This is a genomic window from Streptomyces sp. NPDC054770, assembly GCF_053611985.1.
This window is the reverse complement of sequence record NZ_JBSHBL010000019.1, coordinates 1-55,526: the sequence shown is the minus strand read 5'-3', so window position 1 is coordinate 55,526 and position 55,526 is coordinate 1. Positions and strand designations below refer to the sequence as shown.

The window sequence follows — 55,526 nt, the reverse complement described above, 5'->3', positions numbered from 1 at the left end:
GCACGCCCTCCTCGAACAGCCGGGTCCCGGCCGCGAAGGAGACCTCACGGGCGAGCCGCATCAGCCGCTCGCGGTGCACGGACTCAAGAGCCTTCGTCATAGTGGTCGCGGACGCCATCGCACAGGCTCCCTTCAGCGGGGCGGACATCTCCAGCCTGAGCGCATCTGCGGCCCGGCACCACCGGCCGGTACGGGGGGCTCTCCGGCCCGCGTGCGCGGCGCCGCAGCAGCGGCCACCTGCGGTATCGGCGGCGTGCGCTCCCGCAGCACCGGAAAGGCGCCGCCCGGACCACACCCGGTGGGCTCGTGGGCGGGTACCCGTCGTGCGAGGTTGCCGCCCCGCGTCCCGCAGGCACACCTCGCGGTGGGACGGACCGGCAGGGCGCGCTCCGGCATCCGGCCCCGGAGCGAGTCGCCGACGGGAGCGCCGTCGCACAGAATGGATCTCACGACCGACAGAGAACCTCACCCATGCCCAGAGGGGGAGGGAACCATGAAGGTAGGAGTTCTGACCGGCGGCGGTGACTGTCCCGGTCTCAACGCCGTGATCCGCAGCGTCGTACGCAAGGGTGTCCAGGAGTACGGCTTCGAGTTCGCTGGCCTTCGGGACGGCTGGCTAGGCGCGCTCAGCGGCGACGTGATGCCGCTGGGTGTCCCCGAGGTGCGGGGGATCCTGCCACGCGGCGGAACCATCCTCGGGTCGTCCCGCACCAACCCGTTCAAGCACGAGGACGGCGTACGCCGCATCCAGGACACCCTCGCCGCGCACGGCATCGACGCCCTCGTCGTGATCGGCGGCGAGGACACGCTGGGCGCGGCGGCCGAACTGAGCCGCCAGGGGATCTCGATCGTCGGCGTGCCGAAGACGATCGACAACGACGTGCCCGGCACCGACTACACCTTCGGCTTCGACACGGCCGTGGGCATCGCGACCGAGGCCATCGACCGTCTGCACACCACCGCCGAGTCGCACATGCGGACCCTGGTGGTGGAGGTGATGGGGCGGCACTCCGGCTGGATCGCGCTGCACGCCGGTGTCGCGGGAGGCGCCAACGTGATTCTCATCCCGGAGCGCCCCTTCGACATCGACCAGGTGTGCGCGTGGGTGCGGAGCCGCTTCGAGTTCCACTACGCGCCGATCGTCGTCGCCGCCGAGGGGGCCGTGCCCAAGGAGGGGCAGATGGTCCTCAAGGACCGGTCGCTGGACGAGTACGGCCATGTGCGGCTGTCCGGGATCGGCGAGTGGCTGGCCCGGGAGATCTCGCAGCGCACCGGCACGGACGCCCGCACGACGGTTCTCGGGCACGTGCAGCGCGGCGGCACGCCGAGCGCCTTCGACCGGTGGCTGGCCACGCGCTTCGGACTGCACGCCGTCGACGCGGTCAGGGACGGCGACTTCGGGACCATGGTCGCCCTCGACGGCACCCGGATCGTACGGGTCCCGATCCCCGGCGCCGAGGCGAAGACCAAGATGGTGGATGCGTCGCTGTACGACGAGTTCGGCGTGTTCTTCGGCTGACGCCCGAGGAGTGCCGTGACTTGTCGGGGTGCCGTCGGCGTCAGCCGTCATACGGTACGACCGCCACCGGGCAGCCGGCGTGGTGCAGTACCGCGTGCGTGACCGGCCCCAGCCGGCCCTCGCCGCCGCCCCGGCCGGCGCGGCGCCCCACGACCAGCAGATCGGATCCGCGGGACGTGTTCAGGAGTGCCTCCGCGGGATGGAGGAGGACGACATCCGCACGGACCGTCACCTCCGGGTACTTCTCCTGCCGGGTACGCAGGGCGTCGGCCAGTCGCAGGACCTCCTGGTCCTCCCAGGTGGCGCGGTCCTCCTCGGTCACGAACAGCGTCCGGGGCGACACGGCCTCGGCGGGAAACGCCCATGACCGCACGGCCCTGAGCACCGCGCCGCGCGTCCGGGCTTCCCCGAACGCGAAGTCCGCCACCTCGTCCACCGGGTGGTGCGCGTCGAAACCCACCACCACCTGAGGGGCGGTCCCCGCCGGGCGGGCGCCGTTCCCGAAGCCGCCGGGCCGCTGACCGGGTACCACGACGACGGGACAGTCGCCTGCGGCCGCCACCCGGAGCGCCACCGAGCCGACCGCGAGGCCGTTGAAGCCGCCCGAGCCCCGTGCACCGACGACGAGCAGCCCGGCATCGCATGCTGCGGACAGGAGAGCCTCAGCCGGGGCTTCGGCGCGCTGGGAGCCGTCCAGCCGCAGATCCGGATAGCGGGCGGCAAGGTCGGCGATCACTCCTTGGACGATGCGTTCGCCCACGCGGCGCAGCGTTTCCCCGGCCTGGTGGGGAACCGTACCCCCGGGAAGCGGTGGAGCGGCGTGCACGAGACGCAGGGGGACACCTCGCAGCACCGCTTCCCGCGCTGCCCACTCGGCCGCGGCGAGGCTGTGCCCGGATCCGTCGACACCCGCCAGCACGGCGTGACTCATCGCTTCCTCCTTCGCCACCGGGCCCGTTCACGCCCTCCTCCGCTGTTCCACGGCGGTGCCCTCGGCAGTCCCGGTAGGTGACAGGTTCGCCCGCTCGTGGGCCGTTCGGCCCCGGTGAAGGACCCGACCGGCTCTGCCGGACGGGCCGCCCGCGCGGATGATGGACAGGGAACCCGCGACGCGGCCGCACGGACGGTGGCACGTCCTGCTGCCGGTACGTGTGCGGCCGTCTCCATCGGCATTCCGCAGGACAGGAGAGGCGGAGACCATGACCGACATCCACGAGCTGCTGGGCGACGAGGCCAAGGACCTGCTCACCTATTCCGCCCAGGGGATCCCGGGGACCGACCTGGTGCTGCCCGGCCCCGACTTCGTCGACCGGGTGGTGTCCGGGACCGACCGCTCGCCCCGGGTGCTGCGCAATCTGCAGTCACTCTTCGACCACGGCAGGCTGGCCGGCACCGGATACCTCTCGATCCTGCCGGTCGACCAGGGAATCGAGCACTCCGCGGCGTCGGCGTTCGCCCCGAACCCGCGCTACCTCGACCCCGCGAACATCGTCGAACTCGCCGTCGACGGCGGCTGCAACGCGGTGGCCAGCACACTCGGTGTGCTCGGCGCCGTGTCGCGGCGGTACGCACACCGGATCCCCTTCATCGTCAAGCTCAACCACAACGAGTTGCTGACCTACCCGAACCACTACGACCAGATCATGTTCGGTGACGTCCAGCAGTGCTTCGACCTCGGCGCGGCAGGCGTCGGCGCCACTGTCTACTTCGGTTCGGAACAGTCGGACCGCCAACTGCGGGAGGCGAGCGAGGTCTTCGCCCGGGCCCACGAACTGGGCATGTTCACGGTGCTGTGGTGCTACCTGCGCAACTCCGCGTTCAAGAAGGACGGCGTGGACTACGCGCTCTCCGCCGACCTCACCGGCCAGGCCAACCACCTCGGCGTGACGATCGAGGCCGACATCGTCAAGCAGAAGCAGGCGGAGAACAACGGCGGCTACCGCGCACTGGGCTTCGGCAAGACCCACCCGCTGCTGTACGACAGGCTCACCACCGACCACCCGATCGACCTCACCCGCTGGCAGGTCGCCAACTGCTACATGGGCCGCGTCGGCCTGATCAACAGCGGCGGAGCCTCGGCCGGACAGGGGGACCTGGCCCAGGCGGTACGCACCGCGGTGATCAACAAACGGGCCGGCGGCACCGGCCTCATCACCGGCCGCAAAGCCTTCCAGCGCCCCACCGCCGAAGGCATCGAACTCCTGCACGCCGTCCAGGACGTCTACCTCGACGACAGCGTCAGCGTCGCCTGACCAAGCGGTGGCCGGAGGCCCGGCGTCGGCGCCCAGGAATCGATGCCCTGACCGGCAATCGACGCCCGGACGGCGGGCGCGACCCGCCGGTACCGGCTCCGGCGTCCCTCAGACCGCTGTCACCTCACCCGCGCCGACCGGGCGGGGGCGCGAGGTGGCCCGGCGTGCCGCAGGCGCCGCTCGGCATCTTCCGGGGAGGGCGCCTGACGGGTGAAGACGTCCTGCCCGACGGCTGTGGCCTCCCAGGTGTTGGCCGCGATCGCGGACACCGTGAGCAGCCAGGTGGCGCAGATCAGCTCCTCGCCGTCCTCGTGGTACTGACCACTCCAGCTGGTCACCGACTCGGCGTCGGTCCGCTCGTTGCGCCAGGCCACCGTCCAGCCGAGCGGGGTCCCGCGGTCCGGGGCGGCAGCCGACTCATAACGTCCGACCAGCGGGTATCCGCCCACCGCGTGGCCGGTCGCCGAGAAGTAGGTGCCCTTGACACACCCGGTCGGGTCGGCCGTGATCCGCATGTGCGAGCCGATCTCGTTGTACCAGTCCCCGCTGATGCTCATCGTCGCCCTTCCTTTCCTGCCGTCTCAGCCGGTCGTGAGTCGAAGACCAGCAGGCAGCGTCACCTGACCGGGGCCCAGCCCACCGGGCCGTAGCGACGGGCCGGGCACGGCGTACGGCCCACACTGCCGGGTCCGGCGCCGGGCGCTGCCGTTCGCCCTCCTTCCTCCCAGTACAGACCCGTCACGGCTCGGCCACCAGGGCCGAACAGACCGTCTCGCGGTCAGAAAGGGGCCCGCCGCACCCCTGCCCGGTCTCCCCGACCGGCCGGGGCCGCACCGAGACCCTGACATCACCTCCCATATCTGCGGCATCTGCCCCGTCGCCTCCGTGCGACAGGCACGCGAACGGAACCACTGGCACGGTCGGTTTCAGAGGACCGAAGGTCCTCCTGTGCGGGCCGAAGCGCCCCTCGCCACTCCCGGAGCGGAGTGCCACGGTGGAGTTCACCCCCATGCGCTGCACGAGATGGCAGCCCGGTGAAAGGCGGTGGGCAGGATGACACTTCCTCTGGTGGTGGGCGTCGACGGATCGGACTCGTGTCTGCTCGCGGTCGACTGGGCGGTGGACGAGGCCGAACGCCACGGACTGCCGCTACGGCTGGTTCACGCCTCCCTGTGGGCGCGCTACGAGGCGGGCCTTCCGTCGGTGAGTCAGGGGCCCCCGTCCGAGCAGCTGCTGGCGGAGCACGTCGTGGCCTCCGCGGCCGAACGCGCCGAACGGCGCAGCCCCGATGTCAAGGTCACCACCGACATCGTCCCTGAGGACGCCGCGGACGCTCTCGTACGCGAGGGCGACGAGGCGTTCGCAGTGGTGACGGGATCACGCGGCCGCGGTGAGCTGAAGGGGATGCTTCTCGGGTCCGTCGGCCTGGCCGTGGCGGGCCGGGCGCACTGCCCGGTGGTCGTGGTCCGGGGCGATCGGGTGGGCCTGGCGGGTCGGCACGAGCGGATCCTGCTCGGCCTGGGCGAAGCCGGCACGAGCACGGATGCCGTGCGGTTCGCCTTCCGCGAGGCCGAGCTGCGTGACTGCACCCTGGACGTGGTACGCGCCTGGCGCAGGCCGGCCTTCGACAGGCGCGGCGAGCGGGTACGGGCCGGGGGACCGGCAGACGGATACGAGGAGGGAGCCTCGGCCCTGCTCGACGCCCAACTCGAAGCCGCCATCGCCGAGCATCCGCACGTCCGAACGTGTCGAACGACGCCTGAGGGCCCTGCCGGCAAGGTCCTCGTGCACCGGTCGGCGGCCGCCGACCTCGTGATCGTCGGGACGCGCCACAGGAAGGGCCACTTCGGCCTCCAGCTCGGTCGCGTGAGCCATGCCCTGCTGCACCACAGCCAGTGCCCGGTCGCGGTCGTACCGCAGAGTCACTGAGTGCTTCCAGGCTTTGCTCCCCGACTCCGGATCCTTGCCGCTGACTGTCGTGGTCGGTGCCGAAGGGCGGGACCCGAGGGCGGACGGACGATGAGCAAGGCGCACCCGAGTCGTCCCGCGAACCCAGTGCGCCCGCTGCGGTGCCCGCCTGCCGTCGCACGGGACGGCGCGGCTGCCCGTTTCGAACCGCGACGGGCGCGACGAGGGCAGGATTGTACGAGCCTCACGTGGGACCGCGTGGGCCATCCGCGCCTCGTACGAGTGCCCTGCCCCCGGCACGGCCATGGGGACCTCCGGCACACGAGTCCGAGGGCTGCCGCGGCTTACGCAGGCGCGGACGGAACCGCGATGACGGGGCAGCGCGCGTGGTGCAGCACTCCCTGGCTGACCGAGCCCAGCAGCATGCCGGTGAAGCCTCCGCGACCCCGGGTGCCCACCACCAGGCCCAGCGCGTGGGCCGAGGCGTCGGTGAGTACCCGCACGGGATGCCCGATGACCAGTTCGTGGCGCAGGTCCACCTCGGGGTAGCGGGCCCGGCGGCCGGCCACGATCTCGGAGAGCAGCCGTCGGCACTCCTGCTGCGGCTCGTGCTCGTCGAAGATCCTCAGCGGCCCGGCCTGCCAGACGAAGAGCGCCCGCAGGGCGGCACCGCGCAGGGACGCCTCCTCGAAGGCCACGTCGACCGCGGCGGCGGAGTGTTCGCTGCCGTCGACGCCGACGACGTAGTACGAGGGGTCCTGCGTGACGTGCGCCGGTTCGGGTACGACGACCACGGGGCACCGCGCGTGGGCCATGACGGGCACGGCGACCGAGGCGGACCCGAACACCTCCTGGGCCCGGCTCAGATGTCGCGAGCCCAGCACGACGGCCGTGGCGTCGCGACTCTGCTCCCGCATTACCCACACGGGGTCGCCTTCCGAGAGCAGCGGCTCCACGTCGAGCTGCGGGTGCCGGCTCGTGACGAAGTCCGCGGCCTCTTCCAGCACCCGTTTCCCGGCCTGGTGCAGCGCCTCGTTCCATTCCTCCCACGACGGAGGGATCTCCGGCCCTCGACGAAAGCCCCTGGTCGGGACACCCTCGACGTGGACCGGACGCAACGGCAGCCGACGACGAACAGCCTCGTCGGCCGCCCACTCCAGCGCCATCCGGTGAGCGGGATCGGGATCCACACCCACCACGATCGGACGACGGTCACCGGGCCGTGACATGGCCGCCTCCGGTCATGGGCTCGCCGGGAGCCGACGATGCCCGTGCGGACATGCCGACGGGGTGAGGTGCGGACGTCAGATGCCTGATGCAGGCGTCGGGCCCGGGGAAGTGCAGAGTCACCCGTCCGTCCTCGGCCCAGCGCACGTCGTACGGCGGGCTGCCGTCCGGGTGGTGGACTCCGACGACCTCGCCGTCTCGTGCGACGACTCCGGCCGCGGTGCCGCGTACGACGACCTCGTCACCGACACGGGCGCGCATCGACGTGCCGATCTCCTCGGGGCCGGAACCGGGCACGGCCCGGTCGCCCTTCTTTACCGGTGCGGGAACGGACATCGCCCTCGCCTCCTTCCTGCGGCGACGCGGACAGCGCCGCCGATTCCATTGAGTGCCGCGGTAAGGATGATCTGTCAGTGGCCGTTCGGCTCCTGGGATGGGCCTGGTGGCCCCGCCGTGCCCGGGGCCGATCACTGGGCGCGGTCGGAGAGCGCCGGGGCGCGGGAGACCGCCGGGCCCGTGGAGCCGGCGCGATGCTCGGGGCCCAGTCGGGCTTCGATGTCGGCGCGCACCGATGCGGTCAGCGCCTCAAGGGCTCGGGAGCGGACCGGCCTGAGGGGTTCGGGGTCGCGGACCCGGCGGGCGGGTGCGGGCAGATCGGCGATGTCCCCGCGGAAGCGCTCGCGGGCGTCCTGCCACCGGTCCGGCGATCCGGTTCGCCGACCGTCCCGCATGACCGTCTGCAGCAGGGGCCGGGCGGAGTCCGGCGGGTCCTCTCCGCACAGGGCTATGACGTCGGGCCGACCGGCGCGGCGGAAGACCTGTTTGCGGCCCGGTGCCGTGACTTTCGCCGAGGACAGCTTCATCACGGGGCGGCCGTCGTATTCGACGAGCTTGTAGGCGGCGTCCAGGTAGGGGGCGTCCGCGGCCACGCCCACCCGGGTGCCCACGGCGTACACGTCGATCGGCGCACCGGCGCGCACCAGCCGTTCCACGCCGTACTCGTCCAGCCCGCCGCTGGCCACGATGCGCACGTCGGCCAGCCCGGCGGCGTCCAGGACGGCGCGGGCCCTGCGGGCGAGTGCGCCGAGGTCGCCGCTGTCCAGGCGGATGGCGCAGCCCGGGCCCCGCTGTAGATCGTTCAGGACCCGCGCGGCGATGCGCACGCCTTCCTCGGTGTCGTAGGTGTCGACGAGGAAGGTGACGGGCCCGGGATGGGCGCGCGCGAAGGCGTGGAACGCCGCCTCCTCGTCGGCGAACGCCTCGATGTAGGAGTGGGCCATGGTGCCCGAGGCCGGGATGCCCAGGGCGGTGGCGGCGGCGACGTTGCTGGTGCCGGCGAAGCCCACCATGGCGCCGAGACGGGCGGCCTGACGGCCGGCCGGCGGGCCGTGGGTGCGGCGCAGCGAGAAGTCCACCAGGGAGCGGCCCGGCGCGGCCAGGACGCAGCGCGCCGCCTTGGACGCCACCGCCGTCTGGTGGCAGACCTGGTTCAGCAGGTACGTCTCGACGAGCTGGGCCTGCGGCAGCGGGGCGGTCACCTCCAGCAGTGGCTCGTCGGCGAATACCGTACGGCCCTCCGGTACGGCGCGTACCTCGCCGTCGAAGGCGAGGCCGAGGAGCGGTTCGAGGTCCGGTACGGGGCGGTGCAGGGCGGCCGCGAAATCCTCGACGTCGGCCCGTTCCACGCGGTAGCCGGCGAGGAAGTCGAGCGCGGGTTCCAGACCCGCCGCGACGAGGAAGCCCCGTCCGGGCGGGAGGTCGCGGACGAAGAGGCTGAAGGTGGCCGGGTCCCGCATGTCCTCCCGGAGGTAGGACAGGGCCATGGTCACTTCGTAGAGGTCGGTGGTGGTGACGTCGGACATGGTGATCGCCGCCGGATGAGGTCGTCCCCTGGTCACCAGTCTGACCACGCGGCGGGCCGGACGAAAGGGGACTTGCGGGCGCCGGACGCACCAGGGCCGGTCGGCCCTCGTCACACCAGGCCCTGGTCGGTCGGCGACGATAGCCCGTCCGCCCGGCGCGGATCGCCGCCGGGCACGAGGTCGAACTCCACGTCCACCACTCCCTCGACGGCCCGCACCAGCCGTGCGGCCACGGGGACCAGGGAAGTGTCGCGGACCCGGCCCGCCAGCGTGACGACCCCGTCGTGCACGTCCACGTGGACGGTGGAGCCTGGTAGCGGGAAGAGGTACGACACGATTTCGCGCCGGACCTCCTCGGCGATGGCCTCGTCCCCGCGCAGGAAGACCTTGAGCAGGTCGGCGCGGCTGACCACACCCACGAGCAGCCCGGCGTCGTCGACCACGGGCAACCGCTTGACCTTCTCGCGGGCCATGATGCGCGCGGCCTCGGCCAGCGTGGTGTTCGCCCGGACGGTGACGGCGGGTGACGACATCAGGTCCCCGGCGGTCAGCGCGCCGGCCTTCGCTACGTCGCCGGGGCGCGGCAGCGCGTAGCCCTTCTCGGGGCTGTCCCGGAGTTGCTCCGTGGGCAGCAGGTCGGCCTCGGAGACCACTCCCACGACCCGCCCCTCGCCTGCCAGCACGGGCAGGGCGCTGACCCGCCACTCCTGCATCATGCCCACCACGTCCTTGAACGAGGCCGACAGGCCGACGGAGGCGACCGGGTGGGTCATGACATCGCTGACGATGTGCGGGTTGCTGAACATGACGACTCCGTATGGTTGTCGACGCCGTGTCAACCCGCGTCGGCGGGGCCGGGGGCGGGCGGACTCGCGGCCCATGCGACGGCGTCGTCGAGTTCGGCGTATCCGAACTGCCTCACCTCGGCCTGGACGAAGTGGTTCGCGAAGTGAGGCACGAGCCCGGCGAGCCTGCTGTCGGCCGCCAGCGCGATCCTCCTGATCCTGCGATGGTGGTCACGGACGAAACGCACATGCCGCAGCAGGCTTCCGATGTTCTCCCATCCTGGGAAGTCGCGAGCGTGCACCACGACACCGGACAGGGCGTCGTGGGTTTCGAGCCAGCTGTCGGCGGTCTGTGCCAGTGCGTCGAAGTCCTGGGTGCGCAGGGGCTGCTCAACCTCGACCACGAGCACCCTGGACTCGACCAGAAGCCGGTGGGACACGCCGGGCTCCTCGGGCAGTGACGCGACCCAGCGCAGGGCCTCCTCGCGATCCTGGCTGCCGAAGACCGTACGGGACAGGGCATCAGGAAACTCGCGAGCCGGGTCGAGTCCCGGATCCAGCGGACGCCGGTGACGACGGCGCATCCCTCGAACAGGCGCATGGCGCCGGTCCCGACTTTCAGGTCCTCCCATCCGGCGGCCGGGTTGAAGGTGCGGAACCCCGGGCCGCACTCCCACAGGAGCCGGATGCGGCGGCCTTCCCTGCGGGCGTCGTCGATGAGCGGCTCGATCACCGCCTTGTAGTCGTCCTTGGAGACCGTCCCGCTCGCCTTGACCACGTCTACCCCTGGCGGCGCGTCCTGGGCTCTCTCAAGCATGCCGTTCCTCCTGCGCGCAGGTGACATGTGGAACCTGGACCGGCGGGGGAGACGGGTCGTGCGGCTCCGGAGAGGCCCACCGGGCCCAGGAGCAGGCCGGAGGGGTCCCCGAGCCGGAATCGTCACCGCCCTGCCTCCTCTCGTGCCGGTTCCACGCTGCCGGCCGTTCCTCCGCGTGCGGTGGGAAGGGGATCGGGTGGACCCTCGATGGAGAGAACGCAGTACGCCCGGCCTGCAGGCGACGTCCGGACCAGCCACTCCGTGGGACCCGTTCACCGTCTATTCCAGCTTCTTACGAGACGGAGGCCGCCGCCATGAAACCAGTCGTCACCGTGGGCCTCGACGGCTCGTCCGAGAGCCTTGCCGCTGCCCGCTGGGCCGCCGACGAGGCCGAGAAACGCAAGCTCACCCTGCGCCTGCTGCACGCGTGGCCACTGCTGGCGCCGGAACCGGCTCGTGTCCCCGCGGAAGTCGACCAGAACTACTGGGCGAGGCGTCTCGTCCACACCGCGCGGGCGGAGCTCCAGGCACGCCATCCGGGCCTGTCCGTCGTCGGGAGCCTGGTCGCCGACGACGCCCAGAACGCCCTGCTTCACGCGGCGGCGGAGTCGGAGATGACCGTGCTCGGTTCGCGGGGGCTGGAGTCCGTCCAGAGCTACTTCCTTGGTGACGTCAGCATGCCAGTCGTGGCACGGGCCGAGCGGCCGGTGGTGCTGGTCCGCGCCGAGAGCCGGGATGAAGGACCGCCCTCGGCCGTCCCGGGGCGCGTGGTCGTGGCCCTGAAACTGCACAGGGCCTGCGACGACCTGCTCGACTTCGCCTTTCACTCCGCCGCGGCCAGGGGCCTTCCTCTGCTGGCCGTCCACGGCCGAAGCGTGCCGATCCATGCCCGTGTGCCCTGGGGTGTGGACCACGACGTCGCCGAAGAGATCAGGCGGGACGTGCAGCAGCGGTTGAGCAAGGCGCTCTATCCCTGGCGCGAGAAGTACCCGCTCGTGGAGGTGGCCGACGGCATCGGTCTCGAAAGCCCGGCCAAGGCCGTCGTACAAGCGGCCGAAGGCGCCGCGCTGCTGGTAGTCGGCCGCCGCGAACACCGTCATGGTCTGGCGCCCCACCTGGGTCCGGTGGTGCAGGCCGCCATCCATCACGGGCACTGCCCCGTCGCGGTCGTTCCCCATGGCTGAGCCGGGCCCCCGCGGGGAAACGGTGCCGTCGGCGCCACCGCCGGATGTGTCCGTGCTCCGGTGCGGTGCCCGGAACGACGGCGAGCCGCCGCCGCGCGCGGAGGTGTGCGAGACCCACACCGCGATCGTGTTCTTCGCCGGCGACCGCGCCTACAAGCTCAAGAAGCCGGTGGATCCGGGGTTCTTGGACTACACCACCGTCGAGGCCCGACGGGTCGCGTGCGAGCGTGAAGTCGCTCTGAACCGCCGCTTCGCCCCGGACGTCTACCTGGGTCTTGGCGAGTTCCGCAGCCCCGACGCGACGGTGCCCGAACCGCTCGTGGTGATGCGCCGCATGCCGGCGGACCGCCGCCTGTCCCGGCGGGTACGGCAGGGGGCCGCCGTCGACGACGTCCTGCGGGCCGTCGCCCGGCAACTCGCCGCGTGGCACGCGGTGGCGCCCCGCGGCCGGGACGTGGACGAACAGGGCACGCGGGACGCGTTGTCAGCGCGCTGGGAGGCCAGTTTCACGCAGGTCCGCACGATGGCCGACGACGGCTTCGGGCTCGACGAGGTGCCGGAGGCCGAGCGGCTGGTGCGCCGCTATCTCGCCGGGCGCGAGCGGTTGTTCGACGCCCGTATCGAGCAGGGGCGCGTGGTCGACGGCCATGGCGACCTGCTCGCCGAGGACGTCTTCTGCCTCGACGACGGCCCCCGCGTCCTGGACTGCCTGGAGTTCGACGACCGTCTCCGCTACGTCGACGGCCTGGACGACGCCGCGTTTCTCGCCATGGACCTGGAACAGCTCGGCGCCCCGGAGGCCGCGGCGTTCTTCCTCGCCCGGTACGGCGAGCACTCCGGGGATCCCGCGCCCCCTTCCCTGTGGCACCACTACGTCGCCTACCGCGCCTTCGTCCGTGCCAAGGTCTCGGTGATCCAGGCCCGCCAGGGCGCGCCCGGCGCGGAAGCGGCGTCCCGCCGACTTGCTTCCATGACCCTGCGCCATCTGCGTGCCTCCACCGTCTGCCTCGTCCTCGTCGGCGGACTCCCGGGCAGCGGGAAGTCCACCCTCTCCGGAGCCCTGGCCGACCGGCTCGGCGTCACCCTGCTCAGCAGCGACCGCATCCGCAAGGAGCTGGCGGGCATCCCGGCGGAGCAGTCCGCGGCAGCAGACTACGGCGAGGGCCTGTACACGCCCCGGTGGACGGCCACGACCTACGCCGCACTGCTCGACCGCGCGGGCGTCCTGCTCTCCTTGGGCGAGTCCGTCGTGCTGGACGCCACGTGGTCCGACGCGGCACAGCGCGAGGCCGCACGGCGCACGGCCGAACACGCCAGCGCCGACCTGGTGGCCCTCCACTGCCACGTTCCGGGCGACGTCTCGGCGGCCCGTCTGAGCACGCGCCCTCCTGGCCCGTCCGACGCCGGCCCCGACATCGCCGCCGCCATGGCGGCCTTGGAACCGCCGTGGCCCGAAGCCATACCGGTCGACACCAGCGGCCCGTTGGAGTCCGCGGTAGCGCAGGCGCTGACGGCCATAAGGCCGTGCGGCACGGGGCAGGCCCCGGTCTTCCGCCGCCCCTACATGGCGCCGGACTGAGGGGTTGCCGGGTCTGCCAGGAGCCTGCGGGGACGACCGCGAAGTTGGGGGAACTAAGGGCACCTCCGGCCTCGCTGCGCCAGGGGGCGGGACCGCGTCGGGACGTCGGGATGGGATGTGCTGCACTCTTTGGGGCTGGTCACCCCCCGCGGTCGCGCGGGTGCGGATGGAGGGTCGGCCGTCCGCACCCGTCGATCGTGCCCCTGCGGGAGCGGGGGTTTCAGCCCTCGATCTCGACGTGATGGGGCTTGGCCGCCTGAGCCTTGGGGACGGCGACGGTAAGGATGCCGTCGGCAAGGGTGGCGTGCACGTCCTCGGCCTTCACCTCGGTGGGCAGCAGCGCCCGGTATTCGAATTGCCCGGTGCGGCGTGTGGCGCGGCGCAGGACGCCTTCCCGTTCGCGTTCCTTCAGCTCCCCCGCGATGTGCAGTTCCCGACCGCTGACCTCCACGTCGATGTCCTCGCGCTTGATACCGGGCAGTTCGCACTCGACCTTGTACGCCTCGTCGGTCTCGCTCAGGTCGGCCAACGGCGCCCAGGCCATGGACTCCGTCCAGGATGGCGCGGTGGACTCCAGGAACCGGTTCATCCGCTCGAAGAATTCGTCGAACTCGGCGGTTATCGGCGGGTAGGTCCGCTCCAGCAGGCCGCCGTGCCGGTGTCGTGCGGGCAGAGTCATGAGGCTCACCTCCGCGAAGTGAACTCGAAAAGCCGTGTGACTCTCGCTCTCCATCATGAGCGGCGGATCCCCGGTCTGCGACTCGCACCGGCACGGCACGGACGCGGTGGGAGGACGCGCTTCGGCGAGCCGACGCCCCTGGCGATTGGGGTGGGCAGGGCGGCGGTGCCACCTACCCGGGCGCAACTCAGGACGCGCCACGCCCGGGAGGGCCCTGTCCCTCAACTGTGGTTTGTGGAGCCTTCAGACGGGCCTTCTTGGCGTAGGAATCGGCCCTCGGAACGCCAGCGGCGGTGAGTTGCGGGTGCCAGCGCGTTGATTTTCGGTGCTGGCAGTCATCGTGCGCGATATCTGGGTGGCGCAGGCGTCCTCGACCACCAATATCAGGATATCGATCGCTTGCGTGACTGGCGCCAGGTCTCCGCACTGCCGGGAGGCGCGAGAGGGCCTTCGTGCCGAGGTCAGGGGGCGAAGGCTCCGAGAGCAAGACAGTCCCCGGTAGTGCTGCGCGTGTCCTGGGGCTTCAGTCGTCACTGTCGCTTCGGTGTCGCGCCGGCTTGCCGGGGGCCTGAACCACATCCTGTCCAAGTACGCTCCGCCGACTGGACGTCCTCGCCGACTTTGCGACTCTTTCGGTGTTGTGGGCTATTCACCACAATGCACATGATGCAGTCAAAGTCAATAGCTTTTGTGATATTTTTCCGCTCGGCCCGCCGCTGGCTCGACTGGCCGGCCGATCCGGTTTGGTCGTCCCAGCTGCGGAGTCCTGACCGCCTGCGCGACCTGGCGCTGCGGGCGCCTGACCGATGGCCCCGGGACCTCCGGTGTCTCGGCGCTGTGCGAATGGCACTGGGGGCAGACAAATACGTGCGCCCTGGGGACACTGTCGCCACCGTGGGCGTCCGACGCGTCGCCCGCGCCGCGATCGTCACGGCGCACCTGTTCCCGCCCGAGCGGATCACCGCGGTGGACCTCCCAGCCGGCCCGACCGGAGGCCGCATACCGGCCGGCCGTCGACGTGCTCGCGGAAGTGTATGAGGCGCCTTGCGAGCCGGTCGGCGACCTGGCCGACGGGCTCGGTGCGGACGTGCTGATGGTGGTGGTCGGCATGCAGCGGAGCTGCGGGCCGTGCACCCGCACGGACCCCTCGGCGGGCACCTGGCCAACTTGGGGGTGCACCGCAAACGGGGCATACCGTATTTCGAATACCTGTGGATCAAGATCGTGGCCAACCACCATCAGCCTGGTGGACACCCCTCCCGCACCGCCCCTGCTGCGGATGGCTGCGTGCGGTCGGTTGCCGATCGGACGGCCGGTCGCACGCACCTTCCCGCTGGAGCAGATGGAGGAGAGGCTGTCACGTCTTCGCCAGGGCCGCGGGGACCGATATCGCCAGGCGATCTTCTTTAGCGCGCGGTCCAGGCGCGGGGCACGGGCAGCCAGCAGGCCGACGGCCTCTCGCACCCAGCGCGGGACGGTGATGCGATGCACCCCGTTGCACCGCTCAGCCGCGCGCTGGCCGAGGCCCAGGCCCGGCAGGCCGTCACCCTGCGCCAGTCCACCACCCTCGACGTGCAGCTACTCCACCTGCTCGCCCCCAGCGGATCCCACCGAGTGGACCGGCTCACCGGATGCCAGCCACAGCACGACGGCAGCGGCGACACTGCCTGGCGGACCTGGGTAGACGAAACCGTCGTCAGCTGGGCGGCCTGCCTCCTGGCCCCGCCCTGGCCGCGCACGCCAGCCACCGAACCGACGCCGCGAGCGAGCACTCCACCGCCGACGACCTGCGACGGCTGACCGACCCGGGGGAGTGGGACATCGAAGCCGCGCCTTTGCTGCGCCACTCCGACCTGTTGGAGAACATCGTCGGCCTGCACCGGCCGCGGCTCATGGAACTGCTCAACGCCGGCTGCGCCGGACTGCCCTGATCTCAGTGCCGGAGAACCTGCCCCCACATCCTGGCCGCGCGACGAGTTGCCGATCGGCTACGGAGACAGCCCGGCCAAGGCGGCGCGTGCTCATGATCTCGTAAAGTGGGCTTGTCACGTGTCGAGCTGTTGAGCCCGAGCCCCCTCTAAACACCGCATCCGGTGGCGGGTGACTCCCCGTCGATGCCGCGCAGGCTGTGCTCTCGAGCGCCATGGACCCTGACCGTGCTGTCCGCTCCGCTTTGACCTCGTCGCGCCTGCCCGACCAGATCACCGACCCGACGCGTCCTCGCTGCACGGCGGCATTGCTCCGTGCAGCGAGGAGCCGGGACCTACACCCGGGGCTGTGGTCGGTCAGGCGGCCGGTGCGACGTAGGGGAAGGCGTCGGTGGGGAGGGCGGTGACGCAGTCCTTGGTCAGGCCGATGTCGAACGGGGTGTTGGCGGCGAGGCTGAACATCACGTTGACCGCGTTGTCCGTCAGGGTGCGGCCGTTGCATCCGGCGAAGCCGTAAACGGCCGGGCTGCCGAGGCGGTGGGGCAGCGCATTGGGGAGGAGGAAGGCGGTTGCAGGCACCCCGTAGGCGCGCGGGTTGTCGGCCAGTGCCGTAGACGGCGACCACCTCAGCGACTCGGCCGGCGATCAGGTCGGTGCCATGCCCCTCTGACGGTGGATCAATGCGGACCCATTTTGTGGGTTTCTGGCCAACTTAGGCGGAGTGGCTCGTCCGTGCCCTGCAGCGCCGACCGCAGGTACTGTTCTGGTGTCGAAGCAGAACAGGAGCCAGTATGCACGCTCTGCCCGAAGACCACACCGGTGTGCGGATGGCCCGGTTGCGTCGCGAACGCCACCTCACTCAGAGGGCGGTCGCAGACCTGACCGGGATCCCGTACAGCACCTACACGAAGACCGAGCAGGGTGTCATCGCGGCCACGCCGCACGTCGTCGCTGCCTTTGCCCGCGGCCTGCGGATCGAGGTCGCCACGGTCGTCGGCCAGCCTTACACGGATGAGTTGCGGACCGACGAACTCGACATCCTGATAAGGCCGATCAGGGAAGCTCTGGACGTCTACGACCTCGGGGGCGATTCCGACGTTCGGCCGCGAGGCCTCGACGAACTCAAGAGCGACGCCGACGCGCTCCTGGTCGCTGTCCGTGCCGGTGAGATCAAGAAGGCGGCCAGTAACGTTGCTGGACTCATCGAGGAGGGCACCACCGCGGCCCACGCGTTGAACAGCACGGAGGGCTGGCTGACGCTCGCGTCCTTCTACCGCACGGCCTACGACGTCGCGGCCAAGCTTGGCTTCCCCGATCTTGCGCAGCTCTCGCTTGCGCGCATGGACTGGGCCGCGGAACGGGGCTCTGACGCGGTCCTCGGTGGCATGTACCAGTACCTCCGCGCCCTGACCTACCTGCGTGAGGGGAAGTTCGAGATCGGGCAGCGCCTTGTGAACAAGGGGCTGTCCACACTCCAGCAGGCAGAGCAGTCCCACGAACGCGACGTTGTCACCGGGCAGCTCCACCTCGGTGGTGCCGTGATGGCCGGCCGAGCTCACGACTCGGGCAAGGCCCTGTCCCACCTCGAACAGGCGGAACGGATCGCGGACGCGACTGGAGAAGCGGTCAAGGTGCACTACTTGACCTTCGGTCCCACCAACGTCAAGGTGCACCGGGTCTCCGTCCTGGCTGAGCTCGACAGGTACGGTGAGGCAGTGGAGGCCACCGGTGGCCTCACCATCCCGCAGGACTGGCCGAAGTCTCGTACGAGTCACCACTACGCGGAGGTTGCTCGCGCGCAGATGTGGACTGGGAAGCTCGAAGCGTCCTTCCAGAGCCTTCTCAAGGCTCGCAAGACGGCGCCACAACAGGCGAAGTACCACCCGACGGTACGGGAGACGTACAGCGGTTTGGAGGCCGCGCACCGTCGGCTTCCGGAGAGTTTCCTCTCCTACGGCTCGTGGTTGACCAGCCGTTAGTCCCGCACGGTAATGCTTTGGCCCTAACTATCATCAGCTCGTGATAGTTAGGGCCTAGTCGTGCTTGCACCATGTCGTCACTGGCCACTTCGACATGGAGCCGACCATGACGACGAAGCATGACCCGGCCCAGCAGCGCACCCGTCGACGCGCACCCGCTGAAGCCCCTTCAGGTACGTATTCTCACGCCCCTACCGCATTGCGGCCACGCCCGAAGCGCGCTGTCCGGTCGGCCCCACGCTCCCCCAAGAGGACGTGATGACGACGACAGCCGTACGAAGGCCCGTGGTGGTCCTGACCCGTGACCAGGAACTGATGGACGAGCGATTCGCAATCGGTCCGCCCGGCCCCAGTCCCCAACCGAGTCACGAAGCCGCCGCCCGGGTTGGCATCATGCGCCGGATCGCGGCGGCTCGGCTCAGGTTTTACGGCCTGGGCGCCCTGATCGACGCGGTGCAACTGGTCGTGTCGGAGCTGGTGACCAATGCGCTCAGACACAGCGGCGCGGTCGAAGGACGGGTGATCATGACCACTCGTGAGGGCTGCCTGCTCATCGTCGTCGTGGACGGAATGCCAGGTGAAGCGTCGCTCAAACCGACGGACGCGACCACGGAATCAGGGCGGGGCCTTCACCTGGTCGATGCCATTGCTATGGAACACGGCGGGGCCTGGGGCACGAGAGAAGCCGGTGCCGAGACCTGGTGCCGTCTCGAAGTACCGCCGACGGAGGGGCAGTCGTGACCGACTGGATATCCGCCCCCACGTCTTCCCTCGCTGACTCGGCCATGAGTGAGTCCCAGCAGCCGTGTGCCGGCACCTACAGCGATGTCACGCCCTTGCCCCTGAGACCGGAGGCCGAGCCTGCCTTCGAGTGGGGCGTGTCGATCATCGCCAGTGTGGCTGCGGGCCTTCTTGTGCGGCAGCGAATGCGGCCGTGGTTGACGATCGGGAACTGGGAGGGCAACGTCGATGTCGCGGCTCGCGTCGCCGACAAGCTCGTTGACAACGCCGTCAAGCACGGCGAGCCCTTCCCCGATGGCACCATCACCCTGCGCCTGATCGTGGATGCCCAAACCCGTGGACTGCTCGTCGAAGTAGATGACGCGCTCCCCGACTTCCCCGGCTTCGCTGAGGTCGCCAATCAAGGCATCGAAGGCGAGGGCAAGCCCCGCGGCCTGCGGTGGGTCACCCACGACAAGGGCTGTCTCTCGTGGGACGTGAAGACGGACGAGGACGGCAAGACCGTGCAGGCCGTCCTCCCCGTCGACTGACACGTACTACCAGCCCGCCGTCCCCCTGCTGGACCCGAATCTGAGGACCCCATGCCTGCCCTCCAGCCCTCTGCCCGACCAGCCCCCCGCGGCCGGCGCAGGAGAAAGCGCCGCGATGCGGTGGATCGCTTCCTGCTCGCAGAGATCCGCGCCGCGGTTGTTGCACCATTGGTGATCGTCATGTCCGCGCTGGGCGGTGCCGTCGTCGTCTGGCGAACGGTTTCGATCTCCACCGGCCTGCTTCTGACTGCGTTAGCCGCAGGGCTCCTGACGGCTGCAGGAGTGGGGGCTGTACGAGCAAGAGCGGCGGCCACGGCCGTGGAAAGGGCGCATGCGGCACAGCTTCAACGGGTCGTTGAAGCAGCGACCGCTGTGGACAAGCTCGTGGCCTGGTCGACGGAGGAGCTGTGCAGGGGCGGAAAGGTAGCCCTCCCTGAAAGCCTTCCGCCGTTTGAAGAGGCCGGGACCGCGGACGAAGCGGTGGCTCTGCTGGCTGAGCTTCAGGTCCAGGCGGTCGCCGGCTTGATGCGGGTGCACGACGAATCGCAGTCGGCGGTGTTGCTGTCGATGCTCCACCAGTTCGCCAAGCGCGAGCACGCCCTGGTGGCTCGGGCGTTGGAGAAGCTAGACCTCTTGCAGGAAGGGACCGAGGACCCTGACCAGCTGGAGGTGCTGTTCACACTCGACCACCTGGTGACACGGTTGCGGCGCTGGGTCGAGAGCAAGGCCGTGGTCGCCGGGGAGTCGTTGCGCAGCGCCCGTGAACCGGTGAGCGTGCTGCAGGTGCTGCGGGGCGCGAACCAGGAGATCCTGCACTACGCCAGGGTGACCGTGGCCGCCAGCACGGTAGGAGCCGAAGTGGGCCTTCCCCGGCATGTGGGGCCCGACCTAACACATCTGCTGGCTGAACTCATTGAAAACGCAACGCAGTTCTCCGACCCTGCCACCAAGGTGCACGTGCGGGCCCAGCAAGTGGCCAGGGGCCTGGCGATCGAGATCGAGGACCGCGTCGCCATCCCCATGAGGTCGGACGACCGGGAGCAGTGGAACCGCCTGCTGGCCGAACCCGATCAAGTCGACGTGAGCGCCTTGGTCAACGCGGGACGGCTGGGCTTGCTCACGGCGTCGCGGATCGCCCGCCGCCATCGCATATCCGTTCAGCTGACGGAGAATCCCACCGGGGGGACGACCGCGCTGGTTGTTGTCCCGGACAGGCTGCTGGTGTCGTTGGCGCCTCACTTCGCCTCTGCTCCACAGCCGACGCCGCCATCGCGTGTGCAGCCCGCCCTCGCGGCGCGCCGGCCGGGGCCAGGTCCACACTCCACGGCCGGGCAAGCTGCCTCGGCCCCACCCCTACCTCGGCGCGTGGTGACCGAGCAGACGGAAGTACCCCAAACAGCCCGGCTCAGGACCGCATCTGCCCGGCCGCGATATGGCCTGGCCGGTGCGTTCAAGGACGGCGTCGACGCTGTCCGTTCGCAGAGCAGGCCGCTCTCCGCCGGGCCGGACCCGACCGGAACCGTGCCGCCGACCGCACAGCCCTAGTCCCCCCACCCGAGGCCGCCGCGTGATGGCGGCTGGTCCGAACCGCAGGAGCGATTTCTGATGACCTACGACAACGGTGGCGACACCGTGACGGCCACCGCGTCCGGGCAGAAGGCCCGGGAGCAGTTGGCCGGGTTGCTGGAGGAGTTCGTCAAGGCCGTCCCGGGGGTCGCGCATGCGCTGCTGGTCTCCCGTGACGGACTCAAGCTGGTGAACAGCGGGATGCCTCAGACCGAAGCCGACAAGTGGGCGGCCACGTTCGGCACGCTGGCGTCGTTGTGCGAGAACATCCCGGGCCCGCAGGGCGGCAGGGGCGGTCTGCAGATGGCCGTGGTCGAGCGCGAGGACGCGTTGATCTTCGTGTCGATCGCCGGGACCAGCGCCGTGTTTCCGAACCGCCCGGGCAATACGGCAGGGGAGGTTGACACCGTGCTGGCTGTGATCGCCGAACCGAGCTCCAATGCGAACACGGTGGGCTACGAAATGGGTGAGCTCGTAGACCGGTTCGCCCCGTACATGGTCGCGGCCGTCCGCAGCGCCTGATGAACGGGCCTCGCCGACAGATACCGCCGGAGGTGCAGGAAGGCACGGGCGGCGCCTTCGTACGGCCTTACCTCGCGACCGGGGGCCGTACTCGCCCCCGCCACTGGCTCAGTCCGGAGACCGTACTGGTAGCCGGGGACGGGAGAGCCGGCCCGAGACTGTCCGAGGAGGAGTACCAGCAGATCGTGCAGCTGTGCCGTCAAAGGCATCGGTCGGTCGCGGAGCTGGCAGGCACCGTCCGTCTGCCGCTCACCGCGGTCCGGGTGCTGATCTCGGATCTCGTCGACGCCCGCGTTCTGGTGCTCTCCGTCACTGCCGCCTACACACCCGCTGACTCTCCCGACTCCCAGGTCGGGGACCGCCCGACCCAACAGCTCTTGGAGGCACTCCGTGCCGGTCTCACACGTAAGTGGTCCGACGCCGAAGCCAGGGCCTGTTGACCACGCAGGCCAGGAAGCCGTGGTCCAGGCTGTAGGCGGCCCGGCCGTGCTGAAGATCCTCGTCACTGGAGGGTTCGGGGTGGGCAAGACGACTGCGGTCGGCGCCGTCAGCGAGATCGAACCGATCTCCACCGAGGAGTACCTGACCGATGCCAGTACTACCACCGACAGCCTCGCCGGCGTGGAGGCGAAGCGCCGCACCACCGTTGCCTTCGACTTCGGCCGCGTCGGCTTCGACCTGCCCATGCCGATCGAACTCATGCTGTTCGGCACGCCCGGTCAGGACCGTTTCGTGGACCTGTGGTACGACCTGGCCCGTGGCGCGGTGGGCATCGTGGTCCTCGCCGACACGCGCCGGCTGGAGTCGAGCTTCACGGCCGTCACCTTCTGCGAGCGCACCCGCTTGCCGTTTGTCGTGGCCGTGAACCAGTTCGACAACGCCCACCGCTACCCCCTCGGTGAGATCCGGCAGGCCTTCGAACTGGCGACCCACATTCCCATAGTGACCTGCGATGCCCGCGATCCCACGTCGGTCGCCGGAGTCCTGCTTCGCCTTGTCGACCACGCCCTGACTTTCTTCCCGGCCTCTTCCACCTCCCTGGATGCCTGATGACAGATCACAACACCCCCTACATGCCCTCGCTCGCCCGCAGGACCGGGACCGACTTACGCCCCGCCCCCGGCCAGCAGGAAGCAATCGTCCCGCTGCCTGGGGCAATCCACTTGGGCCAGGAACTGGTCAGCGCGGCCCAGGCCGAGGAGATCACCGAGAGGCAGGCCCGGGAGGAACTCCTCATGCGCCTCGGCGTGCCCACCGGGCCGGATGACCTGATGGACCAGTTCGCGGACCACATCGCCGAGACAACTGGCCTGCTCTACGGCTTCGTCAACATCTTCCGCGCCGAGCAGACATTCGTCGGCCTTCACAACCCGCCTCCCGACTCGGGCCACCTGATCCTCGGCCGCACCATGAGCCTGGAGCACGGTTGGTGCCCAGCGGTGGTCAAGCGGAAGAGGGCCCTGCCGTTGTTCGACGTCCACGCCAGCCCGCGCTTCTCCGGCAACCTCGTGGTGGACATGGTCGGCATCCGCTCCTACTTCGGCGCCCCGCTGATCTACGAGGGGATCGTGCTGGGCACGGTGTGCGGGATCGATCCCGAAGCCCGCCCGCGCACCGACGCCCGACGCCTTCTGGAAGCCGTGAAGGGGAGCGGCGTCTTGGTTCTGGACGCCCTGACGAGCCGCACTCCTGCCCGCTGAAATCCGCCTCGCCACCCCCCACTTGGCGGCCCCGAACCGGGAATTCGGCCGCACTCCGCCTTGCGACCCCGCATAGGGAGAGGGAGACGACCATGCCCACCACCCCACCGACCGCACTCACCCCCTACCTCACACGCGACCACCACCAGCTGTGGCACGAGGCCGATGCCTTCGCCGCCGAGCACGTCGCGCCCCGCGTGCCGCGCATGGAGACGTCCCCCCACAAGGTGGAGCGCAGGACTGCCCAGCTCATGGCCGAGCAGGGCTGGTTCGGGGTGACCATCCCCACGCAGTACGGCGGGATGGCGGCCGGACACGTTGCCAAGACGGTGCTCATCCACCGGACCGGCGTGGTGTCCGCAGCCGCGGCAGCCCAGCTTCAGGCGAGCCAGATCCCAGTCGGCGCGGTGCAACACTGGGGAAGCATCGAGCAGAAGATGCGGTGGCTCCCGCAGGCGGCGGCCGGGACGCTCCTCCTCTCAATCGCGGTCACCGAACCAGAGGCGGGCGGCCATATCGGAGGCATCGAGACCGTAGCCGAACCCGACGGCGGCTGGTGGGTGATCACCGGCAGCAAGGTCCACATCGGCAACAGCCACTTGGCCGGTCTCCACGTCGTTGTCGCTCGTACCGCGCCGAACGACGTCCCCGCCTCCCAGGCCCTGACCGCCTTTCTGGTCGAGCACGACCGCAAGGGGCTGAGTGTGGACCGGCACCGGCCCGGTCTGGGCCTGCACGGTTTCACCGCCGGCCTGCTGCGGCTGGACCGGGTCCGTATACCCGAGGCCAACGTGCTCGGGGACGTAGGCCAGGGCCTGTTCGTCGCGCAGAGCAGCAGCATCCTCTACGGCCGCCCCAACCTGACGGCCGTCAGCCTCGGCATCCACGAAGCCCTGGTCGAGACCACCGCCCAGTGGCTGTCGAGGCGCCCTCGCTACGACGGGCACCTGTCCGACCTGCCCGTCCTACGGGACCGCCTCGGCGCCATTCAGGCACGCCTCCAAAACGCCCTGGCCATGGCCTATCACGCCGTCCACCTCCTCGACCGCGGCCTGCCCTGCGACTCCCACCTGATCGGCGCCAAGCACACCGGGCACGAACTCGCCTCGGCAACCGCACGAGACGCCATGGAACTGCACGGCGCCCGGGCCCTGGACGGCGACTACCCGCTCCAACGCCTCTTCCGTGACATCCAGTACACCTACCCGCCCGCCGGGACCGGTGAGTTCCAGCGGATCCACCTGGCCAAGACCGCTCTGGGCGAGACCGAGATCGAGTGGTCCGAGCGGCTGGCCGCCGAAGCCGCCTGGGCCCGCCCCGATCCAACGGCCGCTTAGGCCCCATGCGGCGGCCTCGTGGTCCCCGACCCACCCTCCCCGCCGCGGGACACCTTCCGTACAGCCTCGCTTACGCGAGACTGCAGCTTTCCGAAAGAGACCCTGGGTTACAACTACGAAGAGGCTGCATGCCTACGACGGTCATTGCCACATGCGACTTCCATTCCAGCGTCCCGGACGGGCATTCCTCCGTGGCTGCCATCGCCAGCAGGCGCACGGCTGGCGCCCTGGTGATCGACGCCGGTGACTTCTTTGGCGGCAATGCCTTCCACGAGTTCTCACGAGGCGAGGCCGAAGAGCGGATTTTGCGCGAGCTCTACGATGCCGTGGTTCCTGGCAACCACGACCTGGCCGATCTCATGCGCATCCGGCACCCGCAACTGTTCCCTCCCGTGGTCTGCTGCAACCTCACCCCTCCGGCCTCCTTCGCCGGTCGTTGGGAGAAGAGTCTCCTTCTGCCGGAACGGGACCTGTGCGTTGGTGTTGTCGGATTCATCGGGGCCCAGGCGTACGAGGCGGTTCCGTTGGAGGAACGGGCCGGGTTCACCTTCACCCCTGCGACCGCCGGACTGCTGACTGCGGAACGCGACCGGCTGCTCGGCCTGGGCGCCGACATCGTCATCGGAGTGAGCCACAGCGGTTTCCAGCGGGATGTCGTCCTACAGCAGTGCGGGATGAGCCCGTTCGACCTCATCGTGGCCGGCCACTGCCACAGCGAGGACTACCACTGGTCGTCCGGTGGGCGGCATGTCGTCAAGGCTCCGGAGTTGGGCGCCGGGCTGCTGCGTATCGACCTTGACGTCGCCGGTGCCCGCACCTTCACCACCGAGTACCACCCTCCGAAGGGCACTCCTACCGGACCGGGCACGGACTCCCTCTCCGCGTACGAGGAGTGGGGTGCCGGAGTGCTCGGCACCCTCACCACCACGGTCCCCGACCGGGCGGTCCTCGCCCGACTGGTGGCTGAGCATGCTCGGACGAGCAGCGGCGCCGACGCCTTCCTCCTGAATCTGCCGACGTTGCGCAGCGGCCTGCCCGAGACGGTGACCCGTCGCGCGTTGGCCGACGCCGTTCCCTTCGATACGACGCTGGTGCAGTTGACCGGCGAGCACGACATCGGCGCCGTCGTCCAGCAGGCGCTGGCCATCGGCGAGGAACCGGTAAGCGCCTCCGTGCTCGCTCACGGCCGCGGGAGCGTGGCCACTACCGCCTACCTGGCGGGTCGGCTGGGCGTGCCCCACATCCCCGTCCTTCCGCACCTCACTCTCCGCTCCATCGTCATCTCTCTCTTAGGGAGCCGCGAATGAACGACCTGCTCACTCTGAACGCCCTTGAAGTGTTCGAAGGGCACGACGGCCACCGTCACTTCGCAGAGCTGTTCTACGGGCCCGGTGCCGGCCGGGCGCTGATCGTCTCCACCGACCCAGCCGACCACCAGCGCAACCAGGACTGGACGCTGGGGCTGTTGTCCGCTCTCGGCACGGTACTGAGCGTCTACCCGGGCCTCGGCCCGTGGAGCGACCTGACCGTACGCACTGACGCCGACCCCGGTCGCACCCACGGAGTGGGCGAGAACCGGCTCCACATCGACATGGTCGACCGGGACCTCACCCCCCGGATCATCGCCGTGTACTGCGTGCGTGACGATCCGCAGGGCGGTGGCGCCTCTGCGCTGGCGGACATGTGGGCCGCCGTCGACTCGCTGAGCGACGGGAACCGCGAGGCCTTGAAGCAGCCGGCGTACCAGTACTGGACCGACGAGGGCGTGCACGGCGTCGGCTGCTCCCTGGAGCGATTCCCGATCGTGCCCCGGGAGCTGGCCGGGGGCTTCCCGGTGCGCTTCACCAGCAAGATGGGACCGCATCTGGAGAAGGGCGAGCTGGTGGACACCGACCTGGTTTCTGCCGACCAGGCCGCAGGCGCGTTCTCCCGCCTCGCCGAGGCCGTCTACGCCGTGCGCACCACCCACCGGCTGGAGCCCGGTCAGGTCCTGGTGTGGGATCAGCAGCGATACGCCCACGGCCGCATGCCGTTGGGCGAAGGTCAGGCGGGACTGCCCGAGGACCGCCGGCGTCTGCTCCGCCAGACCTACGTCGCCGAGAGGATCGCCCCGTGATCCTCACCGGCAAGGCCATCACAGAGGCAGTCCTCCGTGGGGAGATCATCATCAGCCCGTTCGACGAGGCGATGGTCAACCCCAACTCCTACAACTACCGTCTCGGCCGCACCCTGAAGGTGCCGACCGCGGAGGTCACGGACGCCCGCATGGACACTCCCTGCGAGGAGATCGAGATCCCTGCGGGCGGGTACGTGCTTAAGCCGCGCACGGTTTACCTCAGCACTACGGTCGAGGTGATCGGAAGCCCACTCTACGTGCCCAGCCTGATCGGCCGTTCCTCAATCGGCCGCCTCGGGTTGTTCTTGCAGATCAGTGCCGATCTCGGCCAGCTGGGCGCCTGCCACAGCTGGACCTTGGAGTTAGTTGCCGTCCAGCCGCTGCGGGTCTACGCCGGGATGAAGATCGGCCAGGTGTCCTTCTGGGCGCACGAGGGGCAGCGGCAGCCCTACCAGGGCTACTACGGGCACATCAGCGAAGCCGTTCCCTGCCACCCGCACGCCGCGCTCGGCAACCCGACCCATGCCCTGGAGATGACGGCATGATCCTCACCGGCCCCGAGATCACGCATCGTGTCAAGAACGACGAGATCACCATCGAGCCGTTCGACCTCGCCTGTGTGAGCCCCAACAGCTACGACTTCCACCTCAGCAAGGACATCGGCTGGTACACCGACGAGGTGTTGGACTGCCGGGCTGAGAACTCCTTCGAGCGCGGCACCATCCCGGAGGAGGGGATGCTGCTGGAGCCCGACCGGATCTACCTGGTCTCCACAGCGGAAACCATGGGCAGCGAGCACTTCGTGCCGATCATCCGGGCCCGCTCCTCCATCGCCCGCCTCGGCCTGTTCGTCCACGTCACCGCAGACCTGATCGACATCGGGTCGATCAACCGGTGGACGCTCCAACTGCACGCCGTCCAGCCCGTGAAGATCTATCCCGGCATGCGCATAGGCCAGGTCACCTTCTGGCGCCCGCTCGGCGAGATCGAGCTCTACGCCGGCAAGTACCAGGGCTCCACCCTTCCCATGCCCTCGCAGGTCTACCGCGACTTCGAGCGGGTGACCTGATGCCGCTGCTGTTCTCGCCCTCGGACCGGGTGGTCGCGGTCGTCGCCCACCCGGACGACGCAGAGATCCTGTTCTTCGGCACATTGCGCCGCTGGTGCGAGGCCGGCGCCGACGTGACGGTCGTGATCGTCACCAACGGTGCGAACGGCGTCTCCCTCGCTGATCGGGCCAGCGGAGCGTGGTTGGACGCCTGGACCCGGCCGGCGGAGTCCGCCGCCTCCTACGAGGGCACCGGCATCGACCTCGAATGCCTGGACTTGCCGGACGGCTCGCTCCAGCCGGACCGGCACCTGATCTCCCAGATCGAAGCGGCTTTGGTCCGCCTTGAGTGCACCGTACTGCTCACACACCCGGTACACGACGGACGCGACCACCAGGACCACCACGCGGTGTCCCGGGCGGCACTGAACGCCGCGGCCCGGGCACCCCTGTGCACCACGATCCTCCACGGCCAGCCGTTCGGCCCGCACCAAAGCGTCACCCCGACCGTGCTGGTGGACATCACCGACCACCTTGAAGCCAAGGTGAAGGCCCTTCAGGCACACGGGACCCAGTCCGGCCGCTACTACCTCGGTGAACCCTTCACTCGGCATCGAGCGGCCGCCGCAGGCTGGGACCGCCTGCCACACCAAGCCGCCGAAGGACGCTCGTTCGAAGCCCTGGTGCCGTCCCTGGTCCTCCTCGACGACCGACCGGAGCGGCGGCCGTGATCTACATCGAGCAACCCGCCTTCCTCCCCTGGCTCGGATTCTGCGAGGCACTGCTGGCCTGCGACACGGTGGCGCTCTACGACGACGTGCAGTTCGAGGACGGCGGCTGGCAGAACCGCAACAGGATCAAGACCAAGACCGGCACCCAGTGGATCACCGTGCCCGTGACCAAGAGGCACGGCCAGCTGATCCACGAGACCTGCATCGCCGATACCTTCGCCGCGGACACCTTCGTGCGCACCCTGCGCATGGCCTACGGCCGGACCGAGTTCTTCGACGAGGCGATGGACGTTCTCACCCCGCCGCTGAGCGCAGGACACCGTTTCCTGGCCGAACTCAACGCGGACACGCTGCACCGCATCCGGGACGCGCTCGATGCCGGATGCACCATCCGCCTCACCTCGCAGATGCCACTGCCCGCCGAGGGACGGATCGAACGGATCGTCCGGGTCTGCGAACACACGGGGCAGTCCGTCCTGTGGGCCGGCTCGGGCACCCGCAGCTACCTCGACACCGCGGCCCTCCAGCGCGCTGGCATCACTGCAGTCTGGAACGAGTACTACCCCCGCCACCCGGTCTACCCGCAGACCTGGGCCCGCCAGGGCTTCGCCCCCGCCCTTTCGGTCGTCGACGCCGCCTGCAACCTCGGCTGGGCCGGTCTGCGAGACCTGCTCCTCGACGGACTCACTACCTTCCGCTCCCGTCCGAACGGAGTGCCCGTATGAGCACGACACGGATCCTGACCGGCATCGACCTCCCCGCCGCGCCGTCCTGCGGCAGCATGATCCTGGCAGCCGACGCCTACCACGCCATGCCCGAGATGGACACGACCTTCCTGACCATGCCGCCCATAGACCGGGCCTGGCACCACCCCTTCGACCGGCTGATCGCGCTCGGCACGGCCAAGCAGCCCTACGGCAGCCCGGCGTTCGACACCTACGTCGCCGACCTGACCACAGAGGTGGAAGACCTGATCAACCGGCACCGGCCGGACGTGATCCACGCTCAGCATCTGGGCTTCGGGCTCAGCCCCGCGTTCTCCCGTGCCGCCGGCCGCATCCCGGTCATCAGCATCGCGCACGGCACCGACGTGATCGCCGCAGACCATGTGGAACAGGCCCGCGATGCCATGACCGAGGTCGTCGCGGCCAGTGCCTTCGTCATCGCGCCGAACAGCACGCTCGCGCAGCACATTGACCGACTCACCGGGCGCCGGTACACCGACCGGCTCACCGTCGTCCCCTGGGGAATCCCGGTCGCCCAAGCTCTGGTGCGCCATCGCCCGCACAGTGGCACCGGCCCTCTGTCCCTGCTCCACGCCGGCCGCCTGGACGAGAACAAGTCGACCATCACCGCTATCGAAGCCGTCGCCCTCACCAGCCAGCCCCACCGGCTCGCCGTCATCGGCAGCGGCCCCGAACTGAGCCAACTCATCAACAGAGCCCACGACCTCGGTGTGCACGACCGCGTCGCCTTCGAACCGTTCCTGCCCCGCGAGGAACTGTGGCGGCGCTTCCGCGACTTCGACACCTTCGTGTTCACCACCGCCGAACTGGAGGCGTTCGGTCTCGTCGCCATCGAGGCGCAGGCTCACGGCCTGCCCGTCATCTACTCCAACCTGCCCGGCATGAACACCACCCTCGGCCAGGCCGGAATCCCATACACCCCCGGTGACCCGGCCAGTCTCGCCGCCGCGATCGACCAGATGGCCCACGACACCCACTGGCGCGACGCCCTCGCACGAGCCGGTCTGGACAACGCCCGCCGCTACGACATCACCACCACGGCCGATCTGCTCGCCACGCTGACTGCCCGAGCCGTCGCCGCCGTTCGTACCTGACCCTTACCCCGCAGCGGGCCGCCCGCCGGCCACCCGCACCACCACCCTCGTCGGGAGGAAAGCGTGTCCAGCACCACCGTGGCCTTTGCCCCCGTCCCGCCCGGCGCCTATCAGCGGCGCCTGCCCGACGGCCGGCTCCAGACCGTACACATCACCAAGACCGTCCAATGGCAGACCACCCCCTTCAGCGTTGGCCTCTACCAGGCCTACCGCGACGCCCTCGGTATCACCATCGACCCGGAACTGGAGATCTGGGACGACGTCTGGAAACCCGGCCCACTGTTCAGCGACGCCAACGTCCACGGCAGTGACGTGCCGGTCGTCGGCGTCTCCTACAACGACGCCCTCGGCGCCATCGCCTGGCTCAGCCGACGCGAGGGCCGCGCCTACCGGCTCCCCACCGAAGCCGAGTTCGAGTACGCCGTACGCGCCAAGTGCTTCTGCACTGCAACCTGCGACTTCAGCTCAGTTTCCCACCGTCAGCACACCAGCCGCACGTGGCCCGAGGCGTTCCTGGCCTGCTGGAACGCCGCCACCGAGACGGCGAATCCGCACGGCATCCACGGTCTCACCGGAGTGCTCTGGCAGTGGTGTTCTGACTGGTACGCCCCATACCCCGACGCTCCCGATGCCACCGACCCAGACGGACCCGAGGCCGAGCCCACCACGACGCTATGGAAAGGACGAACCCTGCCCGCCGGACGCGTCATCCGAGGCGGTTCGTACTCCTATCCGGAATGGTACGGCCGCTGCGACAACCGACACTTCTCCTTCTCAGACGACCGGAACGTAAACCTTGGATTCCGAGTCGTCTTCGACGCCGTCTGAACAGATTCGCCAAGCCCTGTAATTGCTCGACCTGGCTTGGATATGGTCCGAAGGACACCTCGTCCCGCTAAGCACCACACGATAATACGCAGAGATACAGGAAGGCCCCCGAGTGGAAATCCGGCAACAATCAGAACCCGCCTACCGTGCTCCAAGGATGTTGAAAGTCGGGATTACCGGCGGTGCGAGCGCCGGACACGTCGTCCCTGCACTGGCCGTCGCCGCCGAACTGCGCCGGGCCGGAGTCGAAGACCTGGTCTACTTCGGCCGGGCCGACAGCATCGAAGCCGACCTTGCGGAGAAGGCGGGCATCCGGCTCGTCCCTGTCCCCTCAGCGGGTCTGCAGCGCTATCGGTCCTGGCGGAACGCCGTCATGCCGCTCACCGTGATGCACGGGGTGTTCGCCGCCTGGCGAGCGATGCGCCGCGAGCGGCCGGACGTCGTCTTCAGCAAGGGGAGCTTCGTCTCCGTGCCCGTTGGGGTAGCGGCCTGGCTGAACCGGGTGCCGCTGGCCATCCACGAATCCGATCACTCCCTCGGACTGGCCAACCGGATACTGGCCCGCTTCGCCCGCACCGTCTGCCTTGCCGAACCGGGACAGAACTTGCCCCGTTGGCTGGGACGCAAGACGGTGGTCACCGGCCTTCCGCTGCGTGACGATCTCGCCCACGGCCGGCCGGAGAAACTGCAGGCCCACCTCGGCATCCCGTCCCACCTGCCCGTCCTGCTGATCTTCTGTGGCAGCAGCGGCAGCACCCGCATCAACGACGCGATCCGCCGCCAGCTGCCTGCCCTGACTGCCCGGTTCGCCGTCCTGCACATCAGCGGACCAGGCAACCTCGAGCCTTCCCTCAGCCAGGTCCCCGGATACTGGCAGCTGGAGTACCTGCACGGCGAGATGGTCGACGCCCTCTGGCTGGCCGACCTCGTGATCGGCCGGGCCGGCGCGACCACCCTCGCCGAGCTGGAGGCGCTGCGGAAGCCCGCTGTACTGATCCCGCTTCCAGCCTCAGTCAGCCGAGGCGATCAGTTGGACAACGCCACCGCCTATGCGCGACGCGGAACCTGCGTTGTTGTACCGGACGACGAACTGCTCGCTGACGGACGGCCGATCGTGGCCGCCTGCGAGCAACTGCTTCCGCGAGTCCAAGGCGGTGGGCCGCCACCTGACCCGGACATGATCCACCGCGTCGCGCGGGACATCGCCGCCCGAACCCTACGGCTGACTCGCCCTCACGGACGTCGTAGGACCTGACCTAGCCGGAGCTGTCCAGTCAGACCCGCCCCTCCGGCAATTCCCCCCGGAACAGCACGTGCCAGTGCATGTGCTTCGACTCCTGGTACTCGCCCTCGTTCGTCACTACGCAGGCAGCCCCATGCTCTTCGCGTACCTGCCCGGCAACCCGCCGGACCACCCGCAGGACGTCCATGAGCAACTCCTCGCCGCCGTCGCCGAGATTCACCAAGGACGGGATGTGCTGTTTCGGGACCACCACGATGTGCACGGGGTAGCTCGGCCTGGTGTGCTCGAAGGCGAGCACTGTGTCTGTCTCCTCCACCACCTTGATGGGCGTCTTCCCGGACAGCGCTTCGTCGCAGTAGAAGTCCGACACCTTCTCGGCAATATTCACCGAAACGGTCACAATGTCACCCAGTTCCTAGAGTTGTACGACCGCGAGGTCATTTGGCACAGGTGGCACAGCAAGGGCGACAGATGCACCGACCGGCAGCCGAAGAACGATCACCGGTCAGGCTACACGTGTGCCCAGAAACCCCATAAAATCGAAAAGCCCATAAGAAGGTTCAAAACTCGAAAGCGTATACGGAAATGGCGACCGTTATTTCGAAATCCTCGAACTTGTCGTCGGGGCGCATGGGCAGGGCGCCGTACGCCCCGAGGCTCGGCGATGTGCGCCATTCGGCCCGGCGAGGTCACGGTCGAGCGGCGTTACGAAGTCCTCCCGCTCCTCCGCCGTGCGGGAGCGTCGACGTTTCGCGTGGACCTCGGCGATTCGGCCAACCTCGTACCGAACCCGATTCGTGCGCGCCAAGGGTCGATGCATCAGCCACGACGTGTGCACTGCGCGACCGCGCGGAATCCGCATCGTCTCAAAAACGTGTGTTCGATATCGCGGTGCCGCTCGTTGACCCGTGCATCGCCAGTTCGTACACAACAACCGTGCATGGGAGTGCAGTTGACATCCGTTGACGCCATGGACGTACCAGCCGAGATCCCTCCGCCGCCACCCGCCGAGATTGTCTACAGCGGCGAGTACTCGACCAATCCGCTCGACAACGTCTCTTTCAGGCAGATGTGTACCAGGTTGCCGTCGGTGCTTCGGCGCATCACCCGGATGGCCTGGAGGCTCGACCGCTCAGCCGTGGTCATGCTCCTGGTCTGTCAGGCGGTCGCGGGCGTGGCCGCGGCAGTCCTGCTTGCCGCCACCGGTCATGCGATGCAGCCGATCCTGGGCCGTGGCCCGGTCGCGGACCGGCTTCACCAGGCGGTACCTGCTCTGCTCGTCGTGGCGGGCGCGGCTGCCTGCGGCCGCCTTGCGAGCGCGGTGTCTTCGTATACCGACGAGAGAATGACGCCGCCGCTGACCACGCACGCCGACACGGCCCTGGTAGCGGCGGTGTGCCAAGTCGAAAGCGCCGCCTACGCGCAGGACGGCTTTAGGAGGCGGCGGAGATGGGGGTGCTCCGTACCCACGTGATGGTCAACGACGCCCAACGGTTCATGGCAGCTCTGATCAGGATGATCGCGGCCAGCAGCGTGCTGTCCATCTTGCACCCGCTGATGGTGCCGTTGCTCATGCTGGCCTTGCTGCCGGCCGGCGTCGGTGCTGTTCTGTCCGCGCGAGTCGACTACGAGCTGCACTACTCGAATGTCGGTGATCGCAACGTGCGGCACATGATGCGGTGGTGGGCGACAACGCCCAAGCACGGCGACGAGGTTCGGGCCAACGGCATGACCAGCTACCTTCTGTTCTGGTACCGCGCGTTGTCGGAACGCATCGACCTGCGGCTTCGCGCGGGCGCCCCACGGACACTGAAGATCGCATTGGTCTCCTCCCTGGTCGGTGGCCTCTTCCTCGTCCTCACCTGGGCCGCGCTGGCCTGGCTGGCGGCAACGGGACGTATCAACCTTGCCATCGCTGCCACCGCCGTCGTCGCGGTGCAGACCACCCTGGCGGCACTGTCCCAGGTCGTCATCAACGGGGCAGCCCTCTTCCACACGAGCCTCTACCTCACCGACATGCAGGCCTTTCTAGATGACGCTGCCGACCGAGCCCCGAAGCGAGGGGAGGCGCAGATCGCGCTGCCGGTGGAGTCGATCTGCCTCGACGAAGTGGTCTACCGCTACCCGGGCAAGGAACACCCCGCCGTCGACGGGGTATCACTCCGGTTCCGCCGGGGCGAGATCGTCGCCGTCGTCGGTGAGAACGGATCAGGCAAGTCGACGCTGGTCCGCTTGATCACCGGGATCTACTTGGCGGACAAGGGGAAGGTGACCTGGAACGGGGAGGACCTGTCCCGTGTGAACCAAGAGTCCGTATGGGCATGCACCGGGCTCGTCCCCCAGCTCTTCGCCCAGTGGCCTCTCAGGGTCCGGGAGAACGTCACACTGGGGCAGCCCCGAACTATGGACGACGGGCCTGTGTGGGAGGCCGTCGACGCAGTCGGCATGCGCCAAGCGGTCGAGGACCTGCCCAAGGGGATGGAAACGCTGCTCGCCCGGGAAGTGTTCGGCGGTGTAGAACTCTCCGGCGGCCAGTGGCAGCGGCTGGCGTGCTCACGTGCGCTGTACCGCCTGCCCGAACTCCTGATCCTCGATGAGCCCACCTCCCAGATGGATCCGCGTGGAGAACATCAGATCTTCGAGGAGATCAAGCGCGTTGCCGCTGATCGGATCACCATCGTCGGCACCCACCAGTTGGAGAACACGCGCATCGCGGACCGTGTCGTCGTGATGGAACACGGGCGCGTGATCGAGCAAGGCCCCTACGAGTCCCTGGTCCATGCCGGCGGCCTCTTTGCCGAGCTACTCCGCCTCGCCAAGGACAGGTAGGAGCCGCTGCGTACTGACCACCAACCTCTCGTCGTTGTTGACCGAGTGGCAGGATGGCGGGCTGGACGCGTGGGTGCCGTGAATGTGGCAGAGCTGCCCTCCCGTGGTGTCCCCCCGGGCGGGCGGCTCGGCGGTGTACGGAAGGCCCCTGCTCGTGGATGAGCCGCGGCTACACTGCTGGGATACTTGAGCTTCACGTCCGTTTTGGTATCAGCCTCTGACTCCGGAGTTCGTAGGTGCAGCCTTTGACGTTCTTGCACGGGACGGAGACGTGGACGGCCGAGAGCGTTTTGCATGTCTATGCAGTAGTCGATCTCGCTGACCCCCGTCATGCGCCCTTGATCAACCTCATCACCGAGGCGAACAAGGCGCTGATCGACGAAGGGTTCCCGCTGTGCCCAGTCGAGCCGCGCTGGCTTCACATCAACATCGACCAAATCAGCGGGCGTCCAGCTGCCGATGTGCCGCAGGAAGAACGGCAGGCTTTGGTCGATGCCCTGCGGAAGCGGTTGGTGGCTGCCGAGCCGCTGGAGGTGATCGTTGGGTCGCTCCTGAGCTATCACACGGGGGTCATCGCCGACCTACATCCCGATGAAGGTCTCGCTTCGCTCCACGACGTCACCCGCGACACCATCCGAAGGGTGTGTGGCGATGAGGCGGCTCGCTACCCGTGGAGCGTCCAGCACTTGTCCACTGCGTACGCCTACGACCATGCCGACTCGGATGAGGCACAGCGCCGCTTGCGTCGTATTAGGCCAAGCCACGCCCCTCTGTACATCTCCGCCATCTATCTCGTCGACGTCACGGCCACGACCACCGAGAGGTCGAAGACCATGACATGGAAAGAGGTGGCCCGGATCCCTCTTGGGCCGGACGACTCCATGGCATGAGGCCTGTGGTGGCTACGTTTCCCATAGTACGGAATCTTCCTTTCGTCGTTGTCTCACTCGATCGACGGGGTCCGTGTGATCCTCTGCCCACAAGACCGACGACGGGGCGGCGGTGAGTACCTCTCCCCGGTGTCGCCGCAGTATCTCGAAGAACTGGAACGCTTCCACCAAGCCTGCAAGGACCTACAAGCCGCTATGCGTGCAAGTCTCACCGCTGCAGGCAGGTAAGCCGACGATCTCGCACGCGCTGTGCGCGGCGCTGGTCCCCATCGTCTTCTGCTGCCGCAGGAAGCTGATTCGGCACCGTCGATCAAGTGGTGCCGTCACGTAGCTTGGATGGCCGGTCTAGCCCGGACCAGGAACCCTTCGCTTCAGGCAGTGTTCTGACGGTGTCGGCCGGGAAGACTGGCCAGGCCCAAAGCCCCAGTAATCCTGATCCCGATGACAACGCGCTCCGGGGCCGAGGTCCGTCCCTATCGGCCGGCGTAGTGGGGGACGGCGCCTTCCGCCGCGGCAGCGTCGGTGAGGATCGCGGCCGTTCCCTCCGGGCTGGCCCAGAGTCCTCCGTCGACCTGACAGACAGACACATCTGCTTCACCGGGCCGGGGCGCCTGAATGTTGGCGCCCTTCTTGATGTATTTGCGATTGGTAACGCGAGCGACACCTGCGTCGGTGTCCATGGTCACGCCAACGGGTACGGCATGCGGGCTGCCGTCGGAACGAAGGATGGTCAGTGTGTGCAAGCGGTACTCACTCTAGGACTCTGGGTATCCGAGTCTCTGGCTGAATTTGTCCGCTGCATGATCAGGAGGATAGCCCAGCGGCTCGGGCGGATTTCGCCCACCCCATGCTCGATGCAGCTCCTCAGAGACTGGGCGTGAGATTGGTGCATAAGGTCACTTGTCACCACGAAACGGCTACCCCGAATATCTCGAATAGATAACGAAGCCATGTAGGCGAGGTGTGGGGGCGACCAATATGAACGTAAGGAAAAGTGGCAGCTCAGGGTCTTGATCGACATCCGCGTTGGTTGATTCGATGCATTTCGAAGAGGTGTTTTTCAGCCCCTTTGGCTCGCACGGAGAGTCTTGACGTTCTTGGTCCTGGGCGAGCCTCACGTAAGGTCCGGGAGGTTCCCGGGAGTCACCTCGAAAGGCTCCGGCCGGTTGACTTCCGTTCGCTCTTGCGACCAAGCGCACAGAAGAGACTCGGACGTCCTCGCAACCTCATCGCTTCGGCTGGTCCGCTCCATGCGGACGGTGCTGGTCTCGATGCCTGCGATCACCTTCATGAGTGCCGTCCCGGGGACGGAAAAGTTTTTGACCCGTGGTGGCTGACGCACGGCTCCGAGCGCGAGCCGTTCGGCCGGTACGAAAGGATTGCGCAATGTCTCCGGGAGAGAGCCGCCGTGGCGCGCCGGAATCTACGGTTCCCGTGAGGGAGCGGGCATGGCGGCGGCTGGGGCGATGGCGTACGGCCGAGAAGCGCACTGTGGAGCGCGGCCTGCACCGACGCCTGCGGCAGGAGCTGCGCAGCCTCGGCATCGTCCCGCCTCTGGACATGGATGAGCTTGTCAGGGCGTTGGGAGAGCGGCGTGGACGTCCGATGGTCCTGCGTCCCTTCGGGCTGGAGAAGCCCGGACCTTCGGGACTGTGGGTCGAGATGCCGGAGACGGACGTGATCCTCTACCAGGAGGAGACGACCCCGTTGCACCAGCGGCAGATCATCCTGCACGAACTCCTCCACATCCTCGTCGATGAGTGGGAGGAGGGCCGTGAGGCCACCGAGGTGTCCCGGGACGAGTTCGTCGAGGAGTGGTCAGTCCTCATGCCCGTCCTGGACCCCAAGCTGATCCGGCGGGTCGCCGCCCGATGCACGTACGAGGACGCGGAGGAGTGCTCGGTCGAGCTGGCGGCCACGATCATCCTGGAGTGGTCCTCGGTGGTGGATGCACTTCCTCCGTTGTCGGAGGACCCGCGAGTGCGTCGGGTTCAGTCTGCTCTGGGCGACCGCCGAGGGTGGTTGTAGGTCGTGGCGAAGTACCTTCTGCTGATCATCGCTGTCGCGGTCGCATGGCGGCTCCACCTGTGGCTCCGTGCTCCGCACGACGCTCCCACGCGGTCGGTGGCACTCGCCTTCCTGTGCATGGGGCTGTCGTATCCAGCGGCCATGCCGGGAGGCGCCAGCGGCATCGACACCCTCGCCGGGCACGGTATGGCCCGGCTCGCCCAGAACCTGTTGCTGCTGCTGGCGGTCTACTTCCTGATGTGCTTCTACCTGTACTCGGCGGACGGGCCGGGAGCGCGTCGTCGTGCCCAGTGGGAAGGCGTCGTCATGGCCCTGGTCGCGGTGGGGATCACCCTGGCCGCCGTGACCGTGCCACGGGACGAACTCGGCAAGCCGTACGTCACCGTGGACATGACGGTCCCCCAGATCTTCCTCTTCTACACCGTCGCCGGCCTGTACCTGATGTACTCGATCGGAGCCGCCGCATGGTGGTCGGCCGCCTACGCGCGCATGTCACGGCGGCCGCACGCCACCGGCCTGTGGATGACCGCGATCGGACTGGCTGCGATGGCTGCGGCCTCCGCGATCCGCGCGGTCTTCGTCACCGTCCGGTGGAGCGGTGGTTCTGTGCCGTATCGGGTCAACACCTACGCGTCGCTCTTGCTGGTCGTGTCCAGCCTGCTCTTCGCCGCGGGCGTCACGTACTCGGTTGCCCGCGCCAGGACCACCGCCACGCGGCTGTGGCTGCGTCGGCGACGCGATCACCGTCGGCTGGCCCCCCTGTGGCAGCTCCTGATCGAGGTCTATCCCCAGAACCACCTGCGGCCCGCTTCGTTGGGATTCTGGGACCGGTGGCGGGCACATGGCGTCCACCGCCGGTACCACCGCCGGATAGTGGAATGCCGGGACGGCCTGGTCGACATCAGCCCCTACGTGGTGGGCAGGGGGGAAGGCATGAACCTCCTGGACCTGGAGCCCGCTCAGCTGGCCCAGCGTCTGCGCGTCGCCGCCGACATGATCAAGAACGATGTTCCGGCACCGGGGCCGGCGGTCGCTTTGGCGATGCCGAAGGGGGACGACCGGGACGAGGACGTCCGTCAGCTGATTGCGGTGTCGGACGTACTCCGGCTGACCGCGTGACCACGAGAAAACGAGGAGACGAGACGACATGCTGATCACGGCCGGCCGGATCCTGACCGGTTCCGGGACGTATCTGGAGGACGGCGCCATCCTCGTCGAAGGCGCCACGATCACCACGGTCGGACCCCGCACGCGGCTCGCCGTCCGCGCTGGCGCGGACGAGACGCACTTCGCGTTTCCCGACGCGACGGTCGTTCCGGGGCTCATCGACACCCACGTCCACCTGGTGTTCGACGGAAGCAGCGACCCGGTGGCCGCTCTGCGCGCTTCGGACGACGAACACCTCCTGTCGGAGATGCGCCGACGAGCGGAGCAACTCGTTCGCAGCGGTGTGACGACGGTTCGGGACTTGGGCGACCGCAATCAACTGGCTCTGCGTCTGAACGAGGAGATCGGCCGCGGCGACACAGCTGGGCCTCGTGTCGTGTCCGCGGGCACCCCGTTGACCACGCCCGGAGGCCACTGCCACTTCCTGGGCGGCGAGGTCTCCGGCGAGGCGTCAGTCCGCGACTTGGTGCGACGCAACCTGGCGGCGGGTGTCGGCGTGATCAAGGTCATGGCGACCGGCGGCGGCCTGACCAAGGACGGGCCGAAGAGCTGGCAGAGCCAGTTCTCGGGGGACGAGCTTCGCGCTCTGGTGGACGAGGCGCATCAGGCCGGCGTGCCCGTGGCCGCGCACGCGCACGGGGTGGACGGCATCTCGGCGGTCGTGGACGCGGGTGTGGACACCATCGAGCACTGCTCCTGGATGACGGAGGACGGCTTCGGCCTACGCCGCGACGTACTCAAGAAGATCATCGATCGAGACATCGCCGTCTGCCCGGCTGTCAGCCCCCACTGGCAGATGGTGCCGCGTGTCTTCGGTGAGGAGCGGGCGAAGGTCCTTTTCGGGCAGGTCCGGGAGATGGCCGAAGCCGGAGTCAAACTCGTCGCCGGCACCGACGCCGGAGTGCAGCGGACCGGGTTCGACGGGTCGCTCGTACCCGCCCTCGCGTTCTACGCGCACCTAGGTATCACGAACGACAGGATCATCGACATGGCTACCGCCCACGCGGCCGATGCTCTGGGACTCGGCAGCTCGGTCGGCCGCATTGCCCCCGGCTTCTATGCCGACCTGCTGGTCGTCTCCGGAGATCCGCTGACCGACCTCGATGCCCTCAAGGAGATCCGTGCGGTGATCGCCGCCGGACAGATGCGCGAGCCGGGCTTTGGGACTCAGCAGCGGTAACCCCTCAGGAGGGCAACGACTCACGGAGGGTGGCCCGGCCCAAGCGGAAACGCCTTCGTTCTCCGATGCCCGCGCGAGAGTGGTCAGCGTCGTGATCTTCGGTGACGAGCCCGTAGGCAGTCAGACCCCAGATGGAAGGGCCCTGACGGGGACACGGATCACCGTCCGTCGGCTCGGAGCGGCCGCTGCTGTTCCGGAGGGGGTCCGGCCAGGCCTGACGTTCGGGCGTACGACTGGCGTGTCCTCGCGCTGACCTGCGCAGGTGTGCTGTTCCATGTGCGGGGACACGGATGACGGGACGGAAGTCCATGGTGCAAGAGCTGACGGCCACGTTGGATACGACGCTGGGACAGATCGTCGTGAGGCTGTTTCCGGAGTCCGCGCCGGAGACGGTCGCGAGCTTCAGTGGCCTGGCCCGGGGGACTTGGACGTGGCGAGATCCGCGGACGGGCGAACTGGGCTTCGGGCCGCTCTACAGCGGAACGATCTTCCACCGGGTGGTCGCTGGCCTCATGATTCAGGGAGGCGACCCGCAAGGCGATGGCACCGGAGGACCCGGCTGGGAGTTCCCGGACGAAATCGACCCGTCGGTGAATTTCGACCGGCCGTACATGGTGGCCATGACCACCACGGCGCCGGACACCGTCGGCTCGCAGTTCTTCATCACCCTCAGGCCTGCGCCGCAGTTCAACGGCCGACACACGATCATCGGCGAGGTGATCCAGGGGCAAGAGGTGGTCGACGCCATCGCGAAGATCCCTACTGGCCATAACGGTCGCCCCATCACGGATGTCGTCGTCCAGTTCATCAAGATCGACCGACAGGGGACCTGAGTCAGTGCGGTGTCACTCGCCTGTGTTTGTCTCCTTCTCCTCCAGCTCCGCCACCAACTCGTTGACCAGCGCCATGGCTTTCGGAGATAGCCCCTGTGCGCCGAGGCCACGAGCCCTCACCCGGCCCACGGCTCCCTTCTTGGCGGCGGCCAGGAGCTGAAGACCCTCGTAGACCTGGGCGGCCACGGTGTCATCCGGTTCGAAGTACATCCGTGAGACGCCGACGACCGCCGCCAGCGCGTCCAATACGGCAGGTGGCGCGGATTCGGCGGCGCCGGTACGGAGGTCCAGGAACTCCTCCTCGGTGATGATCTGAGCCCCGGCGTGGGCGTTCACCGCGCTGGCCATTTCCGCGTCGGAGGGAGGGCCAGGGGGGCTGGGGTACGAGTTGTCGAGGAGTAGAGTGATCTTCTCAGCCAGCGACTCGGGAGGGCCACCGGGAAGCGAGCCCGCACTCTCTCCCGACAACTCGGGTTTGTCGACATGCACTCCCTGTGCCTTGGCGATTGATTTGGCCTCAGCTCGCCGAAGCTCCTCCTTGCTGACCCCGTACGCCGACGCCAACGCCGGGACGTACTTGTCCTTGAGGCGTCGTTCGCCGCGTTCGGCCGCTGCTACTGGACCGGCGCTTCGGGTTCCGATCAGTTCGGCAGTCTCGTATTGGTAGTAGCCGGCGTCGCAGCGCAGATCGGTCAGATCGGGGGGACCGGACCGCGGGAACAGTTCGTCCAGGTCTCGTCCGAGCGCGCGGGCCAGGGCGGGCAACTTCTCCGGATCGGGAGTTTGCGCACCGCTCTCCCAGCTGGCGACCGCGGAGTCGGAGACGCCCAGGGCCTCGCCCACGGCGGCCTGGTAGATCTCAGCGGCACGCCGGACCGCACGCAGACGGCTTCGGTCGAAGTGGCGGGCAGGCATCTGACCTCGTTTTTTATGCAAGCTGGAGTCGATCCAGTGTGTTGACTTTTTCTCTAGCCGGGAATAGCTTCAGCTTAGCGAAGAGCGACTGGCATTGCACGCGGCTCGGTCTTCGCCTTCTGCCCTGCCAAGGCTCCCGGCCGAGGCAGGGTTGCTGGAGTGCAACCCCGGCATCCCATGCGCGGAGGGCTCCCAGGAGAAATCGGTACCGAGGGCTCCGTCCCTCGGGCGTTGGAACGTGTGCGGCTTCGAGCCTTGAGTGGGCGGAAGGCGCACCCCTCGGCCACTCCCTACCTAGAACGGGACCTGTGAGTGGCTGTCACGTGAGGAGTGCCGCATGTCTCTGCTGCGTCGAACGGACGTCAGAAACTGCATCTGGATCGAGATCTCGGGAACTGGGGATATCCGACCCCGCGCCAGTCCCCGCCCCTGCTGAACCTCGTTCATGCAGCGGTATATGTCGAGTTGGCGTCGGCTTCCCACAGTGTCCGCTGTCCGCTGGAGTGTTCACCACGTGTTGCATATGTTGCTGGTCCAACGCCGGCACCGCCGAGCGATGACCCCGTAATGGAGGAAAGCGAAACCACGCCCAGCGTCAACTCTGCGATTTCCAGCAGGAAATGAGGACGGCGCCCAGGAGTTAGCGGCTCCCGGGCGCCGAGCCCGCCACCCCTGAGGGTGCGGATTGATAACCGGGGCGAGTCGGCTGGCCTTTTCGACGAGAACGGCCGTCCCACCCCACCTACGAGTGAGGAATTGTCGCATGCCCGCGTCCCGAATCGGAAGGGCGATCACCGCCCGGCCTGCCAAGGCCGTTGAACCCACGGACGGTATCCGTCAGCACCGCCTGGCTGTCCTCCTGGCGGACATGGTGCCTGGTGCCCGCATCATCCGCGTCTCGCAGCGCCAGCCCGGCCAGACCTGGCCGAGTCCCTATACCCGCGCGTACGACGAGTGGGGACAACCCATACCTCTCAACCGGACCCAGCGAACCGCCGCCGCCCGCTGGGTGATCCGAGCCTTTCCCGGGGCGAACTGGGACGGGGCGCATGACCTCGACCTGACCACCGGGTCCCTGCGTCCCACGGCGGGGGCCTGCGCTCCATCGGTCGGGGGCCGCTGACCCGTGGCCCGGATCCGAACTATCAAGCCCGAAGCCTTCGCGTCCGAGTCGCTCGCCGCCGTCTCCCTCGCCGCCGAGCGGACCTTCTTCGGCCTCCTCACCCAGGCCGACGACCACGGCCGCTTCCGCGACCAGCCTGCCGTGATCACCGGACTGCTGTGGTCGCTGCGCCCGGAGCACGGACCCGTGGACGTCGAGGACGACCTGACCCAGCTCGCCGCCGCCCACCTGATCTGCCGCTATGGAGGCGACGACGGCAAGAGGTACCTGCACATCGTCACCTGGCGCCAGCACCAGAAGATCAACCGGCCGAGCGGCGTCCGCTTCCCGGCCTGCCCGCACCACGATGTCGAGCAGCCCGTTCCGGACGCACTGCGAACTCACGGAGACGGCACTGAGTCCTCCGTGAAGACCCACGGAGGACTCAGTGAGGGCTCACGTACCCGGGACGAGATCCCCAGCCCCCACAAAACTGCAGCTCAGAGCACACTTCGTGAGCCCTCGCGGAGCGCTCACGGAGGACTCAGTGAGCCCTCGATGAGCCCTCACGGTCCGGATCTAGGACCTAGGAACTTGGATCTAGGAACTACTTCTCCTTCGGGGGGCGCAGGCGCCCCCGCACCGGAGACCGTCTCGACTCAGCAGCTCATGGCCGAGTACGCCGCTGCCTGTGCTCACCGCCCGCCCAGCGGCGTACTCGGTCACCTCGGACGGGAGACCGCCAAGCTCCTCGCGGAGGGCATCGATCCGGACCACGTCCGGGCCGGTCTGGCCCGCCACCGGGCGAAGGGGCTGCACCCGAGCACCCTGCCGAGCCTGGTCCACGAGGCCATGAACGCCACCCCCACCAATTTGGTGCGGACGGAATCGCGGCCTAACGTGCCCGGTCACCGGGCCTGGGCCAATCCCGCCGACCCTGCCGCCGCCTACGCCGAGGAGCTGTGATGCGCGATCACGACGCCCAGCCCGTCGGCGGCATCGCCCGACGCCTGGCCAACATCCTCACCTCACGGGGTATCGACCCGGCCGCGCAACTCACCGACCCGGTCGAACCGATCCCCGCCCTCCAGGCGGCACAGGCCCGAATCCCGGCCCGCTACCGGGCAGCCGTCGCCGACCACCCGGCGGTCGCCGCCTGGGTCCGCGAGATCGCCGAGGCCGGTCGTCCCGGACCCGAGGGAGCCCGGGGCATCGCGCAGGGCCGCTCGCTGCTGATCGTCGGCACCACCGGCACAGGCAAGACCCACCAGGCGTACGGCGCGATCCGCTCGCTGCTCATCGCCGGCGTACGGCTGCGCTGGAAGGCGACCACGGCCGCCGACCTGTACGCCGAACTGCGACCCCGCCCCGGGCACGACGGCGAGCGGGAGCTGATGGACCTCGCCCGCTGCCCCCTGCTGATCATCGACGACCTCGGCGCGGCCAAGAACAGCGAGTGGACCGAGGAGATCACGATGCGGCTGATCAACCGCCGCTACAACGAGATGCTCCCGACGCTGGTCACCACCAACCTCGGCATGGCCGACCTGCGTCAGCACATCGGCGACCGGGTCGCCTCCCGGCTGACCGAGATGAGCGACAAGGTCATCCTCGACGGCCCCGACCGCAGACGAGCCCTCGCAGCCGAGCGTCGCCGCATCCCCGCCGTCTGATCCCCGCCGCGACCGGCTGCCACCACCTCCGCCTCCTTCACGCACCAACCCCTGGGACGCGCCTGCCCAAAACGCTCCCGGGGCGACCGGAGACACCCACATGCACAGCACCGAGAACCAGACGCCGCGCATCCTCGGCGACCTCACCTGGCACGACAGCGCCGCCTGCCGCTCGACGACCCATCACCAGGTCGATCCGGACATCTTCTTCCCCGAGCCCGACGAGATGGACCGCATCCGCGCTGCCAAGGCCCTGTGCGCGCAGTGCCCCGTCCGTGCCACCTGCCTGGACGCCGCCCTCGAAAACGGAGACCGCGACGGCATCCGGGGCGGCATGACCGAAGAGGAACGCGACCCCCTGCACCGCAAGCTCCACCGCCGCTGCGACTACGCCCGAGTCAACGCCGTACTCGACGGCCGCGACATCCACCTCACACAGGCCGAGCGCGACGCCGTCGTCATAGCCGCCTACCACGCCAAGGTGCCGGCCGAGCGGCTCGCCTGGCTGCTCAAAATCACCGAGGAGCACGCCGAGAAGCTCTACCGACGCACCCGCCGGAAGATCCGCAACCGCGCCGTCGACCACAGGAAGACGGTGAACGAGGGGAAGAAGAAGCCCAAGGCCAGCCCCACCACGAAGCTCAAGGCACCCGCAGCCGAGACCCCCGCACGTGGCGACCTCGGGACGGCCGCGTGAGCCACAACGCCCCAACACCGGCGCGGATGACCGGCTGGGACCGGGCCGCGATCGTCGCGCTCGGCAGCGCCGGATGCGCGCTCTCGTACGACGCCCTGCAACAGATGGCCACCGCCATCCACGTCCGAGGACCCCTCACGTTCCTCTTCCCCCTGGTGATCGACGGCTTCATCGCCTACGGAGTACGCGCCCTCCTGGTCCTGCGCACCGCCGCCTTCGCCGCCCGCCTGTACGTGTGGGCGCTGTTCGGCACGGCGACCACCGCCAGCATCTGGGCCAACGCCCTCCACGCCGTACGCCTCAACCAGCAGCATCCCGAAGGCGGCGGACTCCGACTCGGCGACGTCACCGTCGGCGCCCTGTCCACCCTCGCTCCGCTCGCCCTGGCCGGAGCCGTCCACCTGTACATCCTCATCGCCCGCCGGGTCACCGAGGCCGGTCACCACGGACACCCGGACACCGTCGCCGTCCGCACTGACCGGATCACCACTGACCGGCCGGAGACTCCGCAGGCGGCGGACGGACACCGGCCGGTCCCGGTCACCTCCGGGCACTCGGCCGCGCTCTCCCGGCCGGACAACGGCCGTCCGGCGGTCACTTCCGGCCCGGACGTGCCGCGAATGGCTGACCGGGAGGAGGCGTCCGGACACCACCCGCAGAGCGTCCCGGAGCCGGAGTCCACGCACGGCGGAGACACCACTGACCTGGGCGGACAGCCGGTCAGCAGACCTGCCCCGATCACCCGTCTCCGGCTCGCCGCCCCCACGGCCACCGAGCCGGAGACCAGCCGGGACACCGCCTCAGAGGCCTCGGACACCGGCGGCCCGGACACCGCCGCGTCGGCGAACACCCTCCTGCCGATCGCCCGCCAGGCGGTCGCCGACGCGGGCAAGGTCACCCGCGAGGTCGTCGCGGACGCCATCCGCGGACAGGGCAAGACGCTGTCCAACGACCGACTGACCGCCCTGATGCGACAACTCCGCGCCGAGAGCAGCCAAAAGTCGGCCACCAGGACCGGCTGACCGACCGGCCCGGACAGGCGGGCGGCCAGCGGCCACAACTTGGCCGCCCGCCCGCACCCCACCAACTCTCCTCCACACACCGGAGACACACATTGCGCACCACACCGACCACCCCGGCCGAAGCGGACGCCTGGATCACCGTGCTCCGGCGGTACGGCCACCTGCACCGTGCCGAACCCGGCCCGGACGGAACCTGGACCGTGCAGCGAACCCCCGCCAGCACGCCCCGCACCCTGCATCACCCGGTCCTCGCGCTCGACTTCGTCGCCGAGATCCTCCGCGACGTGCGCCGTACGAAGGCCCGGACGCACTGATGGCAGGCTCCGAATCACCCGAAACAACCTCTGACCTGCGGCAAGGTGACTGCCCGGCACGAGGCCGAGCAAGCTGTAGCTTCCGAAACTCCTCCGCGGCCACGGGCCGCGGAGGAGTTTCGGAAGCGCATGCCCCCGCCCCGGGAGGGGCGGCGGAAGCCCGGCACCAGGGGGCGCCGTGCTGGGAAGCCGCGACCGAGGGCGGATCGCGGCCAGGAGAGGACCCGAACCCGCCCGCCACTACGCGTACGCGCCCTCGCCTGCGTCAGAGCGTGCACCGTGACCAAGTCCGCAGCGTCCGACTGACCTCCGACGAACTCGCGTTGGTGAAGCACGCCGCGGAAGCCGTCGGCCTGAAGACCGCCGGGTTCCTCGCCGACGCCGCGGTCTCGGTCGCCCGGGACCAAGGAGGCCCGCAGCCTTGGCTGTTGGACCAGCGCGGCCGGGTCGAAGAACTGATGGCCGCCAGCGCACAGCTCGCCCGCGCCGGCAACAACCTCAACCAGGTGGCCCGCATCCTCAACTCCGGCGGTCAGGTGGAGTACGCGGACGACGCGGTCGCCCGCGTCCTGCGGGCCGCGGACCGGGTCGAGGCCGCCGCGATCGACATCGCACGGCGCTGACGGTGGTCCCCGACATCTCCACCGGCAGCCGCACGTACGGACTCCTCAACTACCTCTACGGACCCGGCCGCCGCGAAGAGCACACAGACCCGCACCTCGTCGCATCCTGGATGCCCGAACTCGCCCACGACCCCGGACGCGATCCGGCCGCCACTCTCAAGCAACTCGCTGACCGGCTCGACCTCCCCGTCCTCGCCCTTCCGAAGGACCTGCGCCCGGCCCGGCACGTCTGGCACTGCCCCGTGCGCACGGCACCCGGCGACCGCCACCTCACCGACGCCGAATGGGCCGAGGTCGCCCGCCGCATCGTCCACGCCACCGGCATCGCCGAACATGGCGACGACAAGGCCTGCCGTTGGATCGCCGTACGCCATGCCGACGACCACATCCACCTCGTCGCCACCCTGGTCCGCGAAGACGGCCGCCGCCCCCGCCGCCACGAGGACGGCATCCGCGCCCAGGCCGAATGCCGCAAGATCGAGAAGGAGTTCGGCCTGCAGATCCTCAACGGCGGCGATCGCACCGCCGCCCAGCGCCCCACCAGCGCCGAACGCTCCAAGGCCGAGCGAACCGGCCGGACCGAGACCCCCCGCGAGTCCCTGCGGGAGAGCGTCCGCCACGCCCTGGCCGGAGCCGCCAGCGAGGAGGAGTTCTTCCACCGCCTCGCAGAAGCCGGCCTTCGCGTCGAACAACGCATCGCCCCGTCCGGCGACGCACTCGGATACAAGGTCGCCCTGCCAGGCGACCGCAACCGCGACGCCGAACCCGTCTGGTTCTCCGGCTCGAAACTCGCCCCGGACCTCTCCCTCCCCAGGATCCGCCAGCGCCTGGAGGCCGGGCGCCTCGATGGCGAGCCCATCACGGACCATGGAGATGACCGAGTACCTCGCCCGGCCCCTGCACGGCGCCAGGCGGTCACGGTCGCCGAACGAGCCGTATCGATCCTCGACGGGGACGATGACGAAGACTCCGCCGCCCAACTCGTCGGCGCCGGCGAACTCCTCGACGCTCTCGCCCAGACCGCCCCGCCCTCGACCCGCGGGGAACTCTCCGAGGCCGCCCACGCCTTCGAACGCGCCACCCGCTCCCACATCCGCGCCGAGCGCGCCGACAACCGAGCCGTCCGCTCCGCCGCCCGCGGCATCATCCGCGCCGGCAACGCCCTCGGCAAAGGCGAAGACGGCGGCGCCACCGCGATGGTCCTGTCCACGATGGTCCTCGTCACCATCGCCGCCGCGCGCTGGCACTCCGCCCGCGGCCACGCCCAGCAGGCAGCCGCCGCTCAACGAGCCGCACAACACCTGCGCGGCGCCTACCGCTCGGCCGCCGCCGCTCCCATGATCGCGATGCGCGAGCAGGGCCGGCGCCTCCCCGAACCCGTACGAGAGGGGTACGCCAGCACTCTCGAAACAGTCCTGCCCGAGCATGCCGACTCCCTACGCCGCGAACCCGGCTGGGACGCACTCGTGGCCACCCTGGACCAGGCCGAGCGCGCAGGACACGACCCCGATGCCCTGCTCCAGCAGGCCATCGAATGGCGTGAACTGGACACCGCGGACAGCGTCACCGACGTCCTCGTCTGGCGAGTACGACGCATCGGCAAACTCCCCGCCACCATGGACCCGCCACGCGCCCGTACGAACGCGCAGACAACCCGATCACGCCCTCGCCCGTCCCCGCCGCAAGCGCCCGATGGGTCGGCCGACACCCGCCGTGTCGACTCCCGCCACCGGGGACCAAAGCGCTGAGCAGCACAAAGAGCTGGACACCGACGGCCGGCGCCTGTTAGGGCTGGTTGATATGGAGAAGGAGACAATGCAGATACTCGACGAAGGCCTCCACACTCAGAGAACCGTTCTGCCGGAGACGGCCCTCGGCGACGATCCTCTGCTGCGGCTCCAGCAGGAGACGCAACTCGGCGACGGCAGCATCGGCCTCCGCGCCACTACCCACCCCGAGGAAATCGTCATCACCGGGATCCCCGCGATGTGCTCGCGGTGCGGCGCCCGGCGCGACTGGATGGTGATCTGCGACCGCGACGAGATCAGCATCCGCTGCCGTTGCGCACACCAGTGGGTCGAGCGCGAACTGACCAGCGCGGACTACGAGGCGATGATCGACGTCGGAGGCCAGGACTACCCGAGCCTGGACGCCGCGGCCCACGCCGCAGGCTACGACGGCACACTCGTCGGCATCTATCTGACTGAGCCCAGGCCCGAATAGCCCTGCGGCCGGGCGCCGCAGACGTCGCGTGCTGACCCATGCACTCAGACTCACGAGGTTCCTTGCGAACGACCAGGTCTCGCCTCTGGACACACGTCAATTCTGTGGAATCAGGTTTGTCAATCAGGCGTGGGACGGTCAGAGACTCGCTGCTGTGACCACGATCAGGTCGAGGGCGGCCTCCAGCCCCTCCTCGGTGACCCCAGCGACGGCATCGCGGCCCTCGCCCTCCCCAGTTGCCTGGGGTTACCCTTGCCGGGCGGCGAGTACCAGGCAGGCCCCGCCGACGGCGGCCGTCAAGGCCGGAGGCCCGCGCCCTGCCCTGCGAAAGCGAGCGCGGACCCCCGGATCAGGTAGCCAGGGGCCGGTCCGTCCTCAACGGCCGGCCCACCAACTGAGCACGACCGGCACGGCCAGCAGCACGGTGTCCAGCGCGTGCCACGCGAAGGCGCCGCGCGCGGTCCTCGACCAGCGCACGAGCTGGCCGTGCCGGGCCTTCGACCGCGGTCGTTCTTCACGGTGGAGTGCCATTCTCATCCCTCCTTTCCTGTTCATCGCTTGGTTCGGGCGGCGGCCGTGCCCGGCGGTCCTCGGCCCCGCGGTCGCTGATGGTCGGCGGTCATCCCGGTTGCCTGAGCTGCTCGGCCTTCTGCCGCTCTCTCTCGGAGTTGCTCAGGTTCCCGTTGAACGGCGGAGCGAGTTGGTAGGTGTGCACCCACTGGAAGCCGCGCGGGGTGAGCGCGTTCTCCACCTCGTCGGTCCCGCTCTTCACCAGCAGCTGAAGGTCCAGCAGTTCGCCGATGCCGCGCGCCATCGTGTGGCGGTTCAGGCCCAGTGTCATGGCGCCGCGGGTGTCCTGCGGGAGGGTGAAGGTCTCTTTCCGCCGGCTCATCGCCGCCAGCAGGACGGCCTTGCCAGGCATCCCCAGCTTCTCGTGCAGGCCCTCGCGCCAGTAGGCGAAGGGAACCCGGAAGTAGACATCGTTCGCGGCACCGGAGGGGACGGTGTAGGGCCTCGCGAGCCCTCCGATCCGCCCGCCGCATTCCCGACGCTTGACGATTCGCTTGTAGCGACGGTGCTGTACCCGGTCGATCAGGCCCAGCTTCTCCAGGTGCTGCCACTGGCGGGAGACGGCCACGCTCGCCCCCTTGTCGGGGCGCATGTAGATGCCAGCTGCCCGCGCCCACAGCTGCGAGCGCTCGGTAACGCCGAAGTCGCCGCCGGTCGTGACGGCATAGACCAGCAGCAGCAGCTCCAGGGCGAGTGGGGCTCGCAGAAGCTTGGACAGGGGCCCCGGCCCGAAAGTCGGTTCCCCGTACTCGGTCCTGAAGCGGGTCCGGACGAACTCCTGACGGATCGGGAACTCTTCGTAGCGCCGCTGCGAGCGCCGCAACAGATACTCGATCGACTCTTCCCGGCTCATCACTCGCTCGGCCATGGCTTCCGCTCCCCTCCGTAAGCGCCGCCTCGGCGCCCCCGCGAAGAGCATGCCCCTACCGTGCGGTCCGGCCGAACCCCGACCGCACGTCCCGTGCCCCGTCTTCACCGGTGCCGGAGGAACTGATAGAGCCACACCCCCTATCACCCCCTTGAGGAAGGGTTGGGCTGGAATAGCAGCTCATCGAGCAGTGAGAGCGAATCAGACTCATCTCCAGGACCTCAAGGTTGCCGTCTGAGAACCCGTTGGCTGCGTAGATCCGTGGCAAAGAGCGAACCTGGGGAACACGCACACCTGGGCCCGTGCGCGTCCTGGGGCAGGGAAGCGGCCGTCCGTGCGTACGCGTCCAAGGTCCGCGGCGCACGACCGAGGTCCTCCCACGCCTGCAACCAGGTCGCCGCATCTTCATGCCGGGCCAGTACCGGCCACCTGGCCACCAACGCCGATGTACTGCTCAGGCCATTCCCCAGGTCCGTGGACGAAGCCGGGCTACATGATCACCCAGGCAGATTCCACGTAACTTCTAGCTGGTATGGGCGTAGGCAGAATGGGGCGATGGACGCTGGACTCACCGCGCTGCTCGGCGCCGCCGTAGGCTCACTCGCGACCCTCGGCTCCGCGATGGTCGCCGGACGTGCGGCGGCGCGCTCGCAGTTCGGCCAGTGGCATTGGCAGCACCGCCGGGACGCCTACGCGAACTACCTTTGCGCGCTGTACGACCGTGATGTCGCCTTGGACGTGGTACGCGACGCGCTGCGGGTTGACCGGCCGGACCTGCGGGATGTCGACGAGAAGATGGAGCACTTCGTCGCCCAGGCCCGCGGTGTCCACAGGGCCGCCGAGCTTGTCATCCTGGAGGGCCCGACCTCTGTAGTGGGGGCGCGGTACGGCGTCGTTCACGCGTCCGACGACCTCGCCGAAGTCGTGCGGCGGATGGTGCGTGACGCCCGCGCGGAAGACACCTCCCCAAGGCCGCGGACACCGCGCTCGCCGCCGAGCGGGAACACTTGCTCTACCAGGCCGTGAAGCACCTTCGCGTAGCGGCATCCGACGTCCTGGGCGACAGCGGGACACGCTAGTCCGCTCGTGGGCGCACCGGCGGTTTGCATCAGGAAGGCACCCCGGCTGTCGGATACAAGGCTGTGATGTCCCAGGCCACGAGGGCTGCCCCAGTCGTGGGACAGCCCTCGGAAGTTCGCGGTGAACGGATAGTCAGCGGGTCGCCAGGTGGTTGGCGAGGTGCAGCGCGTCGGTGGCGATGGACAGGGCGGCGTGAAGCCCGATGACCTCGTGAATCGTAGGGTGCACGACGGCGGTCCAGTCGCCGTGGAGGTCCGGCCAGCTGGCGAGGAGGACTTCGGCCGAGGCCAGACGGAGGTGAGCGGTCACATCCATTCCGTCTCCGAGGCGGGGCTCCCAGCTTAGGAGGACGGAGCCGGGTTGGAGGCGGTCGGCGTTGAGGTTGGTTATCCACATCGTGTGGATCGGTTGGGTGGGACGAGGAGGCACGCGGCGGAGGAGAGCGCCACGCGCGGACTGCGGCATGGGGTGACGAACCAGGTCACTGAGGAGCAGGCGTTGCGAGAAGTCGCGGGAGCTGATCGGTGAAGCAACCTGTCGTGCGTGCGGGCGGTACGTCATACGTTGGCCCAGTCCAGCTGGTTGCGGACGGCGGGCGGCAGCACGCACTCCTGGCCGTCTTCAGCGATATAGACGGCTCCGTTCGATCCAGTTATCTCTAGAATGCGGCCGATGTGGTGGGCATAGGGCCAGTCGGGATTGATGGCGAGGGACACAGGCAGGTCAGGGTCGAAGTTCTGGAGCTGACGGACCAGTTGGCCAACAGTGATCTTGTAGCGCAAGACAGTCTCCTGGGTGATGAGAGTTCGGAAGCGGGTGTCACAGCCAGGTGCAGTAGCGGGTGGGGAAGGCGATCAGAGCGGCGAGGAATCCCGCGACGGCCTGTGCCGGGGTGTCTGGTCCGAAGATCTGGCGCCAGGCAGTGGTTCCGTCGTTGTCCGCGACGTGGATGTGCCATAGCTCGCCGCGTACTGCCTGCCGGCGTTCGGGGAGAAAGCCCACGTAGACGCGGCGGTCGGGGCTGGAGTAGTGGACGTTGCGGTCCACGTCGGCGACGACGTCCCATCCCTGGTCCTTGAGAAGGTCGGTCACGGGTCGGGCGCGGTGATATTCGAGGAGCCACTCACGCTCGCCGAGAGCCGGCCGAGGAGGTTCTGCAGGGGGCTGGAACGGGGCGGTGGTGGTGAGCGTCACGAACAGGGAACCCTTCGTTGACCTGCTGCTTTTCCGGGCTCCCGTACGTTGACATGGTCTTGGCCGGCGTCTCCAGTCGTTGCCCGCAGTGTGCGTCTGCCGTGGGCGAACTGCGGCGGGTGCGAGGACTGCTGTCCGTCCAGCGCGGAATGAAGCGGAGGTCTGCTCAGCTGGTGCGGGAGCGGCCGGTCGAGGGCCACGTGGAGAGAAGAGTGAGGAGCGGGCTTGAGCAGCGAGGAGATTCGCGTGCACGATGAGGCTGCCGACGACGTTGAGGCGGCGTCGTTGGGCTGGTCCCGGATGGCTGACGGCCGCCGGATCGAGCTGAGCGTGGGCGAACTGGCACGGCTTGTGGGCGTCGAGACCGACGGTTCCATGTGAGCGTGTGTACGAGTGAGGCGGCAACGGCTAACTTCAAGCAGAACGAGGCCTGTTGTGAGGAGGGCTTCGGTGCGTCGTGGCGTCGGGGCTCGACAGGTCCCTTGACGACTTCGTCGTCGGCGAGTTGGGGCCAGGAGCGCCCGCCTCGGTCTGAGACTCCGCTGACCGACTCAACGACCGGGCCAGGCCCTCGGTGAGGTAGGCCTCCGAGTATGTGTCGATGACGTCAGATGGGGTCGCGCGCCTCTCCCAACGGAAGACCATGGGCGCACGCCGACAGCACGCGGAATCATGGGGCATGAGTCCAGATGGCTGGCACCTCACCGAAGATATCGGCGACTTTCTCGCTCGTGCCGGATACTTCGTGCGCTCGCGTCCCATACTTCACACCGTCCCGCTGACGGCGACCGAGGCCCTGCGTACGCGCGGGGCCGGCACCTATGGCGCCGTCCCCATCTTCGGCCTGCTGGCATGCGGGCGAGGTCCGTGCGACCTTCTTCCGTACTCCGTCCCGCCCCCTGACCCTCACTCCCTCACCCTCGAAGAGGCCGACAGCCTCGCCGCCCACCTAACCGACCTCGGTCACTCCCTCCCCGGCGTAAACGCGGACCACGACGCCGCCACACCCTTCGCCGAGGCTTGGCAGCGGCGCGCCAGCGCGCTACCGACGCTGCACGAGCGCGAGCGGCCTCTATGAGTGGTTCCAGAGTCGGCACAGCTTGCTCAGTGAAGAAATCCCACACGGCGCACCGCAAGCCATTGCTCTACCTGTATGCGGTCGCTTGGCGGCAGGCTGAGGTCGTTGGCAAGGTCGGCGAGTAGGCCAGCAAGGTCAGCGAAGCACGTTTCACTGAGCCGCGACAGAGACCAGATTGCCCCCAGGCGGTCAGCGCTGGGGTCTCGGGCAAGGTCACGCAACAGGGCGGTACCGCGTGGGCGATCCAGACGCGCAAGACGCGCAGCCGCCCCCACCCGGTCGCACGCGCCGAGGGTGGTGTCCCAGGCGAGGCGAACGAGGAGGTCGGTAGTACGGGCGTCGCCGAGGTCCGCCAGCCGGTCTGCGCATTCCCTGCGGAATACCCTGTGCAGGCTGGGTTCGAGACCGAGCCGGTAGAGGAGGTCAGCACCGCGGGCATCACCGAGCTCCGCCAGAGACTCGGCCGCCCACACGCGCTGGTCGCTTATGTCGGCGAGGGACTCGTCATCTTCGAACTCGGCATCGAGACGGTCAGGATCGAGACCGACAGCAGTGTCGCCGGCCAGAGCAACAAGAAGGTCGCCACCCCGCACGTCATCCAGGAGATACAAGATCCGCGCCGCATTCACGCGGTGCCAGCTGTCGCGGGTGGCGTCCCGGGCAACGTCATCGAGCAGGGAGACGGCGGTCTCGGTGATCGGAACAGGGATTCGTGTTCCCAGCTCTGCTTGCAGAGCGACCACATTGCATCCTTCGACTCCTCCGATGCTGATCACGTGCTTGAGGAGTCGGGTTACCTCACGGCTATCAGGTATGGCCTCGAGGAGGAAACCGAGATAGGACGCGTGGCTGAGTCTCCAGACCATCTCCTTCCGCCAGATGTGCTCTTTGAGGGGACGTACGTGGATCCAGCGCCAGCGTCCGTACCACCGGAGGTGGAACATGTTGTGAAGCGTACGGGCGAGAGCCTGGGCGTTGCGGGTGGCATGGCGTACGGCGCAATACTCGAGCAGCGTCTGATGCAGGAACTCGAACTTGTCGGCGCGTTCAATGAGCAGGCCACTGCTCCGCAGGACGTTCCCGAGAAATCTGTCCCATACTGGCTGCGGTACTCGCTCGGGGCGCTTGGCCTCCGGTTGGGAGGCCAGGATCGCGACGGCTGGTGTGTCCTTCCCCACGTGCCGCTCGGCGGCGAGGCGATCGATCAAAGCAGGGAGACTGCTTAGAAGTTGTTGTCTTTCAGGACGTGATCGACGCGTTTCCGCTGGTCGGGGATAGGAGTGGTGGTTCCGTGGGAGTGGTGGCCTGTCGGGTTGTCG

Annotated in this window: 58 protein-coding genes and 2 pseudogenes (1 of these 60 running past the window's edge); 41 read left to right on the top strand and 19 right to left on the bottom strand. The window is 68.7% G+C overall.

The window, feature by feature from the left end; genetic code table 11:
* Positions 1–118, bottom strand: partial view of a Crp/Fnr family transcriptional regulator gene (locus ACWGKQ_RS18955; protein ID WP_453293061.1) — the 5' portion only. Its footprint begins 341 nt before the window's first position; only the first 118 of its 459 coding nucleotides appear in the window; its start codon is at positions 116–118; the stop codon falls past the left edge of the window.
* A 375-nt stretch (positions 119–493) separates the two neighbouring features.
* On the opposite strand from ACWGKQ_RS18955, the gene ACWGKQ_RS18950 reads away from it, so the two are divergent.
* Entirely contained in the window at positions 494–1,519 is a 1,026-nt protein-coding gene (locus ACWGKQ_RS18950; protein ID WP_453293060.1) for a 6-phosphofructokinase, read from the top strand.
* 40 nt (positions 1,520–1,559) lie between these two features.
* On the opposite strand, the gene ACWGKQ_RS18945 is transcribed toward ACWGKQ_RS18950, so the two are convergent.
* Positions 1,560–2,450 carry a universal stress protein gene (locus tag ACWGKQ_RS18945; protein ID WP_453293059.1) on the bottom strand — a complete coding sequence of 297 codons (891 nt, stop codon included), beginning with the start codon at positions 2,448–2,450 and terminating at the stop codon, positions 1,560–1,562.
* Positions 2,451–2,718: 268 nt separating this feature from the next.
* On the opposite strand from ACWGKQ_RS18945, the gene ACWGKQ_RS18940 reads away from it, so the two are divergent.
* Positions 2,719–3,771: a class I fructose-bisphosphate aldolase gene (locus ACWGKQ_RS18940; RefSeq protein WP_453293058.1), complete on the top strand. Its 1,053-nt coding sequence runs from the start codon at positions 2,719–2,721 to the stop codon at positions 3,769–3,771.
* 119 nt (positions 3,772–3,890) lie between these two features.
* Here ACWGKQ_RS18940 and ACWGKQ_RS18935 read toward each other — a convergent pair whose 3' ends face one another.
* Positions 3,891–4,328 carry an avidin/streptavidin family protein gene (locus ACWGKQ_RS18935; RefSeq protein WP_453293057.1) on the bottom strand — a complete coding sequence of 146 codons (438 nt, stop codon included), beginning with the start codon at positions 4,326–4,328 and terminating at the stop codon, positions 3,891–3,893.
* Positions 4,329–4,824: 496 nt separating this feature from the next.
* Here ACWGKQ_RS18935 and ACWGKQ_RS18930 point away from each other — a divergent pair, with 496 nt between their 5' ends.
* Positions 4,825–5,700 carry a universal stress protein gene (locus tag ACWGKQ_RS18930; RefSeq protein WP_453293056.1) on the top strand — a complete coding sequence of 292 codons (876 nt, stop codon included), beginning with the start codon at positions 4,825–4,827 and terminating at the stop codon, positions 5,698–5,700.
* 323 nt (positions 5,701–6,023) lie between these two features.
* Here ACWGKQ_RS18930 and ACWGKQ_RS18925 read toward each other — a convergent pair whose 3' ends face one another.
* The 6 genes and pseudogenes from ACWGKQ_RS18925 to ACWGKQ_RS18900 all read right to left on the bottom strand — a co-directional run.
* Positions 6,024–6,908 carry a universal stress protein gene (locus ACWGKQ_RS18925; protein WP_453293055.1) on the bottom strand — a complete coding sequence of 295 codons (885 nt, stop codon included), beginning with the start codon at positions 6,906–6,908 and terminating at the stop codon, positions 6,024–6,026.
* Positions 6,892–7,242 carry a DUF1918 domain-containing protein gene (locus ACWGKQ_RS18920; protein ID WP_453293054.1) on the bottom strand — a complete coding sequence of 117 codons (351 nt, stop codon included), beginning with the start codon at positions 7,240–7,242 and terminating at the stop codon, positions 6,892–6,894. Before ACWGKQ_RS18920 ends, ACWGKQ_RS18925 begins: the two co-directional genes overlap by 17 nt.
* Positions 7,243–7,373: 131 nt before the next feature.
* The gene (locus ACWGKQ_RS18915) at positions 7,374–8,768 is read right to left on the bottom strand and encodes a nicotinate phosphoribosyltransferase (RefSeq protein ID WP_453293053.1); all 1,395 of its coding nucleotides are present in this window, start codon (positions 8,766–8,768) and stop codon (positions 7,374–7,376) included.
* 110 nt (positions 8,769–8,878) lie between these two features.
* Positions 8,879–9,574, bottom strand: a complete 696-nt coding sequence (locus ACWGKQ_RS18910) for a CBS domain-containing protein (RefSeq protein ID WP_453293052.1) — start codon at positions 9,572–9,574, stop codon at positions 8,879–8,881.
* 29 nt (positions 9,575–9,603) lie between these two features.
* Positions 9,604–10,137: an STAS/SEC14 domain-containing protein gene (locus ACWGKQ_RS18905; protein ID WP_453293051.1), complete on the bottom strand. Its 534-nt coding sequence runs from the start codon at positions 10,135–10,137 to the stop codon at positions 9,604–9,606.
* Positions 10,119–10,370: pseudogene (locus ACWGKQ_RS18900) on the bottom strand (STAS/SEC14 domain-containing protein); the annotation flags it as partial. The pseudogene ACWGKQ_RS18900 and the gene ACWGKQ_RS18905, both read right to left, overlap by 19 nt.
* Positions 10,371–10,684: 314 nt before the next feature.
* Here ACWGKQ_RS18900 and ACWGKQ_RS18895 point away from each other — a divergent pair.
* The gene (locus tag ACWGKQ_RS18895; protein WP_453293050.1) at positions 10,685–11,554 is read left to right on the top strand and encodes a universal stress protein; all 870 of its coding nucleotides are present in this window, start codon (positions 10,685–10,687) and stop codon (positions 11,552–11,554) included.
* A 103-nt stretch (positions 11,555–11,657) separates the two neighbouring features.
* Complete coding sequence (locus ACWGKQ_RS18890; RefSeq protein ID WP_453293136.1) at positions 11,658–13,133, top strand: bifunctional aminoglycoside phosphotransferase/ATP-binding protein; 1,476 nt, start codon at positions 11,658–11,660, stop codon at positions 13,131–13,133.
* A gap of 220 nt (positions 13,134–13,353) precedes the next feature.
* Here the strand turns inward: ACWGKQ_RS18890 and ACWGKQ_RS18885 are convergent, their stop codons facing one another.
* Positions 13,354–13,812, bottom strand: coding sequence for an Hsp20/alpha crystallin family protein (locus tag ACWGKQ_RS18885; protein WP_453293049.1), 459 nt, complete (start codon positions 13,810–13,812; stop codon positions 13,354–13,356).
* 1,631 nt (positions 13,813–15,443) lie between these two features.
* On the opposite strand from ACWGKQ_RS18885, the gene ACWGKQ_RS18880 reads away from it, so the two are divergent.
* Positions 15,444–15,743: a hypothetical protein gene (locus ACWGKQ_RS18880; RefSeq protein WP_453293048.1), complete on the top strand. Its 300-nt coding sequence runs from the start codon at positions 15,444–15,446 to the stop codon at positions 15,741–15,743.
* Between the two features lie 354 nt (positions 15,744–16,097).
* Here ACWGKQ_RS18880 and ACWGKQ_RS18875 read toward each other — a convergent pair whose 3' ends face one another.
* Entirely contained in the window at positions 16,098–16,319 is a 222-nt protein-coding gene (locus ACWGKQ_RS18875) for a hypothetical protein (protein WP_453293047.1), read from the bottom strand.
* A 212-nt stretch (positions 16,320–16,531) separates the two neighbouring features.
* On the opposite strand from ACWGKQ_RS18875, the gene ACWGKQ_RS18870 reads away from it, so the two are divergent.
* The 18 genes from ACWGKQ_RS18870 (at position 16,532) to ACWGKQ_RS18785 (ending at position 31,933) form a co-directional block, all read left to right on the top strand.
* The gene (locus ACWGKQ_RS18870) at positions 16,532–17,719 is read left to right on the top strand and encodes a helix-turn-helix domain-containing protein (RefSeq protein ID WP_453293046.1); all 1,188 of its coding nucleotides are present in this window, start codon (positions 16,532–16,534) and stop codon (positions 17,717–17,719) included.
* 258 nt (positions 17,720–17,977) lie between these two features.
* Positions 17,978–18,460, top strand: coding sequence for an ATP-binding protein (locus tag ACWGKQ_RS18865; RefSeq protein WP_453293045.1), 483 nt, complete (start codon positions 17,978–17,980; stop codon positions 18,458–18,460).
* Complete coding sequence (locus ACWGKQ_RS18860; protein WP_453293044.1) at positions 18,457–18,990, top strand: hypothetical protein; 534 nt, start codon at positions 18,457–18,459, stop codon at positions 18,988–18,990. The genes ACWGKQ_RS18865 and ACWGKQ_RS18860 overlap by 4 nt, the downstream gene beginning before the upstream one ends.
* A 120-nt stretch (positions 18,991–19,110) precedes the next feature.
* The gene (locus ACWGKQ_RS18855) at positions 19,111–20,535 is read left to right on the top strand and encodes a sensor histidine kinase (RefSeq protein ID WP_453293043.1); all 1,425 of its coding nucleotides are present in this window, start codon (positions 19,111–19,113) and stop codon (positions 20,533–20,535) included.
* 60 nt (positions 20,536–20,595) lie between these two features.
* The gene (locus tag ACWGKQ_RS18850; RefSeq protein ID WP_453293042.1) at positions 20,596–21,078 is read left to right on the top strand and encodes a roadblock/LC7 domain-containing protein; all 483 of its coding nucleotides are present in this window, start codon (positions 20,596–20,598) and stop codon (positions 21,076–21,078) included.
* Between the two features lie 32 nt (positions 21,079–21,110).
* Positions 21,111–21,518, top strand: coding sequence for a DUF742 domain-containing protein (locus tag ACWGKQ_RS18845; RefSeq protein ID WP_453293041.1), 408 nt, complete (start codon positions 21,111–21,113; stop codon positions 21,516–21,518).
* Positions 21,519–21,564: 46 nt separating this feature from the next.
* Positions 21,565–22,128, top strand: coding sequence for a GTP-binding protein (locus ACWGKQ_RS18840; protein WP_453293040.1), 564 nt, complete (start codon positions 21,565–21,567; stop codon positions 22,126–22,128).
* The gene (locus tag ACWGKQ_RS18835; RefSeq protein WP_453293039.1) at positions 22,128–22,778 is read left to right on the top strand and encodes a GAF domain-containing protein; all 651 of its coding nucleotides are present in this window, start codon (positions 22,128–22,130) and stop codon (positions 22,776–22,778) included. Before ACWGKQ_RS18840 ends, ACWGKQ_RS18835 begins: the two co-directional genes overlap by 1 nt.
* A 92-nt stretch (positions 22,779–22,870) precedes the next feature.
* Complete coding sequence (locus ACWGKQ_RS18830; protein ID WP_453293038.1) at positions 22,871–24,115, top strand: acyl-CoA dehydrogenase family protein; 1,245 nt, start codon at positions 22,871–22,873, stop codon at positions 24,113–24,115.
* 191 nt (positions 24,116–24,306) lie between these two features.
* Positions 24,307–25,422: a metallophosphoesterase gene (locus ACWGKQ_RS18825; protein ID WP_453293037.1), complete on the top strand. Its 1,116-nt coding sequence runs from the start codon at positions 24,307–24,309 to the stop codon at positions 25,420–25,422.
* Entirely contained in the window at positions 25,419–26,231 is an 813-nt protein-coding gene (locus tag ACWGKQ_RS18820) for a TauD/TfdA family dioxygenase (protein ID WP_453293036.1), read from the top strand. Before ACWGKQ_RS18825 ends, ACWGKQ_RS18820 begins: the two co-directional genes overlap by 4 nt.
* Positions 26,228–26,776 carry a dCTP deaminase gene (locus ACWGKQ_RS18815; protein WP_453293035.1) on the top strand — a complete coding sequence of 183 codons (549 nt, stop codon included), beginning with the start codon at positions 26,228–26,230 and terminating at the stop codon, positions 26,774–26,776. The genes ACWGKQ_RS18820 and ACWGKQ_RS18815 overlap by 4 nt, the downstream gene beginning before the upstream one ends.
* Positions 26,773–27,300 (top strand): dCTP deaminase, encoded by a 528-nt coding sequence (locus tag ACWGKQ_RS18810; RefSeq protein WP_453293034.1) that lies wholly within the window; start codon positions 26,773–26,775, stop codon positions 27,298–27,300. The genes ACWGKQ_RS18815 and ACWGKQ_RS18810 overlap by 4 nt, the downstream gene beginning before the upstream one ends.
* Positions 27,300–28,010, top strand: coding sequence for a PIG-L deacetylase family protein (locus ACWGKQ_RS18805; protein ID WP_453293033.1), 711 nt, complete (start codon positions 27,300–27,302; stop codon positions 28,008–28,010). The genes ACWGKQ_RS18810 and ACWGKQ_RS18805 overlap by 1 nt, the downstream gene beginning before the upstream one ends.
* Complete coding sequence (locus ACWGKQ_RS18800) at positions 28,007–28,735, top strand: WbqC family protein (protein ID WP_453293032.1); 729 nt, start codon at positions 28,007–28,009, stop codon at positions 28,733–28,735. The genes ACWGKQ_RS18805 and ACWGKQ_RS18800 overlap by 4 nt, the downstream gene beginning before the upstream one ends.
* A complete protein-coding gene (locus ACWGKQ_RS18795) occupies positions 28,732–29,850 on the top strand; it encodes a glycosyltransferase family 4 protein (RefSeq protein WP_453293031.1) in 1,119 nt (372 codons plus the stop codon). Before ACWGKQ_RS18800 ends, ACWGKQ_RS18795 begins: the two co-directional genes overlap by 4 nt.
* Positions 29,851–29,913: 63 nt before the next feature.
* Positions 29,914–30,678 (top strand): formylglycine-generating enzyme family protein, encoded by a 765-nt coding sequence (locus ACWGKQ_RS18790; RefSeq protein WP_453293030.1) that lies wholly within the window; start codon positions 29,914–29,916, stop codon positions 30,676–30,678.
* Positions 30,679–30,835: 157 nt separating this feature from the next.
* Positions 30,836–31,933: a UDP-N-acetylglucosamine--N-acetylmuramyl-(pentapeptide) pyrophosphoryl-undecaprenol N-acetylglucosamine transferase gene (locus ACWGKQ_RS18785; protein WP_453293029.1), complete on the top strand. Its 1,098-nt coding sequence runs from the start codon at positions 30,836–30,838 to the stop codon at positions 31,931–31,933.
* A 19-nt stretch (positions 31,934–31,952) separates the two neighbouring features.
* Here the strand turns inward: ACWGKQ_RS18785 and ACWGKQ_RS18780 are convergent, their stop codons facing one another.
* Complete coding sequence (locus tag ACWGKQ_RS18780) at positions 31,953–32,321, bottom strand: HIT domain-containing protein (protein WP_453293028.1); 369 nt, start codon at positions 32,319–32,321, stop codon at positions 31,953–31,955.
* 570 nt (positions 32,322–32,891) lie between these two features.
* Here ACWGKQ_RS18780 and ACWGKQ_RS18775 point away from each other — a divergent pair.
* Together ACWGKQ_RS18775 and ACWGKQ_RS18770 are read left to right on the top strand one after the other, a co-directional pair.
* A pseudogene (locus ACWGKQ_RS18775) lies at positions 32,892–34,750 on the top strand (ATP-binding cassette domain-containing protein).
* A 338-nt stretch (positions 34,751–35,088) separates the two neighbouring features.
* A complete protein-coding gene (locus ACWGKQ_RS18770) occupies positions 35,089–35,640 on the top strand; it encodes a 2'-5' RNA ligase family protein (RefSeq protein WP_453293027.1) in 552 nt (183 codons plus the stop codon).
* Positions 35,641–36,113: 473 nt separating this feature from the next.
* Here ACWGKQ_RS18770 and ACWGKQ_RS18765 read toward each other — a convergent pair whose 3' ends face one another.
* On the bottom strand, positions 36,114–36,383 hold the full coding sequence (locus ACWGKQ_RS18765; RefSeq protein WP_453293026.1) for a hypothetical protein: 270 nt from the start codon (positions 36,381–36,383) through the stop codon (positions 36,114–36,116).
* Positions 36,384–37,074: 691 nt separating this feature from the next.
* Between ACWGKQ_RS18765 and ACWGKQ_RS18760 the strand changes: the two genes are divergently transcribed.
* The 4 genes from ACWGKQ_RS18760 (at position 37,075) to ACWGKQ_RS18745 (ending at position 40,848) form a co-directional block, all read left to right on the top strand.
* Entirely contained in the window at positions 37,075–37,668 is a 594-nt protein-coding gene (locus ACWGKQ_RS18760) for a hypothetical protein (protein ID WP_453293025.1), read from the top strand.
* 3 nt (positions 37,669–37,671) lie between these two features.
* On the top strand, positions 37,672–38,787 hold the full coding sequence (locus ACWGKQ_RS18755; protein WP_453293024.1) for an MAB_1171c family putative transporter: 1,116 nt from the start codon (positions 37,672–37,674) through the stop codon (positions 38,785–38,787).
* Positions 38,788–38,815: 28 nt separating this feature from the next.
* Positions 38,816–40,015 (top strand): amidohydrolase family protein, encoded by a 1,200-nt coding sequence (locus tag ACWGKQ_RS18750; protein ID WP_453293023.1) that lies wholly within the window; start codon positions 38,816–38,818, stop codon positions 40,013–40,015.
* A gap of 308 nt (positions 40,016–40,323) precedes the next feature.
* A complete protein-coding gene (locus tag ACWGKQ_RS18745; RefSeq protein ID WP_453293022.1) occupies positions 40,324–40,848 on the top strand; it encodes a peptidylprolyl isomerase in 525 nt (174 codons plus the stop codon).
* A gap of 12 nt (positions 40,849–40,860) precedes the next feature.
* On the opposite strand, the gene ACWGKQ_RS18740 is transcribed toward ACWGKQ_RS18745, so the two are convergent.
* Positions 40,861–41,763, bottom strand: a complete 903-nt coding sequence (locus ACWGKQ_RS18740) for a helix-turn-helix transcriptional regulator (protein WP_453293021.1) — start codon at positions 41,761–41,763, stop codon at positions 40,861–40,863.
* A gap of 1,126 nt (positions 41,764–42,889) precedes the next feature.
* Here ACWGKQ_RS18740 and ACWGKQ_RS18735 point away from each other — a divergent pair.
* The 8 genes from ACWGKQ_RS18735 to ACWGKQ_RS18700 all read left to right on the top strand — a co-directional run bounded on the left by ACWGKQ_RS18735 (position 42,890) and on the right by ACWGKQ_RS18700 (position 49,417).
* Positions 42,890–43,831, top strand: a complete 942-nt coding sequence (locus tag ACWGKQ_RS18735; protein WP_453293020.1) for a hypothetical protein — start codon at positions 42,890–42,892, stop codon at positions 43,829–43,831.
* Positions 43,831–44,538, top strand: a complete 708-nt coding sequence (locus tag ACWGKQ_RS18730) for an ATP-binding protein (protein ID WP_453293019.1) — start codon at positions 43,831–43,833, stop codon at positions 44,536–44,538. Before ACWGKQ_RS18735 ends, ACWGKQ_RS18730 begins: the two co-directional genes overlap by 1 nt.
* Positions 44,539–44,638: 100 nt before the next feature.
* Complete coding sequence (locus tag ACWGKQ_RS18725) at positions 44,639–45,235, top strand: WhiB family transcriptional regulator (RefSeq protein WP_453293018.1); 597 nt, start codon at positions 44,639–44,641, stop codon at positions 45,233–45,235.
* The gene (locus tag ACWGKQ_RS18720) at positions 45,232–46,257 is read left to right on the top strand and encodes a DUF2637 domain-containing protein (protein ID WP_453293017.1); all 1,026 of its coding nucleotides are present in this window, start codon (positions 45,232–45,234) and stop codon (positions 46,255–46,257) included. Before ACWGKQ_RS18725 ends, ACWGKQ_RS18720 begins: the two co-directional genes overlap by 4 nt.
* A gap of 92 nt (positions 46,258–46,349) precedes the next feature.
* On the top strand, positions 46,350–46,571 hold the full coding sequence (locus tag ACWGKQ_RS18715; RefSeq protein WP_453293016.1) for a hypothetical protein: 222 nt from the start codon (positions 46,350–46,352) through the stop codon (positions 46,569–46,571).
* 272 nt (positions 46,572–46,843) lie between these two features.
* A complete protein-coding gene (locus ACWGKQ_RS18710) occupies positions 46,844–47,194 on the top strand; it encodes a plasmid mobilization protein (protein WP_453293015.1) in 351 nt (116 codons plus the stop codon).
* A gap of 2 nt (positions 47,195–47,196) precedes the next feature.
* Positions 47,197–48,942, top strand: a complete 1,746-nt coding sequence (locus tag ACWGKQ_RS18705; protein WP_453293014.1) for a relaxase/mobilization nuclease domain-containing protein — start codon at positions 47,197–47,199, stop codon at positions 48,940–48,942.
* A gap of 67 nt (positions 48,943–49,009) precedes the next feature.
* Positions 49,010–49,417 (top strand): hypothetical protein, encoded by a 408-nt coding sequence (locus ACWGKQ_RS18700; protein ID WP_453293013.1) that lies wholly within the window; start codon positions 49,010–49,012, stop codon positions 49,415–49,417.
* A 375-nt stretch (positions 49,418–49,792) separates the two neighbouring features.
* On the opposite strand, the gene ACWGKQ_RS18695 is transcribed toward ACWGKQ_RS18700, so the two are convergent.
* On the bottom strand, positions 49,793–49,948 hold the full coding sequence (locus tag ACWGKQ_RS18695; RefSeq protein WP_362573828.1) for a hypothetical protein: 156 nt from the start codon (positions 49,946–49,948) through the stop codon (positions 49,793–49,795).
* 88 nt (positions 49,949–50,036) lie between these two features.
* Complete coding sequence (locus ACWGKQ_RS18690) at positions 50,037–50,855, bottom strand: hypothetical protein (RefSeq protein WP_453293012.1); 819 nt, start codon at positions 50,853–50,855, stop codon at positions 50,037–50,039.
* Between the two features lie 555 nt (positions 50,856–51,410).
* Here ACWGKQ_RS18690 and ACWGKQ_RS18685 point away from each other — a divergent pair.
* On the top strand, positions 51,411–51,881 hold the full coding sequence (locus tag ACWGKQ_RS18685; protein ID WP_453293011.1) for a proline dehydrogenase: 471 nt from the start codon (positions 51,411–51,413) through the stop codon (positions 51,879–51,881).
* A 186-nt stretch (positions 51,882–52,067) separates the two neighbouring features.
* Here ACWGKQ_RS18685 and ACWGKQ_RS18680 read toward each other — a convergent pair whose 3' ends face one another.
* The 3 genes from ACWGKQ_RS18680 to ACWGKQ_RS18670 all read right to left on the bottom strand — a co-directional run bounded on the left by ACWGKQ_RS18680 (position 52,068) and on the right by ACWGKQ_RS18670 (position 53,027).
* Complete coding sequence (locus ACWGKQ_RS18680) at positions 52,068–52,244, bottom strand: hypothetical protein (RefSeq protein ID WP_453293010.1); 177 nt, start codon at positions 52,242–52,244, stop codon at positions 52,068–52,070.
* Between the two features lie 248 nt (positions 52,245–52,492).
* Positions 52,493–52,717: a hypothetical protein gene (locus ACWGKQ_RS18675; RefSeq protein ID WP_453293009.1), complete on the bottom strand. Its 225-nt coding sequence runs from the start codon at positions 52,715–52,717 to the stop codon at positions 52,493–52,495.
* Between the two features lie 37 nt (positions 52,718–52,754).
* Entirely contained in the window at positions 52,755–53,027 is a 273-nt protein-coding gene (locus tag ACWGKQ_RS18670; RefSeq protein WP_453293008.1) for a DUF317 domain-containing protein, read from the bottom strand.
* A gap of 327 nt (positions 53,028–53,354) precedes the next feature.
* Here ACWGKQ_RS18670 and ACWGKQ_RS18665 point away from each other — a divergent pair, with 327 nt between their 5' ends.
* Both ACWGKQ_RS18665 and ACWGKQ_RS18660 read left to right on the top strand, forming a co-directional pair.
* Positions 53,355–53,510: a hypothetical protein gene (locus tag ACWGKQ_RS18665; RefSeq protein ID WP_453293007.1), complete on the top strand. Its 156-nt coding sequence runs from the start codon at positions 53,355–53,357 to the stop codon at positions 53,508–53,510.
* A 1,083-nt stretch (positions 53,511–54,593) separates the two neighbouring features.
* Positions 54,594–55,433 (top strand): hypothetical protein, encoded by an 840-nt coding sequence (locus tag ACWGKQ_RS18660; protein WP_453293006.1) that lies wholly within the window; start codon positions 54,594–54,596, stop codon positions 55,431–55,433.
* The last annotated feature ends 93 nt before the right edge of the window (positions 55,434–55,526 follow it).

Bases quoted from the DNA above. Each gene is read 5' to 3' on its own strand.
- ACWGKQ_RS18950 (WP_453293060.1), top strand. From the start codon at position 494: ATGAAGGTAGGAGTTCTGACCGGCGGCGGTGACTGTCCCGGTCTCAAC.
- ACWGKQ_RS18945 (WP_453293059.1), bottom strand. From the start codon at position 2,450: ATGAGTCACGCCGTGCTGGCGGGTGTCGACGGATCCGGGCACAGCCTC.
- ACWGKQ_RS18940 (WP_453293058.1), top strand. From the start codon at position 2,719: ATGACCGACATCCACGAGCTGCTGGGCGACGAGGCCAAGGACCTGCTC.
- ACWGKQ_RS18935 (WP_453293057.1), bottom strand. From the start codon at position 4,328: ATGAGCATCAGCGGGGACTGGTACAACGAGATCGGCTCGCACATGCGG.
- ACWGKQ_RS18930 (WP_453293056.1), top strand. From the start codon at position 4,825: ATGACACTTCCTCTGGTGGTGGGCGTCGACGGATCGGACTCGTGTCTG.
- ACWGKQ_RS18925 (WP_453293055.1), bottom strand. From the start codon at position 6,908: ATGTCACGGCCCGGTGACCGTCGTCCGATCGTGGTGGGTGTGGATCCC.
- ACWGKQ_RS18920 (WP_453293054.1), bottom strand. From the start codon at position 7,242: ATGTCCGTTCCCGCACCGGTAAAGAAGGGCGACCGGGCCGTGCCCGGT.
- ACWGKQ_RS18915 (WP_453293053.1), bottom strand. From the start codon at position 8,768: ATGTCCGACGTCACCACCACCGACCTCTACGAAGTGACCATGGCCCTG.
- ACWGKQ_RS18910 (WP_453293052.1), bottom strand. From the start codon at position 9,574: ATGTTCAGCAACCCGCACATCGTCAGCGATGTCATGACCCACCCGGTC.
- ACWGKQ_RS18905 (WP_453293051.1), bottom strand. From the start codon at position 10,137: ATGCGCCGTCGTCACCGGCGTCCGCTGGATCCGGGACTCGACCCGGCT.
- ACWGKQ_RS18895 (WP_453293050.1), top strand. From the start codon at position 10,685: ATGAAACCAGTCGTCACCGTGGGCCTCGACGGCTCGTCCGAGAGCCTT.
- ACWGKQ_RS18885 (WP_453293049.1), bottom strand. From the start codon at position 13,812: ATGACTCTGCCCGCACGACACCGGCACGGCGGCCTGCTGGAGCGGACC.
- ACWGKQ_RS18880 (WP_453293048.1), top strand. From the start codon at position 15,444: ATGCCAGCCACAGCACGACGGCAGCGGCGACACTGCCTGGCGGACCTG.
- ACWGKQ_RS18870 (WP_453293046.1), top strand. From the start codon at position 16,532: ATGCACGCTCTGCCCGAAGACCACACCGGTGTGCGGATGGCCCGGTTG.
- ACWGKQ_RS18865 (WP_453293045.1), top strand. From the start codon at position 17,978: ATGACGACGACAGCCGTACGAAGGCCCGTGGTGGTCCTGACCCGTGAC.
- ACWGKQ_RS18850 (WP_453293042.1), top strand. From the start codon at position 20,596: ATGACCTACGACAACGGTGGCGACACCGTGACGGCCACCGCGTCCGGG.
- ACWGKQ_RS18835 (WP_453293039.1), top strand. From the start codon at position 22,128: ATGACAGATCACAACACCCCCTACATGCCCTCGCTCGCCCGCAGGACC.
- ACWGKQ_RS18830 (WP_453293038.1), top strand. From the start codon at position 22,871: ATGCCCACCACCCCACCGACCGCACTCACCCCCTACCTCACACGCGAC.
- ACWGKQ_RS18820 (WP_453293036.1), top strand. From the start codon at position 25,419: ATGAACGACCTGCTCACTCTGAACGCCCTTGAAGTGTTCGAAGGGCAC.
- ACWGKQ_RS18810 (WP_453293034.1), top strand. From the start codon at position 26,773: ATGATCCTCACCGGCCCCGAGATCACGCATCGTGTCAAGAACGACGAG.
- ACWGKQ_RS18805 (WP_453293033.1), top strand. From the start codon at position 27,300: ATGCCGCTGCTGTTCTCGCCCTCGGACCGGGTGGTCGCGGTCGTCGCC.
- ACWGKQ_RS18795 (WP_453293031.1), top strand. From the start codon at position 28,732: ATGAGCACGACACGGATCCTGACCGGCATCGACCTCCCCGCCGCGCCG.
- ACWGKQ_RS18785 (WP_453293029.1), top strand. From the start codon at position 30,836: ATGTTGAAAGTCGGGATTACCGGCGGTGCGAGCGCCGGACACGTCGTC.
- ACWGKQ_RS18750 (WP_453293023.1), top strand. From the start codon at position 38,816: ATGCTGATCACGGCCGGCCGGATCCTGACCGGTTCCGGGACGTATCTG.
- ACWGKQ_RS18745 (WP_453293022.1), top strand. From the start codon at position 40,324: ATGGTGCAAGAGCTGACGGCCACGTTGGATACGACGCTGGGACAGATC.
- ACWGKQ_RS18740 (WP_453293021.1), bottom strand. From the start codon at position 41,763: ATGCCTGCCCGCCACTTCGACCGAAGCCGTCTGCGTGCGGTCCGGCGT.
- ACWGKQ_RS18730 (WP_453293019.1), top strand. From the start codon at position 43,831: ATGCGCGATCACGACGCCCAGCCCGTCGGCGGCATCGCCCGACGCCTG.
- ACWGKQ_RS18725 (WP_453293018.1), top strand. From the start codon at position 44,639: ATGCACAGCACCGAGAACCAGACGCCGCGCATCCTCGGCGACCTCACC.
- ACWGKQ_RS18700 (WP_453293013.1), top strand. From the start codon at position 49,010: ATGCAGATACTCGACGAAGGCCTCCACACTCAGAGAACCGTTCTGCCG.
- ACWGKQ_RS18695 (WP_362573828.1), bottom strand. From the start codon at position 49,948: ATGGCACTCCACCGTGAAGAACGACCGCGGTCGAAGGCCCGGCACGGC.
- ACWGKQ_RS18690 (WP_453293012.1), bottom strand. From the start codon at position 50,855: ATGGCCGAGCGAGTGATGAGCCGGGAAGAGTCGATCGAGTATCTGTTG.
- ACWGKQ_RS18685 (WP_453293011.1), top strand. From the start codon at position 51,411: ATGGACGCTGGACTCACCGCGCTGCTCGGCGCCGCCGTAGGCTCACTC.